Raw genomic sequence first — 57671 nt, 5'->3', positions numbered from 1 at the left:
GAGAACTGCGGCTGCTTCAGGAGTTCGGTCAGGCGGGCACCACGGTTCAGCAGGCGCTGGGTGGTGGCATCGAGATCGGAGCCGAACTGTGCAAAGGCCGCCATTTCGCGGTACTGCGCCAGTTCACCCTTGATCGGGCCGGCAACCTGTTTCATCGCCTTGATCTGTGCGGAAGACCCGACACGGGACACCGACAGACCGACGTTCACGGCCGGACGGATACCCTGATAGAACAGGTCCGTTTCCAGGAAGATCTGACCGTCGGTGATCGAGATCACGTTGGTCGGAATGAACGCGGACACGTCGTTGCCCTGGGTCTCGATGACCGGAAGGGCGGTCAGGGAACCGCTGCCGTTGTCTTCGTTGAGCTTCGCCGCACGTTCCAGCAGACGGGAGTGCAGGTAGAAGACGTCACCCGGGAAAGCTTCACGTCCCGGCGGACGGCGCAGAAGCAGGGACATCTGACGATAGGCCACGGCCTGTTTGGTCAGATCGTCGTAACCGATCACGGCGTGCATGGAGTTGTCGCGGAAGAACTCGCCCATGGCGCAGCCGGCGAAGGGTGCCAGATACTGCATCGGAGCGGCGTCGGACGCGGTTGCGGCCACGATGATGGAATATTCCAGAGCGCCGGAATCTTCCAGGGTCTTCACGAACTGGGCGACGGTGGAGCGCTTCTGACCGATCGCAACATAGATGCAATAGAGCTTGGCGTTCTCGTCATCGCCGGCATGCAGCGATTTCTGGTTCAGGAAGGTATCCAGAAGGATCGCGGTCTTGCCGGTCTGGCGGTCGCCGATGACCAGCTCGCGCTGGCCGCGGCCAACCGGGATCAGCGCATCGACCGCCTTGAGGCCTGTCGACATCGGCTCGTGCACGGACTTGCGCGGCAGGATGCCCGGCGCCTTCACGTCAACGCGGCGCTTTTCCGTCGCATCGATCGGGCCCTTGCCGTCGATCGGATTGCCGAGCGGATCGACAACACGGCCGAGCAACCCCTTGCCGACCGGCACCTCAACGATGGCGCCGGTCCGCTTGACGGTGTCGCCTTCCTTGATGGTACGGTCGGAGCCGAAAATAACGACACCGACGTTGTCGGTTTCCAGGTTCATGGCCATGCCCTTGATGCCACCGGGAAACTCGACCATTTCACCGGCCTGGACCTTGTCCAGACCATAAACACGGGCGATACCGTCACCGACGGAGAGCACCTGACCGACCTCGCTAACTTCGGCTTCCTGGCCAAAGCTCTTGATCTGGTCCTTGAGGATTGCGGAAATTTCCGCGGCCCGAATATCCATCAGCCGACCTCTTTCATCGCGAACTTGAGTGAATTGAGCTTGGTACGCAGGGAGGTATCGATCATGCGGGAACCGATCATGACCACGAGGCCACCGATCAGGGCAGGATCAACTTTCGCTGCGATGTTTACGGATTTGCCCGTGGAAGCGGAAAGGGCTTCCTTGAGGGCAGCGACATGGTCGTCGGAAAGCGCGTTGGCGGATACCACCTCAGCCGTTGCCTCGCCCCGCCTTTCAGCAAGCTGGGCACGGAACGCCGTGATCATGTCGGGGAGAACGAAGAGGCGCCGATTGCGGGCGACCAGCTTCACGAAATTCGCCGCAAGACCGGAAATACCCGCCTTGTCGAGCAGGGCGGTGAGCGCTGCAAGCTGCTCGTCCGCACTGAATGCCGGACTCTTCACCAGACGGACCAGATCCCCGCTTTCGGCAAGCATGCCTTCGAAAGCCGTCAGGTCCCGCAGCACGTCAGCCGTCAGGCCTTCGCCCTCTGCGAGGTCAAGAAGGGCGGAAGCATAACGCTGCGCCACGCCGGATACGAGAGATAGGTTGTCAGTCACCAGGTCCGTGCTCTCTGACTTCTTTCATGCCCGCAAAACGGTCAACGTTCGCAAAGCATTGAAAAAACGAATGATTTACAGGTCGGAAGGTATGACGGATAAACCGTTCCCCCAAAGCCGCGCCTCAATTAGCACAGGGTTTCCCCGTGTGCAACTTCGCCAAATGACCTCTGTTGCGGATTCATCGGAGTTTTTTGCTCCACGTTCCCAAAAACCCTTGCGGATCAAGACCTACCGGGAGTCATAAACCTTTAGTTCCGGTCCCGGACAACCGCCGCCGTCCGCGGGGCCGCAGCCCTCAAAGAAAGTTCTGCGGGTCGATATCCACCTGGACCCGCAATCCCCGGACCGGTTTCGGGCCGCACGCCAGCCAGTTGCGCAGATAGGACTGCAGGTCGAACTGCCGCGGCGCCATCGCCAGGAGCCGGAAACGGTATCTGCCGCGCACCATGGCAAGGGCAGCCTCGGCCGGTCCCAGCAGGGTGACCGCCTGATCGTCCGGGGCGGCCCTTGCCAGTGCACGGGCATAGCCTTCGGCGAATGTCCGGTCGGGACCGGACACGACGACCGCGGCCAGGCGTCCGAAAGGCGGCAGGCCCGCGGCCCGCCGGGCATCGACTTCCGCCTTGTAGAAAGCGGCCTTGTCTCCGGACAGCAGCGCACGGATGACGGGATGTTCGGCACAATAGGTCTGCAGAAGCCCCACCCCGCCGCCGGACACCCGTCCGGCGCGGCCGGTTACCTGGGCCAGAAGCTGAAAGGTCTTTTCCGCCGCACGCGGGTCGCCATGGGCCAGTCCGAGATCCGCATCGATGACGCCGACCAGTTTCAGCTTGGGGAAATTGTGCCCCTTGGCGACAAGCTGGGTCCCGATGACAATGTCAGCGCCCCCCTCCTCGACAATCTTCATTTCCCGTTTCAGCCGCTCGGGACCGCCCGGCAGGTCCGACGACAGGATAAGCGTGCGCGCCTGGGGGAACAGGTCGGAGACCTCTTCCGCGATTCGCTCCACCCCCGGACCGCAGGCCACCAGGGTATCCGTGCCGTGACAGGACGGGCATTGCTCGGGCGTCTTCTCGAAGTGGCCGCAATGGTGGCAGACGAGTTTCTTCTGGAAGCGATGCTCCACCAGCCAGGCGCTGCAATGGGGGCATTGGAAGCGGTGACCGCAGGTGCGGCACAGGGTCAGCGGGGCGTATCCGCGCCGGTTCAGGAACAGAAGCGACTGGCCGCCCGCGGCAAATGTGTCCTTGACCGCATGAACAAGGCGCGGCGCCAGCCAGCGCCCCCGCTCGGGACCGTCCACCCGCATGTCGATGGCGTCCAGCTTCGGCAATTCGGCCCCCGAAGCGCGCTCGGGCAATTCAAAAAGCTCGTAGCGGCCGAGTTCCGCATTCACCCGGCTCTCCACGGAGGGCGTCGCGGAGGCCAGCACCACGGGGAATTTCGACAGATGACCGCGCACCACCGCCATGTCCCGGGCGCTGTAGGGCACCCGGTCATCCTGCTTGAAGGCGGAGTCATGCTCCTCGTCGACGATGATCAGTCCGAGTTCCCTGTAGGGCAGGAACAGCGCGGACCGCGCCCCGATCACGACACGCACATCGCCGGAAGCAACGCCCCGCCAGATCCGCGCCCGGTTCTTCACCGTGATCTCCGAATGCCACTCGGCGGGGTAGACTCCGAATCGCTGTTCGAAGCGGCGCAGGAACTGTTCTGTCAGGGAAATTTCCGGAAGCAGAACGAGAGCCTGCCTGCCGCGCCTGAGAGCCTCGGCAATGGCCTCGAAATACACTTCGGTCTTGCCGGAGCCCGTCACGCCATCGACCAGGCAAACGCTGCCGGAGGCCGTGTCGAAAGACTTCACAAGCCCTTCCACCGCCGCCTCCTGCGCAGGCGTCAGCTCCTTGCGGGCATAGTCGAGCTGCGGTTTCGGCGGCGGGGGAGCTGCCGGCAGCAGGACGGGTTCCAGGACATTCTGATGAAGAAGGCCGTCAATCACCGACGCCGACACGCCGGCAGCATGGGCGAGACCGCTTCTGGTCCAGGCGAAGCCGTCCTCCATGGTTGCCAGCACACGTCTGCGCGCGGCGGTGGAGCGGTCCGGTTCGGCGCCCTCCACCCGGCGCACGCCCGGAACCGGGGGTTCCGGCTCCAGCGCCTCCTCGGATCTGAGCACCATGCGCAGCACCATGCCCGGCGCGCCGAGGGTCCAGTTGGCGACCCAGTCGACGAAGCGGCGCAGATCCTTGTCGAGCGGTGGCGTCGTGTCATAGACGCGGGAGATATATTTGAGCTTTTTCGGGTTGATGGCCGCGTCCGGTTCGATGTCCCAGACAGCGCCGATGACCTCACGCGGACCGAGCGGCACCTTGACGATCGTTCCGGGAACCACGGTCTGGCCCGGCGGCACCTTGTAGGTATAGGCCTTCGGCACGGCCACGGGCACCAGGACGCTGGCTATCGTTTCCTTCAGGTCTGGGTCATCGAACAGCACGAAAGATCAGGTCCCTACCACCTTCCGCCGGCGGCGCATGTCACCGGGGCTCAGGTTCACTCGTCATTGCCCGGCTGCGGCGCCTGCGCAAGTCCGTCCGGGACGGAGATGCGCACCGCAAGGACTTCATCCACCGGAGAATCAGGGGCGCCTGCCGTCGTTGTCCCGAGGTTAAAGAGACCGCCGCGGGCAAAGCAACCGTTTTGCCCGTTGCCGGCGTGGGCACGTCCGTTAACCGAACCGTCAAGTTTGCGCGCCAGAGTGAGATCATGTGCGCGCACCCTGCAGACAATGATGCCCTTCTCGTAACGGCCAGGCCTGATCTCAATCAGCGCGTGGGCCTGTGGCTCGACCATCTGACGGACGAGCGGCGTCTGTCCGACAAGACCCTGCTGGCCTACGAACGGGACCTCAGGCAGTTCCTGCGGTTCCTGACCGGCCATCTTGGCGGTGCGCCCGCGCTCAAGGATATCGCGGCACTCAAGCCGGCGGATTTCAGAGGTTTTCTGGCAAGCCGCAGGCGGCAGGGCGTTCAAAGCCGGTCCCTGGCCCGGGGGCTTGCAGGCATCCGCTCCTTCCTGAAATTCCTGGAGCGGCGCGGCGAAGTCAATGCCGCCGCCTCCGCCGCCGTCCGCCCGCCCCGGCAGGCCCGGTCCCTGCCCAAGCCGGTTTCCCCGAAGGACGCCATCGGCATCACCGGCGGCGATCTGGCCATGGAAAGCGAAGCCTGGATCGAGGCGCGCAACACCGCCGTTCTGACCCTGCTTTACGGCTGCGGCCTGCGCATTGCGGAAGCGCTGTCGCTCACCGGCAACATGGCGCCCCGGCAAGGGGCCCGAACCCTGCGGATCGTCGGCAAGGGGCGCAAGGAGCGGATCGTGCCCATCCTGCCCGCGGTCAGCGAGGCGGTCGACCGGTACCTGAAGCTATGTCCCTATGCCATTTCTCCCGAGGGGCCGCTGTTCCTGGGTGCGCGCGGCGGTCCGCTGAACCCGCGCATGATCCAGCTGGCGATGGAAAAGCTGCGCGGCGCCCTCGGCCTTCCCGATACCGCAACACCGCACGCGCTGCGGCATTCCTTCGCGACACATCTCCTGGCAGGCGGAGGCGACCTGAGAACCATCCAGGAACTGCTCGGCCATGCCAGCCTTGCCTCCACGCAGATCTACACCGAGATCGACAGCGCGCATCTCCTGAGCGCCTATGACAAGGCGCATCCGCGGCGCTAACGCCGCAAGACATGCACTTTCAAGACACACCGTCCCCTGCGACCCGTGTTACCCGAAAGTGCTCCGGTTCAGCCCGGGGACAGGTGCCTCGGGTCAAATGACGGGGACCAGAGGGTGGTGATGCGGGCGCCAGCCGGTTGGCGTTTTGCCGGAAGGCCCGTTATCCTGCCGATCCGTGCCGTCACCAGGAGAATGCGCATGCGTCTGATTGTTCTTGCCGCCGGGTTTCTTCTGCTGTCGGCCGTTGCCTCGCTCGCGCAGCAGCGGGTCTACTGCCCGCTGCCGGAAGACGGCATCTGGGTCAACAAGGATGCCGCGCCGAAACAAATCAGCCGCGTGGAGGTGGAAAGCCGGTGTCTGGACGATCAGGTCCATGTGCGGGTGCGGGCCTTCACCGCCTGTATTCCACGGGACTGCAAATGGGGGTGGACGCAGGCCGAGCGGCGGTCGGACGGGGCCATCCAGGTTCTTCTGATCGGCTTTCTGAGCAGCAAGCAGCTCACGCTGAAGGTCTTCGGAGACATGCTTGACGTTCATGTGATCAGCATCGTCAACGACTTGTCCGAACCGCGCAGGGAAGAAACCTTCAATCTCACGCGAAAATGATTGCCCGACCCGGCCGAATTCGCCGGAATCCGGGCTTTCTTCTTGCCAAACCGGCCCGTTGCCCTATCCTTTTCTCCATTGCGCTGGTTTGCGCAGAGGAACGGACGGAGGTGTATAGATGCGTCTATTGACCACTGGAATCGCGGCCCTCGCCCTGACCGCATTTGCAGGTGTACCGGCAATTGCGTGCTCCTGGGACAAGACCGCCAAAGCCGAGCAGAAAATCACGGTTGCGGAGGCGGTGACGCCCCTGCAATACGACAGCGACGTGGCGATCGCGACCAACGACCTGAGCGATGAAACTCTGCGGAAAATGACCGTTCTGCCGGTTCCGGGTGAAAAGCCCGCAGAGTGATCCAGACCGGTGATTTTCTCCAAATTGCCCGCTGCTTCGCAGCGGGCCTTTTCGCGCACTCCATGACGCACCACGGACGGGCCGACAGGTCCGGGGCACCGGCTTGAGCCAGGGGCCTTTTATCGGACAGTCGGGATGACCGGAACAGTGCTGAGGCGATACTCCGCAAGAGCCTGTCTGAGGATCTGCACCGAGGAGCTGACGAAGAGGCTTGCCATCAGTCCGGCGACGACCAGGTCCGGCCATGCCGTGGCGGTTCCCCAGACCCCCAAAGCCGCCAGCATGACGGCGACATTCCCGATCGCATCGTTGCGGGAGCACAGCCAGACTGAACGCACATTGGCGTCCCCGTCCTTGTAGCGGACCAGCAGCATCACGCTGGCGAGATTGGCGGCGAGCGCCAGGAATCCTATGGACCCCATGACCGCGGCCTGCGGAACCCCGAGCACGAAGAGCTGATAGAGCGTCGACGCGGCAACCCAGATGCCCATCAGCAGCAGGCTGCTCCCCTTGGCCAGCGCCGCCAGGGAACGGGCCTTCACGGAAGCCCCGATCACCGCGAGGGAAATCCCGTAGGTGGCCGCGTCGCCGAAGAAGTCGAGCGCATCCGCCTGAAGGGATTTCGATCCGGCGGCCTGGCCGGCAACCATCTCGACGATGAACATGCCGGCATTGAGCGCGATCACCAGCCAGAGACGACGGCGGTAGTCCCGCGACATGCCGTCAAAGGTTCCTTGAGAAGACCCGCAGCACGTACCCATCGAAAGCTCCCATGCACTTGAAATTCCATTGCAGGAGGTTTTGTAATCCCTATAGCGACTAGAGGTTCAAGAGGTTTTCATGGATTTTTCGATCGGGGAACTGGCGAAGCGGACCGGCGTCAAGGTGCCGACCATCCGCTATTACGAAAAAGAAGGCCTGCTCGATGCGCCGCTGCGCACGCAGGGCAACCAGCGGCGCTACCGCGCACAGGATCTGGACCGTCTCGGCTTTATCCGGCATTGCCGCGACCTCGGTCTGCCCATGCCGGCCATCCGGGATCTGATCGACCTTGGCCAGCATCCGGACAAGCCCTGCCGCGAAGCGGACCGGATCGCCGCGACCCAGCTTCAATCCGTGCGTGAACGTATTGCCCATCTGCGGAAGCTCGAGGCGGAACTGGAGCGCATCACGGCCAGCTGCAAGGGCGGGCATACGGTGACGGACTGCAACGTGCTCAAGGCTTTCGGGGATCACAGCCTGTGCCGCGACGAGCACGCGGCACCGACGAAAGCCTGACCCCGCCGCAGCAAGGAACCAGCCGGCCAAAACCAGATGGAGGCGCGGCTGCAGATGGCAGCTGTCGAGACCCGGAAACCGAGTGGCCAGAAGGGGCTTCCCGTGCCGTCCGCCCGACACGAATTCCGCCGCCCGGAGGACGAAGAAGAGATCATCCACATTGGCGATGATGTGAGCCGTCCGGATCATCTTCTCGTGCAGGAGGCCCGGGCTGCAAATGCGAATGTGCCCTGCGCTGTCTCCAGCGCAGGGCACTCCGTCATCGTGTACCGGCCCCGGGACAGCCCTTACGAGTGGATCGTCTTGAAGAAGGCGCCGAGGGCGGCTTCCTTGACGGCTTCCGACATGGTGGGGTGCGCATGGCAGGTGCGGGCGAGATCCTCCGACGAGCCGCCGAATTCCATCAGCACCGCAGCTTCATGGATCATCTCGCCGGCACCGAAGCCGAGGATATGCACGCCCAGGACCTCGTCGGTTCTGGCATCGGCCAGAACCTTGGCGAAGCCGTCGGTCTTGTTCATGGCCCGTGCGCGGCCATTGGCCGAGAAGTTGAACTTGCCGGTCTTGTAGGCGATGCCTGCGGCCTTCAGTTCCTCTTCGGTCTTGCCGACGGAGGCGACTTCCGGCTGGGTGTAGACGACGCCCGGAATGACGTTGTAGTTCACGTGACCGGCCTGACCCGACAGGATCTCGGCCAATGCAACCCCTTCGTCCTCGGCCTTGTGCGCCAGCATCGGGCCGGCGACGACATCGCCGATGGCATAGATGCCGTCCACATTGGTCTTGTAGTGGGCGTCGATCTGCACGCGCCCGCGTTCGTCCAGCGCCACACCGGCCGTGTCCAGACCCAGTCCCTCGGTATAGGGACGGCGGCCGATGGCGACCAGAACGATGTCCGCTTCCAGGACTTCCTTGTCACCGCCCTTGGCGGGCTCGACGGTCACCGCAAGGCCCTTGCCCTTTTTCTCGACGCCGGTCACCTTGGACGAGAGCTTGAACTCCATGCCCTGCTTTTTCAGCATGCGCTGGAAGTTCTTGGAGACATCACCGTCCATCGGTCCGAGAATCTTGTCCATGAACTCGACGACGGTGACCTTGGAGCCGAGCCGGTTCCAGACCGAGCCCAGTTCCAGACCGATCACGCCGCCGCCGACGACGACCAGCTTGCCGGGCACCTTTTCAAGCTCCAGCGCGCCGGTGGAGGAAACAATCTGCTTCTCGTCGATCTCGACCCCAGGCAGCGGCATGACTTCCGAGCCGGTGGCAATGACGATGTTTCTGGTTTCAAGAACCGTCGCCGCGCCGTCTTCGGCGGTCACCTCGACCTTGCCTTGAGCGAGGACCTTGCCGGTCCCGGTGTGCACGTCGATCTTGTTCTTCTTCATCAGGAAGGCGACACCGCCGACGTTGGCATCGACCACATCGCTCTTGTGTTTCATCATCGCCGGCAGGTCGAGCTTGGGCTTGGAGACCTTCACGCCGATCTTTTCAAGACCGTGCCCGGCTTCCTCGAACATCTCGGAGGCGTGCAGCAGCGCCTTGGAGGGGATGCAGCCGATATTGAGACAGGTCCCGCCAAGAGTTGCGTTTTTCTCCACGACTGCCGTCTTCAGGCCAAGCTGCGCTGCCTTGATCGCGCAAACATAGCCACCCGGGCCGGTTCCGATGATGACAAGATCATATTGGGACATGTTGGGCCGCCTTTGCCTCTTTAAGTGTGAGTCCAGGAATCTGGATCATGGTAGGATTGCCCGGCCTCCGGAAACATCCAGAATTGCGCCGGTCGTGTAACTTGCCTGGTCCGACATCAACCAGAGAATCGCATCGGCCACCTCGTCGGCGGAGCCGGCACGTTTCATCGGCAGTCGGGACTGGAGCCGCGCCACCCGGTCGGGTATGCCGCCCGAGGCGTGGATCTCGGTGTCGATGATGCCCGGGCGAACCGCGTTCACGCGGATCCCCTCCTGCGCGACTTCAAGCGCCAGACCGACCGTCATGGTGTCGATCGCCCCTTTCGCCGCCGCGTAGTCGACATACTGACCCGGCGAACCGAGCTTGGAGGAGGCCGAACCGAGATTGACAATCGACCCGCCCCTGCCGCCCAGGCGGGTCGACATCCGCCGCACCGCCTCGCGGGCACACAGGAACGATCCGATGACGTTGACGGAGAAGATCCGGGTCATGCGGTCGAGAGACATTTCGTCCACCCGCTGCGCCACATCGAGAATGCCGGCGTTGTTGACCAGTCCCGTCAGAGTGCCGAGGTTGTCGGCCTCGGCAAACAGGTTGAGGACGTCGGCCTCGTCGCTGACATCGCCCTGAACAGCCACGGCCGTGCCGCCGGCGGCCCGGATTTCGTCGACGAGTTCGTCCGCCGCATCGGAATTGCGCGCAAAATTGACGAGCACCGTCCGGCCACCCGCCGCAAGCTTGCGGCAAACACTGGCACCAATTCCACGGCTTCCGCCGGTTACTATGACAATTTCTTCAGCCATTCCGCCTCCGGTTGAGGCCATTCATTCAGTTGAGGGAACGAAGCGTTTCCGATGCCTTGCCGGCAGCCCAGGTTCCGGTGGGCCAGCTGCGTCTCCCGTCGCATCATCGCTCCGTCAATGCCAGCCGCAGGCCGAAGCCGGCGAAGGCCGCGGCAACCGTACGGCGCATCCACATCATGACCCTGTCACTGCGCAGGACCCTTTCGCCCACCAGCGCGGCGAACTGTCCGTAAATCACGAAGATCGCGAAGGTCATGGCCATGAAGACCCCGCCCAGGAGCAGCATGTCGAGCGTAGGATCGAGCGCAAGCGGGCTGACGAACTGCGGCAGGAAGGCCAGAAAGAACACGGTCAGTTTCGGATTGAGAATATTGATCAGAAATCCGGTGCGCGCGGTCGCCAGGTCTCCGGCGCGCGCGTTCCTGTCCGCTGTCAGGTCAAGCGGGCCCCTGTCCTTCAGGGTTTGCCAGGCAAGATACAGCAGATAGGCGACACCGGCATATTTGACGGCCTGAAACACCAGCGCACTGGTGTGCATCAGCGCCGCCACGCCAATGACGGAGGCCAGGATGGCCGGGATGATTCCGAGCGTGCAGCCAACGGCGGCGGCGACGGATGCCCGCCGCCCGCTGCCGAGACCGACCGCCACCGTGTAGGCGACACCGGTTCCGGGAACCAGCACCACAATCAACGCGGTGATCAGAAAATCGGGGCTCATCTGCCGGCTTCTCCAGGGTCTTTCCGGATCAGAGATCCAGAACCAGGCGCTGCGGATCCTCCAGGCTTTCCTTGACACGAACCAGGAAGGTCACGGCTTCCTTGCCGTCGATGACCCGGTGGTCATAGGAAAGCGCCAGATACATCATCGGACGGATCACCACCTGACCGTTCACGGCCATCGGCCGCTCCTGGATCTTGTGCATGCCCAGAATGCCGGACTGCGGTGCGTTCAGGATGGGCGACGACATGAGCGAACCATACACCCCGCCGTTGGAGATGGTGAAGGTGCCGCCGGTCATGTCAGCCATGCCGAGCTTGCCGTCCCGGGCCTTCCTGCCGAGATTGCCGATTTCCTTCTCGACCTCGGCGATGGACATCTGGTCGGCATCGCGCACGACGGGAACCACAAGGCCCTTGTCGGTGCCGACGGCCACGCCGATGTGGCAGAAGTTCTTGTAGATGATGTCGTTGCCGTCGATCTCCGCATTGACCGCGGGAACCTCTTTCAGGGCATGGGTCACCGCCTTGGTGAAGAAACCCATGAACCCGAGCTTGACGCCGTGCTTCTTCTCGAACAGGTCCTTGTACTGCTTGCGCAGCTCCATGACCGGTCCCATGTCCACCTCGTTATAGGTGGTCAGCATGGCGGCGGTGTTCTGGGCATCCTTGAGCCGGCGGGCGATGGTCTGGCGCAGTTTGGTCATGCGCACGCGTTCCTCGCGCGCCTCGTCCTGGGCGGCGACCGGACCGCGGGCAACCTGTGCCGGGGCCGGTGCGGAGGCGCTTGCCGTGGCGCCGGAAGCGAGCGCGTCGATGACGTCTCCCTTCAGAACCTGACCGCGCTTGCCGGAGCCGCCGAGCTGATCGGCGGACAGGTTGTTTTCGGCAATCATCTTGGCAGCCGCGGGAGCCGGGGGCATGGAGGAGCCGGAGGACACGGCGGGCGCCGGCTGGGCCTGGGCGGGAGCGGCCGGCTTGCTTTCGGCCGGAGCCGCAGCGGCCCCTTCTCCCGAGGGGGCGATCTGGCACAGCAGAACGCCCGGTTCGACGGTGCTGCCGGTTTCCGCGGAAATCTTGACCACCTTGCCGGCAACCGGGGCAGGAACCTCCTGGGCGGCCTTGTCGGTTTCCAGCTCGACGAGCGTGTCGTCGGCCTTGACCATATCGCCGACCTTGACACTCCATTCGCCGACTTCCGCCTCGGTGACGGATTCGCCGGCGCTCGGCGTGAGCACATCGACCAGTTCCGCTTTCGCCGCGGCCTTGCTGTCTTCCTTCGCAGGAGCCGCTTCGGCCTTCGGTGCGGCGGCAGCCCCTTCGGCGATCTGGCCCAGAAGCGCGCCGACCTCGACCGTGTCGCCTTCCTTCACCAGGATGCTTTCCAGAGTGCCTGCGGCCGGAGCGGGAACTTCGACAGTGACCTTGTCGGTTTCCAGTTCAACGAGCGGCTCGTCCTGACTGACGGCATCACCGGGTTTCTTGAACCACTGCGCAATCGTTGCTTCTGAAACGGATTCGCCCAGCGTGGGCACGCGAATTTCGGTTGCCATGGTCGCCTTCTCTTAAAATTACCTGGCCAGTTTTTGAAAGAGGGCCCGCAGGCCCTCTCAACGATTAGTTTCCAAGAGCCTCTTCGAGGAACGCCTGCAGTTGAGCAAGATGTGCGGACATCAGTCCTGTCGCGGTCGATGCCATGGCGGGACGGCCCGCATAGCGCGGCCGCTTGTGCCTGGCGTCGATCTGCCCGAGGACCCATTCTATATAGGGCTCGACGAAGAACCAGCACCCCATGTTCCGGGGTTCTTCCTGGCACCAGACCATTTCGGCCTGCGGGAAGCGGGCAAGTTCGAGCATCAGCGCCTTCTTCGGGAAGGGATAGGGCTGTTCGACACGCAGCAGGTAGATGTCGTCGATGCCGCGTTTTTCCCGCTCTTCGTAAAGATCGTAATAGACCTTGCCCGTGCACATGACGACGCGCTTGATCTTGTCGTCCGCCACCAGCTTGGTTTCCGACGCGGGATTGTATTGCGCATCGTCCCAAAGCAGCCGGTGGAAGGAGGAGTCCGGACCGAGTTCGGCGATCGTGGACACCGCCCGCTTGTGGCGCAGGAGGGATTTCGGCGTCATCAGGATCAGCGGCTTGCGGATTTCGCGACGCAGCTGACGGCGCAGGATGTGGAAGTAGTTGGCCGGGGTCGTACAGTTGGCCACCTGCATGTTGTCTTCCGCGCACATCTGCAGGAAGCGTTCCAGCCGTGCGGAGGAATGTTCCGGCCCCTGCCCCTCGTAGCCATGCGGCAGCAGGCAGACGAGGCCGGACATGCGCAGCCATTTGCGCTCGCCGGAGGAGATGAACTGGTCGAACAGCACCTGCGCGCCATTGGCGAAGTCCCCGAACTGGGCTTCCCACAGGGTCAGGGCACGCGGCTCCGCAAGGGAATAGCCGTATTCGAAGCCCAGAACCGCTTCTTCCGACAGCATCGAGTTGATGACTTCGTAGCGCTGCTGTGTGCCCGGCGCGACGTTGTTCAGCGGAATGTAGCGGCTTTCGTTCTCCTGGTCATAGAGCACCGAATGGCGCTGGGAGAAAGTGCCGCGTTCGCAGTCCTGCCCAGACAGGCGCACCGGATGGCCTTCCTTCAGGAGCGAACCGAACGCCAACGCTTCGGCAGTAGCCCAGTCGATGCCCTCGCCGGTTTCGATCATGCGTTCGCGGTGCTTCATGAAGCGCGCGATGGTGCGGTGGATGTTGAATCCCTCCGGCACACGGGTCAACGCCCGACCGATATCCTTGACTTCCTGGATCGGCAGGCCGGTCTGGCCCCGGCGCGGATCGTCTTCATTGTCCGCACGCTTCATGCCGGCCCATTTGCCGTCCAGCCAGTCGGCCTTGTTCGGCTTGAAGGCCTGCCCGGAATCGAATTCCTCGTCCAGATGCTTGCGCCAGTCGGCCTTCATCCGGTCGACTTCCTCCTGGCTGATGACGCCTTCGCCGATCAGTCGCTCGGAGTAGAGCTGCAGGGTCGTCGCGTGCTTGCGGATCTTGCGGTACATGATCGGCTGCGTGAAGGCCGGCTCGTCGCCCTCGTTGTGGCCGAACCGCCGGTAACAGATGATGTCGATCACCACCGGCCGGTGGAATGTCTGCCGGAATTCGATCGCGATCTTGGCCGCGAAGACAACCGCTTCCGGATCGTCCGCATTGACGTGGAAGATCGGCGCCTCGATCACCTTCGCCATGTCCGAGGGATAGGGCGAGGAACGGGAGAAGCGCGGATTGGTGGTGAAACCGATCTGGTTGTTGATGATCACATGGACCGAACCGCCGGTGCGGTGGCCACGCAGGGCGGACAGACCGAAACACTCGGCCACGACGCCCTGACCGGCGAAAGCCGCATCGCCGTGCAGAAGCAGCGGCAGCACTGTGCTGCGGTCGACTTCCGTGGTCTCGACGAATTTGCCGTCATCATCGGCGGAGAGCTGGTCCTGCTTGGCGCGCGCCTTGCCGAGGACCACCGGATTGACGATTTCCAGGTGCGACGGGTTCGCCGTCAGCGACAGGTGCACGTTGTTGCCGTCGAAGGTGCGGTCCGAGGACGCGCCGAGATGGTATTTCACATCGCCGGATCCTTCCACTTCGTCCGGCGCGGAAGAGCCGCCCTTGAACTCGTGGAAGATGGCCCGGTGCGGCTTGCCCATGACCTGGGACAGAACGTTCAGGCGGCCGCGGTGGGCCATGCCGAGAACGATTTCCTTCAGGCCCATCTGGCCGCCGCGCTTGATGATCTGCTCCAGCGCGGGGATCAGGGCCTCGCCGCCGTCCAGGCCGAAGCGCTTGGTGCCGGTGTATTTGACGTCCAGGAACTTTTCGAAGCCTTCTGCCTCGACCAGCTTGTTGAGGATCGCCTTCTTGCCCTCGGCCGTGAAATCGACCTGCTTGTCCGGTCCTTCGATGCGCTCCTGAATCCAGGATTTGGCCGCAGGATCGGAAATATGCATGAATTCGACGCCGAGCGTCGAGCAATAGGTCCGCTTCAGGATGTCCAGCATCTCGCGGATGGTGGCGTATTCGAGACCGAGCACATGATCGATGAAGATCTTGCGGTCCCAGTCGTTTTCCGTAAAGCCGTAGGAGGACGGGTGCAGTTCCTCGTGATCGCCCTTGCCGGCAAGGCCGAGCGGATCGAGATCGGCATGAAGATGGCCGCGCATGCGGTAGGCGCGGATCATCATCAGGGCGCGCACGGAGTCGCGGGTCGCCTGATGCACTTCCATCTCCGAAACCGGCGCGCCGCCGGCTTCCGCCTTCTTCTTCAGCTTTTCGCCGAGCTTCTGCTCGATCGGCGCCCAATTGCCGTCAAAGGCATTGACGAGGTCGCCATCGGCCTCGATCGGCCAGTCCTTGCGTTTCCAGGTTGCCCCGCGCGCTTCCTTCAGGACGGCTTCCTTTTCGTCCTGGAAGGACGCAAAGAAATCCCGCCACTCGGCCTCAACCGAACCCGGGTCCGTCTTGTATTGTGCGTAGAGGTCTTCGATATAGGCTGCGTTGGCGCCGTAAAGCAACGACGTCAGTGCGAATACGTTGTTCGCTTCCTGCCGTGCCATGTCCATCTAGCGGAGGGCTGCTCCGCCCTTTTTGTTATGGCGAGCCGTAATAAGCCCGCGGCCGGTTCCCTACAAAGACCGGCATAAAACACCGGCCCCTCGAAAATCTGGTACGGCACCGTATTGGCGCCGCACCCCATCCTTCCATCATGCAGCAGAAAACGTAAACAGTTTCCGTCCCCTGCCGCAAAATTTCCTGGGTATCACCCCTTCAACACTTCGAGAAGTGTCTCGCCGAGCTTCGCAGGAGACGGTGACACCCGGATGCCGGCTTCTTCCATCGCCGCGATCTTGTCTTCCGCGCCGCCCTTGCCGCCGGAGATGACGGCACCGGCATGACCCATGGTCCGGCCCGGAGGCGCTGTGCGTCCCGCGATGAAACCGGCCATCGGCTTGCTCCGGCCCTTCTTCGCCTCGTCCATCAGGAACTGGGCCGCTTCTTCTTCCGCGGAACCGCCGATCTCGCCGATCATGATCATCGACTTGGTCTCGTCATCGGCCAGGAACATTTCCAGCACGTCGATGAATTCGGTGCCCTTGACCGGGTCGCCGCCGATGCCGACGGCGGTTGTCTGGCCGAGGCCCGCATTGGTTGTCTGGAAGACGGCTTCGTAGGTGAGCGTGCCGGAACGCGAGACGACACCGACGGAGCCCTTCTTGAAGATGGAGCCCGGCATGATGCCGATCTTGCATTCTTCCGGTGTCAGGATGCCCGGGCAGTTCGGTCCGAGCAGGCGGGAGCTGGATTTATCCAGCTTCGCCTTGACCTTGATCATGTCGGCCACCGGGATGCCCTCGGTGATGCAGACGATGAACGGGATCTCCGCATCGATCGCCTCGATGATCGCCGCAGCTGCGCCTGCCGGCGGGACGTAGATCACGGACGCGTCGGCGCCGGTGGCTTCCCTGGCTTCGCCCACAGTGGCGAAGATCGGCAGTTCGGCGGCGCCGTCGACACCGGAGGACCAGGTCTCGCCACCCTTCTTGGGGTGCACGCCGGCCACCATCTTGGTGCCGTAATATTCAAGCGCCTGTTCCGTGTGGAAGGTGCCGGTCTTGCCGGTCAGGCCCTGAACGATGATTTTCGTGTCTTTATTGACGAGGATGGACATTTACGCGCCCTCCTTCACGGCTTTCACGATTTTCTGGGCGGCGTCGTCGAGATCATCCGCGGCGATGACGTTCAGGCCGCTTTCGTTGATGATCTTCTTGCCGAGTTCCACGTTGGTGCCTTCCAGGCGCACAACGAGCGGCACCTGCAGGCCGACTTCCTTGACGGCTGCAACCACGCCTTCCGCGATCACGTCGCAGCGCATGATGCCGCCGAAGATGTTGACCAGGATGCCCTTCACCTTCGGATCGGAGGTGATGATCTTGAACGCGGCCGTCACCTTCTCCTTGGAGGCTCCGCCGCCCACATCGAGGAAGTTTGCCGGCTCGGCGCCGTAGAGCTTGATGATGTCCATGGTCGCCATGGCCAGGCCTGCGCCGTTGACCATGCAGCCGATGTCACCGTCCAGGGCCACATAGGCGAGATCATATTTGGACGCCTCGATTTCCTTGGCATCCTCTTCGGTCTCGTCGCGCAGGGCCAGGATGTCGGGATGACGGAAGAGCGCGTTGCCGTCGAAGGAGACCTTGGCGTCAAGGACACGCAGATGGCCGTCCTTCATGACGATCAGCGGGTTGACTTCCAGAAGGCTCATGTCCTTTTCGACATAGGCCTTGTACAGGATCGGGAAGAGCTTCATGCCGTCCTGACGAGCCGCGCCGGACAGCTCCAGCGCGTCGCAGAGCTTGCCCGCGTCCGCCTCGGTCACGCCGGTGTCCGGATCGATCGGCAGGGTGATGATCTTTTCCGGGGTCTCTTCGGCAACCGCCTCGATGTCCATGCCACCCTCGGTGGAGACGACGAAGGCCGCGCGGCCGACGGTACGGTCGACCAGGATGGAGAGATAAAGCTCACGCTCGATGTCGGCGCCGTCTTCGATATACAGACGGTTGACGACCTTGCCTGCTTCACCGGTCTGCTTGGTGACCAGCGTGTTGCCGAGCATTTCGCGAGCATGCGCCTTGACTTCGTCCAGGGAGAAAGCCAGACGGACACCACCCTTGGCATCGGCGGGAAGTTCCTTGAACTTGCCCTTGCCGCGGCCGCCGGCGTGGATCTGTGACTTGACGACCCAGAGCGGGCCCGGAAGGCTTTTGGCGGCAGCTTCCGCTTCGTCGGCTGAAAAGATTGCAACGCCCTCGGCCACCGGAGCGCCGAATTCCTTCAGCACGGCCTTGGCCTGGTATTCATGAATATTCATGTGTCTCCCCCGTTGTCGGAGAACCGTTCCTTCATGGGGAAGGAACGGTCGCTATTCCATTGGACCGCCGCTTATGCCAGCGCCGGCTGAATTTTCTTGCAGGCTTCGACCAGACCGCTGACGGATGCCACCGACTTGTCGAAATTGCCTTTTTCTTCGCCCTGAAGATCGATCTCGATGATGCGCTCGACACCCTCGGCACCGATCACGACCGGCACACCCACATAGGTGTCCTTCAGGCCGTACTGGCCGTCGAGGGCCGCGGCGCAAGGCATGACGCGCTTCTTGTCCTTCAGGTAGCTCTCCGCCATCGCGATGGCGGAAGCGGCCGGGGCGTAGAAGGCCGAGCCGGTTTTCAGAAGACCGACGATTTCCGCGCCGCCGTCACGGGTGCGCTGGACGATCTCTTCCAGACGCTCGGCGGTGCACCAGCCCATCTTGACCAGATCGGGGAGCGGGATGCCGGCGACGGTGGAGTAGCGGGTCAGCGGCACCATGGTGTCGCCATGACCGCCCAGAACGAAGGCGGTGACGTCTTCCACGGAGACGTTGAATTCCTCCGCCAGGAAATAGCGGAAGCGGGAGCTGTCGAGAACGCCAGCCATGCCGACAACCTTGTTCTTCGGCAGACCGGAGAATTTCTGCAGGGCCCAGACCATGGCATCGAGCGGGTTGGTGATGCAGATGACGAAGGCGTTGGGCGCGTATTTGGAAATGCCGGCACCGACCTGTTCCATGACCTTCAGGTTGATTTCCAGAAGGTCGTCACGGCTCATGCCGGGCTTGCGGGGCACACCGGCGGTGACGATGATCACGTCGGAACCTTCGATGGCCTCGTAGCTGTTGGCGCCGGCCAGTTTGGCGTTGAAGCCGTCGACCGGCGAGGATTCAGCCAGGTCGAGCGCCTTGCCCTGCGGAACACCTTCCGCGATGTCGAAGAGAACGACGTCTCCCAGTTCCTTCAAACCGACCAGATGTGCCAGCGTACCGCCGATCTGACCAGAGCCGATCAAGGCAATTTTGTTCCGCGCCATTTTGAAAGTTTCCCTTTACGTAAGATGGAACTCCATGCCATCCGCCGATGACTGACGATGGCACTACTCTCTTTGCCGCGCCCGCGCAACCTCGCCAAAAGATTATTGCGCGGTGCCCGGCAAAAATTTTCATTTCTTCTCGCCTCCATACATGCCCAATAGGGAATGTATATCTAGACGTGCAATTCCCGTCTTTCACCCGCAAGGTAGGCCTCGGACCGCATTTCGATCAACCGCGACACTGTCCGGTCGAATTCGAAAGCTTCCGTTCCATCCTCCGAGGTATAGAGATTCTGCGGCTCGGCTTCAGCGGAGAGGATCAGCTTGATGCCGTTGTCGTAGAAAGTGTCGATCAGGTTGATAAATCGCTTGGCTTCGTTGCGCCGGGCTTTCGACATGACCGGCACGTGATCCAGAAACACCGTGCTGAAGGCATGAACGATGCGCAGATAGTCGCTTGCCCCCAGCGGCTGCATGCACAGGTCGTCAAAAGAGAACCGCGCCGCTCCGGCGGCCACACGGGGGACAACGATCCGGCGGCCCATGTTCTCCAGTTCCGCGGCGTGCGGCTGCATGCCGTGGGTCAGTTTCGCCCAGATTTCGTCCATCCGCGCATCGGCCGCCGCCCCCAGAGGGGTGATATAGACCGGAGCACCCGCGAGCTTTTCCAGCCGGTAGTCTGTCGGCGAATCCAGATGCAGGATCTCGACCCGCTTGGCCAGCATCTCGATGAAAGGCAGAAACAGCTGGCGGTTGAGCCCATCCTTGTAGAGTTTGGACGGCTCGACATTCGAGGTCGCCACCACGATCACGCCTCTTTCGAAAAGCTGGGTGAACAGGCGACCGAGGATCATGGCGTCGGCGATGTCGGTGACGGCGAACTCGTCGAAGAGCAGCAGCCGGGTTTCCTCGGCGATCTGTGCGGCAACGGGCGGGATCGGATCGTCGCCTTTCACCTCGCCGCGCTTGTGCGCCTGGCGGTGGGCGTGAATGCGCTCATGCACATCGGTCATGAATTCGTGAAAATGCACCCGGCGTTTGCGGCGGATCACCGTGACCTCGTAGAAGAGGTCCATGAGCATGGTCTTGCCACGCCCGACGCCGCCCCACATGTAAAGGCCCTGAACCGCCAACCAGAGCTGGTTCTTCTTGTTGGCGAACAGCCAGCCGAGAGAGCTTTTCTTCGACGCGAGCCGGGTTTCCGCCAGGCGGGTGTTGAGAAGGTCCAGCTGGCGCACGGCCTGCCGCTGGACAGGGTCTTCCGAAATCTCGCCGGAGGCGATCAGCGCGTCGTAGCGGGCGCTCATTGCTCGGTTGACCGGCAGTTCCATCTTCAACGGCGATACTCCCTCCATGAGGCATCATGGGGTCGTGAGTGAGACCAATTGCTCGGCGGAATAAGGTCAAAACGCCGTGGATGCAAGTCATGATATGGTCTGATACGCCCGGCAGGGGGACGCTTTCGGATTTCAACCGGTTGAAAATCGGGACTTCTGCCAAGGGATAATCACGGCTGCGGATTCGCAAACCGGCCCGGCCGGAAAAGCCTCTGCCCGCGGGTCGAGCGCCGCGCAGGGACATCCCGCCGGCCATTCTCCGGCCTGCCGGCATGTCGGACATCACCGAGAACCATTCCGTCGGGGAAGACAGGGCGACGCAGCCCGGCGCCGGAACCGGCCTCACCCTTGCGATGCCTTTTCGCGCCGAGCGCCACCCCGCCCCTGTCGTCCCGCGAAAAACGGAAGACAGGCACAGGGCCGATGGGGCCGTTCCGTTTTCGTCTACCGCTGCAGCAGCATCGACTTGCGGCCGTTCTGCAGTTCCTGGATATAAAGCAGCTGCGCGACGAGCTGGCATTCGTTCGGGTCGTCCAGATTGGCCTTGCGGCCGCGACCATCGGTCAGCAGCCAGGCGTTTCCCGGCTTGACCACATCGCATTCGATCGGTGCTCCGGGATCGAAGCCGGCCTTTTCGACGAGCATGCGGCCGAAACCGCTGTCGTCGTCGGTGCTGTTCTGCTCCGCGGTGCGCAGACGCATGCTTCGGTATGCCCGCCGGATGGACCCGGTCGCGACAAGGGCCGTGACGACGTCGTCGCCATCGAGAGCCGCGAACCGCAGCACGCCGGCATCCTCGGGGATGACCTCGCTCGAGCAGGGCGTTCTGTGGACGTCGCCCAGGGTGACCCACTCGGAACGGAGCGTCACCGTCGTTGGCTGCCGCAAGGCCGCCAGCTCCTTCGTCAGCCGCTTTTCCGCAAGGCGCTGAGGGGATTTTCCGCCCTGTTCCGCCCGGGAGGATTTGCCGGCGATCCCCGTTCCGCCGATTCTGAGCCGACGGAAAACGATCACATCGCGCATCAGGTCGGTGCGCTCCACCCGCCAGCCGGCGTCGAGCCAGGCATTCTGGTGAACAAGGCTGCCGCCCGAATTGGCCCACCATGTGCGGTGCTCGCGGGCGCTCTTGGGAAGGGAGGTCCCGATGATCTCTTCGACTTCATTCAGCTTTGCGGCCCAGACGACATCCTCCAGACGCGCAAGGTGCTCACGCAACGGTTCATATTTCGACATTTGCACAGCCTTTCCGATAGCTGTACAAAATGTACACTCATAGCGCGTACTGTCCAGTAAAAAATACCGAGGATTGTTAACGGTAGAGGGAAATGGGCGCCCCGGTCGAGGTCTGGCCGTCAAACCTGCCGGGCGCGCTGGAATAGAGCTGCGCAACGATCACGCCGGTTCCATCCTTCAGGACGACCTGCTTGCCGTTCAGGTCCCAGGCGGCGATACCTGTGAGCGCCGGCGTCACACAACCACGGGTATTGGCCCTGTATCCACCGGACCATGTCGTCAGGGTCATGAAGGCCTTGCAGCTCTCGCCCGCTGACGTCAGGCTCCAGCCGCCGAGAAGGTCCGTGCGGCCGATTTCCTGGGCGCCGGAGGGCGCCGCAATCGGATTGCTGGCCAGATCGGCCGGGGCGGCGGTGGGGTCCAGCCCGGCAGTGCCGACCTGAGGGGCATTGGGATCGAGCGGTGCGAGGGCTCCGGAACCGACCGGTGTGGTCGGAGTCGCGGGCAGGGGCGCAGCATAATTCCGCCCTCCGGAGAACCGCTGACATCCGGCCGCCAGGACCACCAGCCCCATAACCAAAACAAGTTTTCCCGCGCGCATCATAACGAATCAGTCCCTCACCTTTCGGCCCATAATGAATGCATCCTTAGCCCAGAATTTGTCGAAAATCCAAAATCCCGGGATTTTGTCCAGTGAAACCGGCCATTTTCGTCCTCGGGACGGATCATGCCACCTTGCCGAGGGGCGGCCGGATCATGAACCGGGGTGGTTCGACCAGCCGGTCGATCGCCTTCCTGATACGGTTGAAGTACTCCGCGCAGGCACTGAACGTGCAGGGGAACGGCGGTTTCGGGGCAATGCTCCACCAGTGGCTGGAGGTTGTGGACTTCCAGTGTACGGGCAATGCGACCGGGTCCATGTCGGCGAGATAGACCACCCGGTCCGGCACGACCGCATGCGGCATCAGAAACACATCCACCGGCTTGGGCATCAGGCCCCGGTCATCCACCCCTTCGGCGGCCAGCAGCCGATGCACATGGCGGTTCAGCCGGTCCGCCGGCTCCACCCCTGCGGAAAACGCCCGCAACAGTCCATTTCCCCGGAAGTTCAGATAGGCTTCCGCCAACGGCCCCAGCAAGCTGTTGTCCGGGCACAGGAACAAGACTGTGGTCTTAGACACGAGAACATCCTCCAAGAAGTCAACTGAACAGTTTTCACAACCTGGAAGGGGCTGCCCGGAACGGAAGCCCGTTCACGGCCTCCCCCAGGTCACGGCCCATCAACGAGAAGGAAACGGTGAAGAGCGTGTCAGCTCTGCCTCGAACCGTTTCTTTCTCGTTCATGAGTCCGTGACCTACACTTATGGGTGGAATTCATTATGACAAGACGGCGGCAATCGGGAATTTGATGAGGATATCGCGTATACATGGTCCTGAAACACGGATGCGGAAGGTTCATGGCCTGCATATGAAGACCCGCCCGCTCCCCGTCGGGACCCAAATCCGGCCGGACCGTCGTTCACGGTTCCTCCACAGTCGAAGGACATCTCCATGCCGATCGCTCTCTGGTGCGTGCTGATAGCCGCCATCCTGCCTGCCCTTTCGGCGTTTCCCGCCAAGCTGAACAAGGACTACGACAACGCCAACCCGAGAGACCCGGATTTCTGGCGGGAAGGGTTCCGCGCCCGGGCGCAAGGCGCCCAGGCAAACGGGTTTGAAGCTTTCCCCTTTTTCGCCGTTGCCGTCTTCGTGGCCATGAGCCAGGGGGCCGACCCGGCCTGGACAGACCGCCTTGCCATCCTGTTCATCGCACTCAGGCTCATCTATATCGCCAGCTACTGGGCCGGGAGGGCCAACCCGCGTTCGCTCGCCTGGGCCGCCTCATTTCTGACAATCGTGGCGCTTTTCACCAGTTCCCTGTGGAGCTGAGGCGCGCCGGAACGCCCACGGAAGCGGGAAAATAGTTCAGGGAGCATTTGCACCCATGAGCCGATTTCGTTAACGATGCAAAAGAGTAAAGTGGTTTTTCGGTAGGCAGAGGTGCATGGTGCGGACGACAGATCAGACGACGGATACTCCGTCGGCACGCCTCCAATCTGCTGCCCAAAGGCAGCTTGCCGAACGTCATATCGTCGATGTTCTCATAGCCGAGCGCGGCAAACTGGTGATGGCCAGTCCCTGGTGGCCGTTCATCCGCCCCTTCGCCCACAGCATTCTGCGCTACAAGTCCGCCGTCACCATGGCCGACACGATCGCTCCCATGGAAGCACTCGACGTTTTCGCCCATCTCAGCGACCTGTTGAAGCTGAACGTGACGACGCTCGGGCTCGACCGCGTGCCCAAGGACGGCCCGGTCGTTCTGGTGTCCAACCATCCCACCGGCATTGCGGACGGGATCGTTCTTTATGACGCGATCAAGGCCCGGCGGGACGATCTGGCGATTTTCGCCAATCGGGATGCCATCCGCATCAACCCCCGCCTTGCGGAGATGATCATCCCCGTGGAGTGGCGGGCGGATTTCAAGAGCCGGGAGAAGTCCAAGGAAACACTGAAGCTGGCCTCAACGGCCTTCGCCAAGGAGCGGGTGGTCGTGCTGTTTCCCTCCGGGCGGCTTGCCTACTGGAGCGGAGGTAAACTGACCGAGCGCCCCTGGATGAGCTCCGCCCTGGCACTGGCGCGCAAGAACAAGGCGCCGATCATCCCCATGCACATGGGCGGGCGCAATTCCGGCCTCTTCTATTTCCTCGCCCGCGTGTCGACCGAATTGCGCGACATGACCGTCTTCAACGAGCTGCTCAACAAGAAAAACGCCAGGTTCAACGTGCATTTCGGCAAGCCGATCCGGCCGGAACGGCTCGCGGGCGATCTCGGCGAACTGACGGAACAGATGCGCGTTCATTGCGCGGAAACCCTGGCCAGAGATCCGGACGCCGAATTCTAGGGCACCATTATCCCCGCTCATGAGCGCGATCATCCACAGGCGAAGATTGCCCTTCCTGTGCGAATAGGACATGGTTCGGGAAATTCAAAGGATCCTGCTGCCCCATGTCTGTTTCGCCCGCGGTGAGCGCGGATGAAGTTGCGTCACTTCAACATTCCGCCGCTCCGGAAATCCGAGCGGAGCCGAAGCCGCTCGCGGTGCTGCAGACCGTCTTCGGTTACAGCAGCTTCCGCGGCAAGCAGCAGGCCGTCATCGACACGCTGGTCGACGGCAAGGATGCGGTGGTTCTGTTTCCCACCGGCGCCGGCAAGTCCCTGTGTTTTCAGATCCCGGCGCTCTGCCGGCGCGGCGTCGGCATTGTCGTCTCGCCGCTGATCGCCCTGATGAAGGACCAGGTCGGGGCCCTGCGGGCCGCGGGCGTCAACGCCGCCGCCCTGAACTCCACCCTGTCGCCGGAAGAACAGTCTGCCTTGCGCGCGGAGCTGCAGCGCGGGGAAATCGACCTTCTCTATGTGACGCCGGAACGGCTCAGCGCAGAGAGTTTCCGCAGATTCCTCGACACGCTTGAAATTTCCCTTTTCGCGATCGATGAAGCCCATTGCGTCAGCCAGTGGGGGCATGATTTCCGGCCGGAGTATCTGTCCCTGTCCTGTCTTCCGGAGCGCTATCCGGGCGTGCCCCGGGTCGCGCTGACGGCCACGGCGGATCCGCATACGCAAAAGGATATCCTGGCACGGCTGCAGCTCGAGGACGCCGAGGTGTTCTCCACCAGCTTCGACCGGCCGAACATCCGCTACGAAATCGTCGAGCGCACCAACCAGCGCCAGCAGCTTCTGGATTTCCTGAAGAAACACGAGAACGAAAGCGGCATCGTCTACTGCCTGTCGCGGGCCAAGGTCGAGGATATCGCCGCCTGGCTGACGGAAAAGGGCATACGGGCCCTTCCCTATCACGCGCGCCTGCCGGCGGAACAGAGGGCGGCCAACCAGGACGCCTTCCTGCTGGAGGAAGACCTGTGCCTGGTGGCCACCGTCGCCTTCGGCATGGGCATCGACAAGCCGGACGTACGCTATGTCGCCCATCTGGATCTGCCCTCCTCCGTCGAGGCCTACTACCAGGAGACGGGCCGGGCGGGCCGGGACGGCGCTCCAGCGGAGGCCTTCATGGCCTATGGAATGGCCGATCTGGTGCAGCGGCGGCGGATGATCGCCGAAGGCGATGCGCCGGACGAGGTGAAACGCGCCGAAAACGCCAAGCTCAATGCCTTGCTGGGCATTTGCGAAACCTCGGGCTGCCGGCGCCAGGCGCTGCTGGCCCATTTCGGAGAGACCTACCCGCAGCCCTGCGGCAATTGCGACACCTGCCTGTCGCCGGTGGAAACCTGGGACGGAACGGAAGCGGCGCAAAAGCTGATGTCGGCCATCTACCGCACCGGCCAGCGCTTCGGCACCGGCCATGTCATCGATGTGCTGATGGGCAAGAGCAACGAGAAGACGGCCCGCTTCGGCCATGACAGCCTGTCGGTCTTCGGCATCGGCGCGGAACTGCCGCAGAAGACCTGGCAGTCGATCGCCAGACAGCTCGTGGCCGCCGGGTTTGTCGATGTTGATCACACCCAGTTCGGCGCGCTGGTACTGACGGAAAAGGCCCGGTCCGTGCTGCGCGGCGAAGAGACGCTCGCCCTGCGCAAGGACCGCAATGCGGCGGGGCTGAAAAAGACCCGCACGTCACGGGCGGGCTCGGTCGCCGATGAACTCGACAATGAAGACAAGCTTCTGTTCGAGCGGTTGCGCCGCCTGAGGACCCAGATCGCACGGGACCAGCAAGTCCCTTCCTATGTGGTCTTCCCGGACGCCACCCTGGCCGGCATTGCGTCCGCCCGCCCCGTGACCCGGGATGCCTTGCTGTCTGTATCCGGCGTCGGCCAGTCGAAGCTGGAGAAATACGGCGAAGCCTTTCTTGATCTTGTCGAGGCTTTCGAAGCCGGCGTCTGACAGGCGATGCCTTGTCGAAGCACCGAACTTTTCCGCGCCGGGAAAGATCCGGCCGGATCAATGGAAAAGGCTTGAAACGCGCTGCAATTCCGCTTGCATGCCGCCTCTTTCAGGGGATGCGTCGCAATCTCCGCCAAACAGATCCGCGTCAGCCGTCTCCGCGCAGGCACAGCTGATACACGCCGGCCAGATCCTCAAGGGTGTCGCCGTCGGGGTGCGAGAGAAATCCGTCGATGACATCGCGCAGCGCCAGATGCATCTGCCTGTGCTGGCGCAAACGCCGGTAGGACTTGCCGAGAGAATAGATCTGACCGATTTCCTCGCGCGAGAAGAGATCGAGACCGGCGATGCCGAGCACGACGCCCAGATCTGCATTGGTGCGGCGGGACAGATTATGGGCCATGAGAAAGCCGAAAAGACCGGTCACGAACCGGTTTTCGAAGGACAGCTCCTCAAAGTCCCGGTCGGCGGTTGCGAGCACCAGCCGCATGATCGCGACCGTGGCTGCCGCGGCAAACTCCGTCGGCGTGTTCGTGTCGCGAATCTCCAGTCCGGCCGCTTCAAGCAGACCGGCGGTCTTCACGCGAAGACGGTCTTCCGTTTCGACAGCTCTGAGTTCCGAAATGAATTCCGGCTCCGATGTTGCAGGACTTCCGAACAAACCAAGCATGACACCGTCCTCTCAGACGTGAGCCCACCTGAAAATTGTATGACATAAATTCCGCAACGGCAAATTTTATGTCAGCGACTCGATCCCCCCGGACACACCCGACAAATCAGAGAGCTTTCTGCGGCTTGCCTGCGCAGGAGCGTCAGAATCCGGCTTTCGGCAGTCCCTTGTAGGCTTCCGCGCCCCAGACGGATTTCACGCGGGCATCCCGACCGCAGCCCTTGCGATAGCCCTTGTAGGCATCGGCCCGGGAGACAAAGCCGAAGCGCGTCAGCGTGCGCACCTGGCTCTTGTAGTAATCCTGATGATAGTCCTCCGCCGGCCAGAAGACGGCCGCAGCCTCGACCGGCGTGACGACCTTTCCGCCCAGGGTCTTGCGGGCCCGGGCAATTTCCTCTTCGGCCTGTGCGGCCTGCGCCCCATCGAGCGGATAGACTGCCGAGGAATAGGCATGGCCGCGGTCGCAGAACTGGCCGTCAGGGTCTGTCACGTCAATCGTGCGCAGGAAGATGCCGACCAGATCGCCATAGCTGATCTTGCTTTCGTCGAAGTCGACCTTCACCACCTCCCGGTGACCGCCACGCTCATAGGTCTTGTAGGTGGGATTCTGCGTCGTTCCGCCCGCATAGCCCGAGACGACTTCGCGCACGCCGGGCAGCGCTTCCAGATCCGACTCCACACACCAGAAGCACCCGCCGGCGAGGATCGCGGTTTCCGCCTGCGCCGGAGCGAAGGGGGCGGCGGCGGCAAGAGCGGCAACGACAGGCAACGGCAACAGGCGTTTCATGGCAGATCCTCCATCAGACACCGCAAGACATACGCAATTCGGAAACCGGCACAACCCAACTCCGGTGCACTTGCCTGCACAAGAGCGTGAGACCATCGTGAGCGGCCCCCTGTTTGCCTTGAAGGAAACGCACGGTCGGGGCGCGGAGCTTTGCGGTTCCAATGGCGCTGCCGACGGGCTGCGTCAATCGGGAGCCTCTTTCGTTCGGAAGGCCTGACCGAACAGGACCGGAACGTTGCTTGTTTCCGGACCCGCGGTTTGCCGCCGGTGTCGGCATTCGCGTGAACTGTTCACGAGGGGATGCCATTTCATGGACCCGGAAGGCAACCCGCGCTACGGTTCAAGCGGGATTTCACGACGACAGATGTTCTGAAAACCAGCGGTAGCCCAAAGATGAAAATCGACGAACGCCTGGTTGCGCGGCTCATCCGTCGCCAGTTTCCTCATTTCAGCCATTTGCCCATTGCTCCGGTCAGCAAGCAGGGCTGGGACAACAGGACCTTTCGGCTCGGCGACCGTCTTTCCGTGCGCTTGCCGAGCCACGCCTCATATGCCGAGGCGGTGGAAAAAGAAGCCAATGTGCTGGCCACCCTTGGCAAAGATCTGTCTGTCGATGTTCCCGAGGTGGTCGCCATCGGAGCACCGAGCGAGGAATTTCCGCTGCCGTGGTCCGTACGGCGCTGGATCAAGGGGGACACACTGGCGGACACCGCGGGCGTGGATCAGAGAAGCCTCGCGATTTCACTCGGCAAATGTCTTGCCGAACTGAGAAGCATCCCGAGCGGCAACGGCCCATATGCCGGAAGACACTCCTTCTATCGGGGGTGCCATCCCAGCGTCTATGGCGATGAAGTGCAGAAGAGCCTGGAGAGTCTCGAAGGCAAAGTGGATGCTTCCCTGTGCCGCGCCATCTGGCAGCGCAGCGTTTCCTCGGCGTGGAAGGGCAAGCCGGTCTGGTTCCACGGTGATGTGGCCATCGGCAACATCCTTGCCGACAACAGCACCGTGACAGCGCTCATCGATTTCGGCACCTGCGGGGTCGGTGACCCGGCCTGTGACTTCGTTATGGCCTGGACATATTTCGGCGTCAAAGACCGCAGGTTTTTTCGATCTGCCTGCGCAATCGATGAAAATACCTGGCAAAGGGCGCGAGGCTGGGCGCTATGGAAAGCGCTGGCCTGCCTTTCGGGCCTGTCGGGTCCCGACCTCGACGGCATACAAGTACGGACTTTGCAGACACTCTGTGAGGAAGAAGCCCACAACCCCGCGCACGCCTGAAGGCCTTCGGCAGGGTTCGGATACAATTCGGGCCGCAGGTTGCATCTCTATTGGCAACCTGCGGCCCGGTTGTTGCCGTCACCTGACGGCCATGTCCTGGTCCGGTTCGTGCCTTGCAGGGCACGACTGGAAATGGACGCCAATCACACCCGGCGTTCGACCATCATCTTCTTGATCTCGGCGATTGCCTTGGCCGGATTGAGGCCCTTCGGGCAGGCCTGGGAGCAGTTCATGATGGTGTGGCAGCGGTAGAGACGGAACGGATCTTCCAGATTGTCCAGACGCTCGCCGGTGGCCTCGTCGCGGCTGTCGATCAGCCAGCGGTAGGCCTGAAGCAGGATGGCCGGGCCGAGATAGCGGTCGCCGTTCCACCAGTAGGACGGACAGGAGGTGGAGCAGCAGGCACACAGGATGCACTCATACAGGCCGTCCAGCTTGACACGGTCGTCGTGAGACTGAAGCCATTCCTTTTCCGGCGGCGGCGACACGGTTTGCAGCCAGGGCTCGATGGAGCGGTGCTGGGCGTAGAAGTGCGTCAGATCCGGCACGAGATCCTTCACCACCGGCATGTGCGGCAGCGGATAGATCTTGACGATGTCGCCGGCGATCTCGTCCATGCCCTTGGTGCAGGCCAGGGTGTTGGTGCCGTCGATGTTCATCGCGCAGGAGCCGCAGATGCCTTCGCGGCAGGAGCGGCGGAAGGTCAAAGTCGGGTCGATCTTGTTCTTGATGTAGATCAGGCCGTCCAGAACCATGGGGCCGCAGTCGTCCGCGTCGATGAAATAGGTATCGACCCGGGGGTTGCGCCCGTCATCCGGGTTCCAGCGGTAGATGCGGTACTCACGCAGGTTGGTGGCGCCTTCCGGCTTGTTCCAAACCTTGCCTTCCGTCACCTGGGAGTTCCGGGGAAGCGTCAGCTGAACCATCTCGTTACTGCTCCGCGTTGGGCCCGTAATTCGCGTCCGGGCCGATTGGTCTCCTGGCTCGTTTTCAGAGCTCGAAGACCATGTTGTCATTCGTCTGGCCGGTCACCTTGTAGCCCCGGCTTGCCAGTTCGCTCAGGCAATCCTCGGACCAGTAGGGCCGGCAGTTGGTTTCAAGAAGGATCACCCGCGGCCAGAGATTTCTGTCCACGTGCCGGAGGAAGGGAAGCACCACCCGGTCCTCGAATCCTTCCACATCCACTTTCAATACGTCGATCTTGTGCAGGTCCAGCTCGTCGGAAATGGCGGTCAGCGGCCGGACTTTCACGAATGTCGGCGACCAGTTCCCCTCCCATTCCCCCTGAGTGAGGTCTTTCACGAAGGTGGCAAAGCCGCAATTGCTCGGATCCTGCCACAGAGGCAGCGTGTCCTCGCGCGGACCGACGGCCGTGCGCATCACCGTCACGGTGTCCAGATCGTTGGCCCGCACGTTGAACGTCAGCTTGTCCGCCGTCAGCGGATTGGCCTCGATCGCCACCACCCGTGCACCGAGGCCGGCGGCGAAGATCGCGTAGGAGCCGATATTCGCACCGACATCGACGAACACCTTGCCCTCGCCCAGATGAGGGGCGATCAGCCGGTGTTCCTCGCGTTCGGGCAACCGCCCCTTGGAGAGGATCTTGCGGTCGTCGTAGTTCTCGCCCGGATAGATCCGGAACTTGAGACCATCCGCCTCCAGATCGTAGGGCCCGGAGAAAAAACGCGCCACCAGAGAGCGGATGCGCCTGCGCAGTCCCCTGGACAGATCATGCCGGTCCGCCAGGCGCCAGGCAGCACGGACCATCCGTTCGGCCGGATAGGTGCCGAACGGACTTCTTGTGTCCAGAAGTGTTGCCGCCTCGCTCAACCAGCCGCTCCCGTCAGTAGACGCGCGCTTTCGGCGCGATCTTCTTCGGATCGATACCGCCGTCCTCGAAAGGCGTCAGCGGATCGGTGACCACCGGGCGGTAATCCAGCTTGACGTCACCGGCCTCGTTCACCCAGGCAAGGGTGTGCTTGCGCCAGTTTTCGTCGTCGCGGCCGGAGAACGGACCGTCCTTGTAATCCTCGCGGGCATGGGCGCCGCGGCTTTCCTTGCGGGCTTCCGCGCCATAGACCGTGGTGATCGCGTTGGCCATCAGGTTCTCCAGTTCCAGCGTTTCCACCAGATCGGAGTTCCAGATCATCGAGCGGTCGGTGACCTTCAGGTCCTTCCGTTCGCCCCAGATCTCGGACAGACGCCTGCATCCCTGCTCCAGGCTTTCCTGGGTGCGGAAGACGGCCGCGTCCTCCTGCATGGCGTGCTGCATCTTGTCACGCAGGTCCGCCGTCGGGATCTTGCCATTGGCGTGCCGGAGGCTGTCGAAGCGATCCATGATCTTTTCGCAGCTCGCCTCGTTCGGCGTCGGTATTTCGGCTTTCCTGTCGATCACTTCCCCGGCCCGGATGGCGGCGGCACGGCCGAACACCACAAGGTCGGTCAGGGAGTTCGAACCGAGGCGGTTGGCGCCGTGAACGGAGGCACAGGCCGCTTCGCCGACAGCCATCAGGCCCGGCTGGGTTCGGGTCGGATTGTCGCTGTCCGCGTTCAGGACCTCACCCCAGTAGTTGGTCGGGATGCCGCCCATGTTGTAGTGGACCGTCGGCAGCACCGGGATCGGTTCCTTGGTCAGATCCACACCGGCGAAAATTTTCGCCGATTCGGAAATGCCCGGCAGACGTTCCGCCAGCAGCGCCGGATCCAGGTGATCCAGATGCAGGAAGATATGATCCTTTTTCGGACCGACGCCGCGGCCTTCGCGGATTTCCATGGTCATGCAGCGGGAGACCACGTCGCGGGACGCCAGGTCCTTCGCCGACGGCGCGTAACGCTCCATGAAGCGCTCGCCCTCGGAGTTGACCAGATACCCGCCCTCGCCGCGCGCGCCTTCGGTGATCAGACAGCCGGAGCCGTAGATGCCGGTCGGGTGGAACTGGACGAATTCCATGTCCTGCAGCGGCAGGCCGGCACGGGAAACCATGCCGCCGCCATCGCCGGTGCAGGTGTGCGCGGAGGTGGCGGAGAAGAAGGCCCGGCCGTAACCGCCGGTCGCCAGCACCACCATCTTGGCCGCGAAGCGGTGAATGGTGCCATCGTCGAGGTTCCAGGCGATCACGCCCTGACAGACCCCGTCCTCGGACATGATCAGGTCGAGCGCGAAATATTCGATGTAGAATTCCGCGTTGTTGCGCAGGGACTGGCCGTAAAGCGTGTGCAGGATGGCATGTCCGGTGCGGTCGGCCGCGGCACAGGTGCGCTGCACGGGGGGACCTTCACCGTAATTCTGCATGTGGCCGCCGAAGGGGCGCTGGTAGATGGTGCCTTCCTCGGTGCGCGAGAAGGGCACGCCGTAATGCTCCAGCTCGTAAACGGCCTTGGGAGCTTCACGGGCGAGATATTCCATGGCGTCCGTGTCGCCGAGCCAGTCGGACCCCTTGACCGTGTCGTACATGTGCCACTGCCAGCTGTCCGGCGTCATGTTGACGAGGGACGCCGCAATGCCGCCCTGGGCCGCCACCGTGTGGGAGCGGGTCGGGAAGACCTTGCTGATGCAGGCCGTCCTGAGGCCCTGTTCGGCCATGCCGAGCGTCGCCCGCAAACCGGCACCGCCGGCACCGACAACCACAACGTCATAGGTATGGTCGACGAATTCATAAGTCCTGGCCATCCGGGTCAGCCTCCAAAGCCAATCTTGAGAACTGCGAAGATGCAGCCGAAACCGATAAAGACACAGAAGAAGGTGTTCGCCATCAGTGAGAGAAACTTGATGCCTTCGCCGTGCACATAGTCCTCGATGATCACCTGCATGCCGAGCTTCATGTGAAAGACGCCGGAGAGAATCACCAGAAGCAGGACGATCGAAACGAGCGGGTTCCTGAGGGTCTCGATCAGTTCGCCGTGGGTGGAGCCCTGCATCGAGATCACCAGGATCACGAAAAAGGAGATCAGGAACACATTGGCCACGGCCGTCAGGCGCTGTTTCCAGAAATGATCCGTGCCTTCCTTGGCCGACCCGAGGCCGCGGACAATATTGAGCGGGGTGCGCATATCCGTCATGACACTCTCCTTAGCGAACCGCGTAGCCGATGACCCAAAGGATCAACGTCAGCGCAACCGAACCGATGATGGTGGCCTTGGCAAGCCATTCGCGGGCCTGCGTGCCGAACCCGGCTCCCATGTCCCAGATGAAGTGGCGAAGCCCGCCGAGCATGTGATGCACCAGCGCCCACGTGAAGCCGAACAGGACCAGCTGGCCCAGAATGGAACCGTAGAGGCCGTTGACGAAATCGAAGTAGGACGGGCCGGCCGCGGCGGCGATGAGCCACCAGGCAAGAAGCAAAGTGCCGAAATACAGCGCCGCGCCCGTGATGCGGTGCAGGATCGACATAACCATCGTCAGAATGGGTTTATAGATCTGAAGATGGGGCGACAGGGGGCGGTTGCCCCGCAGATCGGCGTTCGACATGGAATTCCTCTCCCGTACGACGCTGGATCAACATGTTTCCATACGGACCCATATAAAAACAGAAAAGTTGATCGATCTTAAAATCCCAGAGCGGCATGAACTCAGGAAAAACCGGCTGATCCGGGCCCTGCCGATGGCGAGGCGTCGCCATCAAGCGGTTTTTCCTGAGTTCAGTCGCTCTGGTTTACGTTCGCGTAAACGTAAGCAAATCAAAGCGTTGTTCAGAAGGGTTCTAGCGCCAACGCTTCGAAAGGTCAAAATATCCTATAGGGCTATTTGCACCGAAACCACTTTTGAATCGTTTTAAATCGCACCTGTGACAAAACTTTCCTGTCGATCATCTCTCGGCGCCCCGGTGCGGAACACCGAACACGGACCAGCCGGTCCTGTGCGAAAAGGTCTGCATGGCCTCGGTTCCGAGCTTGGAATTGCCGTAGCGATTGAGTCCGGGCGACCAGACCGCGATCGAGGCCCGGCTCGGGGAGATCACCAGAATACCGCCGCCGACACCGCTTTTTCCGGGCATGCCGACGCGAAAGGCGAAGTCCCCGGACCCGTCGTAATGGCCGCAGGTCATCATAAGCGCGTTGATGCGCCGGCGGCGCTCGACCGACACCAGCCCCGGCATTTTCGGCGCATCCACCAGAAAACGGCCCGCCATCGCCAGTTGCCGGCAGGTCATTTCGACCGCGCACTGGTGACTGTAGGTACCGATCACCTGATCGACCGGCGCGTGCAGATTGTCGAAGGAGGCGAGGTAGTGGGCAAGGGAAAAATTGCGGTGCGCGGTGGAGATCTCCGACTGCGCAACCGTTTCGTTGATGTGGATCCCGTCGTCATCTGCGGCCGCGCGGATGAACTGCAGCAGCTGGCCCAGCGCCTCGCGCGGACTGGAGGTGGCCAGATAGGTGTCCGTGGCCACCAGAGCGCCGGCATTGATGAAGGGATTGCGGGGAATGCCGTTCTCCCGTTCCAGCAGCAGGACCGAATCGAAGGAGAGGCCCGACGGCTCGCGACCGACGCGGCGCCAGATCTGCTCGCCGACCCGTCCGAGCGCCAGGGCGAGCGCAAAGACCTTGGAGACCGACTGGATCGAAAACGGCACATCGGCGTCACCGGCGGAAAAAAGCCGCCCGTCGGCGGTGGCGACGGCAATTCCGAACTGACCGGGATCTATTCCGGCCAGTTCGGAAATATAGGTCGCGACCTTGCCCCTGTCCGCCTCTGCCGCCGCAGTTTCTGCAATTTCCGTCAACAACGCCTGCATGTGTCTCTCCATTCGGCAGACCTTTGCAGACAGACGAGCCAAAAAGCTAGGCCGGATTGCATAATTGCGCGGTTCAGGCCCCGGGGCGCACGACCTGCCGGGCCGCCAGACGCTTGAAGAGATGCATCATGAAGATGGTCGCGAAGATCGGCGTTACCAGATTGAGGATCGGCACCGCCAGCAAGGCCGCGATCACCAGTCCGCCGAGAAACACGGTGCCGCCGCGTGCCTTGCGCAAGGCCTTCGCTTCGGCGGCGGGCATGAAGCGCATGGCGGCGAATTCGAAGAACTCCCGGCCGAGCAGGTAGCCGTTCACGAGAAAAAAGGCGATCAGATTGACGCCCGGAACCAGAAGCAGCAACAGGGCGAACAGGTTGCCCAGTATCACGACGCCGGTGAACTTGATCGTCTGGCCGAGGGATTGCGCGAAGGGCAGGGCCTTGCCGGACCCGTCACCCGGGTAGTCGCGCGTTTCGACGATGTCGGCGATCTCGTCCTGGAAGAAGCCGGCAAAGAGCGCCGAAATGGGGGCAATCAGAAAGCCCAGGACGAAGATGGCGCCAATGCCGGTGAGAACCGACAGGGCCGTGTCCATCCACCCGTAGGGAAGCTCGACGAAATTCGCGACCACTCCCTGGAGGGCGACCCAGATCACCAGCAGAACGCCGAGCGTGAAACCGAGCAGTTTCCAGAAGATCGCCCGGAAGGGCGGCTCGAAAACCTGGGACATGGCACGGGAAGCAGCCTGGAACATGAAACCTGCGATGATCTGTGAATGACCGTGTCGACATAGGTGCGCAGCGCGGGCGATGCAAGGCCGGCGCCTGCCGCCCGCCGCACTGCGCATGCATCTGCCGTACGCGAGATTCCGGAAATCTCGCAGCTTTTCCGGCACGCATCCCGCCGGGTGCTGACCATCCGGTCACCACCGGTGACGTAAGGGAGGTATCGCACAGGCGGGCCAATGCGCTGTCTCCGCCATGATCTCCCGCAGGTGGTTTTCCCGGCCGGAAACGGAAGTCGCGGCAGCATGCCCCACTGTCTGTATATGACTAATTGCGATTTCCAATCATGTGCGGTCGATCAGTCGAAGCGCGTCCGCGCCTTGAGCGCCTGGGCGAGCGTGCCTTCGTCGAGATAGTCGAGTTCACCGCCGACCGGCACGCCGTGGGCCAGCCGGGTGACCTGGACATCGAGATGCGAGAGCTGGTCCATGATGTAATGGGCCGTGGTCTGCCCCTCCACGGTGGCGCTGATCGCCAGGATGATCTCGGAAAAGCCCTCGGCAGCGCAGCGGTCGACCAGGGAGGTGAGATTGAGATCGTCGGGGCCGATGCCATCGAGCGGCGACAGCGTGCCGCCGAGGACATGGTAGCGGGCGTTGACCGCCCCGGCCCGTTCCAGCGCCCACAGATCGGCAACATCCTCGACAACCACCAGCACGTCCTGCTCCCGCCGGGGATCGGAACAGATGGTGCAGGGATCGGAAGTATCCACCGTGCCGCAGATGGAACAGACGCCGATCTCGTTCACCGCGACGCCCATGGCATCGGCCAGCGGCACAAGAAGCTGTTCCTTTTTCTTGATGAGATGCAGGGCGGCGCGGCGGGCGGAGCGCGGGCCGAGGCCCGGCAGCTTGGCCAGAAGCTGGATCAGCCGCTCGATTTCCGGACCCGCAACAGTTTTCTGCGCCATGACAATCTCTTCAATGAAGGTTTCAGCGGCTCCGGGAGGCCTCTCCCCTCACCCGGCCGTCAGGCCGTCTTCATGCCGCGGGAACGGAAGGAAGGCCAGACGAGCCCGGCGCCACAGCCCCCTCCCGGCAGGAAAGGCGGCCCGTCCTTGCGGCGTTCTCGGGCAGGCGCCGTCAGAACGGCAGTTTCATGCCTTCGGGCAGGCCGAGGCCGCCCATGAGTTCCTGGGTCTTTTCCTGGATCGCCTGCTCGACCTTGGCGCGGGCCTCGGTATGGGCCGCGATGATCAGGTCCTCGAGGATTTCACCTTCGTCTTCCTTCAGGAGCGAGGGGTCGATCTTGAGGCTCTTGAGATCGCCCTTGCCGTTGAGGCGCAGGGAAACCAGACCTCCACCGGAGGAACCTTCGACCTCGATCTCGACGATCTGTTCCTGCAGGGACCCCATCTGGGACTGCATTTCCTTGGCCTGCTTCATCATCTTGAGGAAATCCACGGAATATCTCCTTCCAAAACCTCATTCGCCGGCTGCCGCCGCATGCCGTCTGTCTTCGGGTCTGCATGTAGAAGAACAACGACCGCAGATCAATCGTCTTCGTCGTTGCCCAGTGCTTCATTGAGCAGCGGATCGTTCAAAAGCGGGTCGGCGAGGGCTGCTTCGTCCTCTTCGGTGACCTGCACCTTCACATCGACCACCCTGGCTCCGGGGAACTGGCTGAGGAGCGCCGCAACGGTCGGATGGGACCGGGCGTCGGAGAGAAGCTGCTGCTGATTGGCTTCCTGTTCCTCGTGAATGGTGGGGCGCCCCTGGGTGCGCGAAACGGCCACGAACCAGCGCTGTCCGGTCCATTCGGTCAGCTTGCGGCCGAATTCACCGGCGATATCGGCGGGCGCGTCATCTGTCGGCTGGATCTCGATCTTGCCGGGCTCGAATTTCACCAGCCGCATTTGCCGCTGGATCTTCACCTTGAGCGGAATATCCCCCTTTTCGGAGGCCAGGGCGACGCAATCCTGAAGGCTGCGCAGGTTGTAGGCCGACGGCGCCGCCTCCTGCGGCGGCTGCTGCGGTTGCGGCGCGGCCTGCTGCTGGGGCATGCCGCCCTGAATGGTGGAGAGCTGGGGTCTTGCCCTGCCCTGGGAGGACAGGCCCTGCATCGTGGGGTCGCCCCCCTGCCCTCCGGAGGATTGCTGCGGCATTCCCACGGCCATGGCCTGCGCACCGCCGCCGCCGGAGGGCCCGCCACCGCCGGACGCTCCGCCGCCGGAAGCCGGGCCGCCCTGGGAGGTGGCTCCCGCCAGCGGGTTGCGGCCGTTGCGGATCTGCTCCATCAGGTCGCCCGGATCGGGCAGATCGGCGGCATAGGCGAGGCGCACGAGCACCATGTCGGCGGCAGCCAGCGGCTTCGAGGCGGCGTGGACTTCCTGCACGCCCTTGAGAAGAATCTGCCAGGCACGCGACAGCAGCCGGACCGACAGCTTTTCCGCGAACTCCCGGCCGCGGCTTCGCTCCGTCTCGGTCACAGAGGCCTCGTCCGCCGATTTAGGCGCCACCTTCATGCGCGTCACGAGGTGAGTGAAGTCCGCCAGATCGGTCAGCACGATGGCCGGGTCGGCCCCGACCTCGTACTGGGCCTGCAGTTCGCCCAGCGCCTCGTCGATACGGCCGGCCATCAGATGGCCGAAGAGATCGATCACCCGGGCCCGGTCGGCCAGCCCCAGCATCAGGCGCAGGTCTTCCGCCTCGATCGCGCCGGCTCCGTGCGCCATCGCCTGATCGAGCAGGGAAAGCGAGTCGCGGGCCGATCCCTCGCCGGCCCGGGCGATCAGCATGAGCGCCTCATCGGAAATGCGGATGTTTTCCGCGTCCGAGATCCGCCGCAGCAGCGCGATGAGTTTGGACTGCTCGATCCGCCGCAGGTCGAACCGCTGGCAGCGGGAGAGAACCGTGATGGGAACCTTGCGGATCTCCGTCGTGGCGAAGATGAATTTCACATGTTCGGGCGGCTCTTCCAGCGTCTTGAGCAGGCCGTTGAAGGCCGCGTTGGAAAGCATGTGCACTTCGTCGATGATGTAGACCTTGTAGCGCGCCGTCGCAGGCCGGTAGCGCGCCGCGTCGATGATCTCGCGGATATCGCCGATGCCGGTGTGGGAGGCGGCGTCCATCTCGATGACATCGACATGGCGGCCTTCCATGATCGCCCGGCAGTGGGTTCCTTCCTGGTCCAGCCTGACCGTGGGCTTGTCGGCAACGCCGGGAACCTCGTAGTTGAGCCCGCGAGCAAGAATGCGGGCCGTCGTGGTCTTGCCCACACCGCGCACACCGGTCAGCATCCACGCCTGGGCGATGCGCCCGGTGTCGAACGCGTTTTCCAGCGTCTGCACCATCGGTTCCTGACCGACCAGGTCCTCGAAGGTCTTCGGGCGGTATTTCCGCGCCAGAACGCGGTAAGCCCCATCCTGCGACGCCGGTTTGACGGCGTCTTGATCGACCATTGGTCCCGGCGCTGCTGCGGCGCCTTCCTGCGGAAAGCCTGTCTCATCCATGAGCTGCACCATAGCGATATTTTTGCAAAGTGGGACGGGTCTTCAAAAGTTTTTCTGTGAATGGAAGCGCGGCTTTTCGCAAAATGCCACCGGTTATGCAGTGTTCTTTTAACCCAATCCTTATTTTCTGACCGCGCGGTACCATATGTATAGTATACTCTGCCTCTTTACCGCATCTTGCGGGCCCTGACGGTTCCCTTGTCCCCGCGAGCCGTCCCCTCTCACGGAGCAACCGTCATAACCAAAAAATCAAGCCTTGCGAACGACATGTTCAGCCTGTGGTTTCACGCGCCGATGGTCATTGCAAAACGGTGCGAATCCATGGCCGTATCCGCGATGGCGGGTGAAGCGCATGACCCGACCGAGATGAATCGCATGGTGTATGAAAAGGCAGAGGCGTCCATCGAAAGCGTGCTTGCCATCAACAGCACCATGGCACTCCAGGGACTGGCCTTCTTCAGGTCCATGAGCCTCGGCAGACAGCCGGACCTGTCCGGCATGCAGGGCGAAGCACTCGCCGCGGCCGCCCTGAAACCCTATGCAACGCGTGTGCGGTCCAACCAGCGGCGCCTGAACGGCGGCAAGGCCTGACCGACCGGTCGCCGGAAACAAAAAAGCACCGCGGATATCCGGCGGTGCTCATCAGGCTCTGTCACATTCTGGTAGGGTGGGAGGCTGGCACGGCGACCCGTGCCGAGGCTCGTTAGGGCTGCTTCCTTCCGGACCTGACCCGGTTGGCGAGTGGCTCGTCCACCACCAACCTCCCGAGCGCCTTATATCAGATGTGCCATGGGGTTTGGCAAGGGGGCGTTCCGATTTTATTTGCCGGCCCTGTCACCCCGGTCAAAACCGGATGGTTCGGCCTTCCGCACCGCCCGAAACAAGACGGACGCGGATCGGCCCGCGGGTCCGCGAGGCGGCCGGAGTTGCAAAACGGGTTCCCAAGCTGTCCACTGTGCCCATATGCTCGCTGACGAGTCTCTGACCGGGCGGCGAACCCCTCGTTCCGGTTGTTGCCGCACCGCCATTTTCCGATGTCCCTGGATGAAGACACATGTCCTTTTTCAATCTCAATCCCCGCCTTGAAGGCGACAGCTATCCTGTCACCGATCTGCCGCTGTGCGCCGTGCGCCTGATGAAGGATGCCAATTATCCCTGGCTCATGCTCATTCCGCGCAAACAGGACCTGGTGGAAATCATCGACCTCGACGACGCGGACCAGCAGCAGCTCATCCGCGAGATCGCGCTGGCCAGCAAGGTGCTGCGCGCCGTCGTCAATTGCGAAAAACTGAATGTCGGCGCACTCGGCAACCAGGTGTCCCAGCTGCATGTGCATGTCATCGCGCGCTTCCGGGACGACCAGGCGTGGCCGTCGCCGGTCTGGGGCGCCGCTCCCGCGCAGCACTACGACCCGGAAAGGGCGGACGACCTGATCGATCAGCTGCGGGAAGCCTTCTTGTCGCAAGACGATTGACCCCGGCACGCCGGGACAGGCCGTCTGGACAGCATTCCCCTGACGACCTAGTCTTTGCGGCAACCGATGCGCCACAGACACATTCCGACCAGCGCCTCTCCAAGGATCACAACATGCAAGCCAGCGCGGCCGATCTCCTGCCGATGGAGATGAGCTTTCTCGGCAACAGCCTCGACCGGCAATCGACCCGGCGGGGTGACCGGGCCTATCTCTCCGGGCTCCTGAACAGGCCGGACACGCAAGTCGTGCTGTCGAGCGACAGGACACTGGTCTTCGCCGCCGCGGAGACGCTCACCATCGGACATGAGCTTGCGGCCGCCAGGACGCTGGGGGCCAACCCTGACGAACTGGTGTTCCTGGGCCTGCGCCCGGAAACCGGCCAGGCCCTCTTCGCGGGCACGCTGCCATACAGCGACGAAGACCTGGAACCACGGTCGGACCTGCAGCTGGTGGATCTGAGAACGCTGGCGCTCCAGAAGCTGCTGCCGCCGCAGGATCTCGGGCCGCTGGCCCAGGCGCGCGCTCTGGTGCACTGGCACCGGACCCATCTGTTCTGCTCGCGCTGCGGCGAAAAATCCGTCATGGCGGAAGCCGGCTACCGGCGCGACTGCCCCGCCTGTGGCGGTCAGCATTTTCCGCGCACCGACCCCTGCGTGATCATGCTGATCACCGATGGCGAACGCGCCCTGCTCGGGCGTCCGGCACGGCTGCCGGAAGGCATTTACACGACGCTGGCCGGCTTCATGGAGCCGGGAGAAACGGTCGAGCAGGCGGTGCGCCGCGAAACCCTGGAAGAATCCGGAATTCGGGTCGGCGAAGTGCGTCTGATCGCCAACCAGCCCTGGCCGTTTCCGGCCAACCTGATGATCGGCTGCACCGGCACCGCCCTGTCGTCCGAGATCGAGATCGAGGACGACGAGCTGGAAGCCTGCAAATGGTGCGACCGGGCGGAAGTGCGCCAGATGATGTCCGGCACGCATCCGGAAGGTCACAGGATCCCGCCATCGATCTCCATCGCCTATGAGCTGATCGCCGGCTGGATGGATGGCAGGATCTAGAAGCGGCATGACCTGGTGCATATATCTGACCCACCCGGAGGTCGAGATCGACCCGGAGGTGCCTGTCCCGGAGTGGGGCCTGTCGGATACCGGCAGGCAACGGGCGGCGAAGGCCGCTTTCCTGCCTTTCGCCGGTGGCATCCGCAACGTGATTTCGAGCGGCGAGACCAAGGCGATCGAGACCGCACAGGTGTTTTCCGCCCGCCTGAATGTCTCCCAGCGGGTGCTGCCCTTCCTGCACGAGAACGACCGCAGCGCGACGGGATATCTTGCACCGGAGGACTTCGAGGCAACCGCCGACGCCTTCTTCGCGCAACCGCACGAATCCGTCCGTGGCTGGGAGCGGGCCATCGACGCGCAGAACCGCATCGTCACCGGAATCCGGAGCGCCCTGCGCCACGTCCCGGACGGTGACCCCGTCCTGTTTGCCGGACACGGCGGCGTCGGAACGCTTCTGTTGTGCCATCTGATGGGGTGCCCGGTTTCCAGGCGGCACGACCAGAGGCGCGGCGGCAGCTGGTTCCGGTTCGACAAGGCCTGGCTGATGGACCAGACCGGCCGCAATTTGAACTGGACAGAACTTTAGGAAAGTCCAATTCGGACCTGCGACGTGTTAGGCTTCCGGCAGAGAGTCAACTTCCGGAGCCTGTCTTGATCCGCCGATTAGCAACACTGTGTTCAGCCGTCCTTGCCGCGTTCGTCTTTTCCGGCTTCCAGCTTCAGGCTGGCCAGTATGACGCGCAGTTCCAGCAGTTTCTGAAGTCCGAAATCGTGCCCGCCGCCCGGCAGGCCGGGATTTCCCAGGCGACCCTCGACCGGGAACTCTCTGGGCTGACCCCGGACACGTCCCTGCCCGGTCTTGTCGGCCCGGGCGGCAAGGGAGCGCCTCCGAAGGTCAATTATCAGTCGGAATTCAAGTCACCGGCCCGCTATTTCCGTGACAGCCAGTTCAACGCGCTGGTGCCGCGCGGACGCAACCTGATGAAGAAGCATGCCGGAACGATCCGGAAAATCGAGGCGCAATACGGTGTGCCCGGACGCATTATCCTGGCAATCTGGGCCCGGGAAAGCGGTTATGGCGGCGCGAAGATCCCCCATGATGCCCTTCGGGTCGTGGCCACACAGGCCTTCATGGGCCAACGCCCCGACTTCTTCAAAGGCGAAGTGATCGCCGCGCTGAAAATCCTGCAGAACGGCGACATCCCGCGCAAGGCGATGAAAAGCTCCTGGGGCGGGGCGATGGGCCAGCCGCAATTCCTGCCCTCGTCCTACCTGAAATACGCGGTCGATTTCGATGGCGACGGCAGGCGCGACATCTGGACATCCGAAGTCGATACGATGGCCTCGATCGGTCACTACCTGTCCGCCCATGGCTGGGTGACGGGCCGGGACTGGGGCTATGAGGTCAGTCTGCCCGATACGGTTTCCTGTACCCGCGAGGGGCCGGACAACCGGCAGAAGATTTCCGCATTCGTGCGCGAAGGAGTCCAGCGGGTCAGCGGCAAGCCCTTTCCCGGTCACGAACTGAACCGGCCGGGCAACATCCTGCTGCCTGCCGGACGCTACGGCCCGGCCTTCATCGCCACGGAAAACTTCTATGTGATCAAGGAGTACAACGAGAGCGACACCTATGCGCTCTTCGTCGGCCATCTGGCGGACCGCTACGGCAGCAACAAGGGTTTTGCCGGAGAGTGGAAGCCCATGAAGGAAACCACCCGCGGCGCGGTGCGCAACCTGCAGCAGCGGCTGGAGGGTCTCGGCCATGACGTCGGCGGCGCGGACGGGCTGATCGGCTTCAAGACCCGGAGGTCCATCGGCAAGGACCAGGAAAAGAACGGATTTTTCGCCACCTGCTGGGTGGGGTGACGGCACGGGTCGCGCCGGCGCCCGCGCGCCTCCCGGTCCGAACCTCGATTACGGTTCCAGGCCCGTTTTCTCTTCGGTCTTGAGCTGTCTCAGCGCCGCATCGATTGTCGCCTTGTAGCGCACCTGGGGCGGGCGGACATTATGCGTGACCAGCATGCGCCGCGTCTGTTCCGAGGCACCGGTGATGAAGAAGCGCACTCCGGCCCGATGGGCCTTGCGTGCCGTGCCCTCGATGACGCTTGCGGCGGTGGAATCGAGGAAGGGAACCGCCGAGCAATCCAGAATGAAGTTGCGTCTCTGGTCGGCAATGCGGTCCAGCACCGACCCGACCGTGGCGGCCGCGCCGAAGAAAAACGCCCCCGAGATCCGGTAGATGACCGTATCGGGATCGCTGGCGCTTTCGGCATGATAGGCATGGCGGTCGCCATTGGCGCTGTCGGCAACGTCCTCGAGCGGCGGCGGAAGATGCGCCTCAACGGCGATCGTCTTCGACATGCGGTTGATGAAGAGCACGGCGCCGAGCGCGAAGCCGACAACGATCCCTTCCGTGAGATCGCGGAAGACAACCAGCAGAAAGGTCACCAGCAGGACAAGCGCATCGCCGCGCGAGGAGCGTATCAGGGCGGCGAAGGCCTGCTTCTCGACCATGTTCCAGGCGACGACGGCCAGAACGCCGGCCAGAGCGGCAAGCGGGATGTAGCTGGCCAGCGGCGCGGCCACCAGCATGAAACTCAGCAGAAACAGCGCATGCAGCATGCCGGCGACCGGCCCATGGGCGCCGGCGCGGACGTTGGTCGCCGTCCGTGCAATGGTGCCGGTGGCACAGATGCCGCCGAAAAGGGCCGAGGCGATATTGGCGACGCCCTGCGCCACCAGTTCGCAGTTGGACCGGTGGCGGCGCCCGGTCATGCCATCGGCCACCACGGCGGACAGAAGGGATTCGATCGAGCCGAGCAGGGCGAATGCGATGGCGTCCGGCAGGACCGCCAGCATGAGTCCGCCATCGAGCGGCGGCAGCGAAGGCATCGGCAGGCTGCGGGGAATGCCGCCGAAACGGGTGCCGATCGTCTCCACCGGCAGGGAAAACAGGGCCGCGGCCAGAGAGGCGGCCGCCACCGCGATCAGCATGCCCGGCCAGCCCGGCCGCAGACGCTTGAGGACCATGATCGCGCCGATCGTGACCGCGGCCACCGCCACCGCAGCCCCATTCACCGTAGGCGCGGCTTCGGAGAGCACGGCCAGTTTTTCGACAAATTCGCCGGGTTCCGCGCCATCCAGTGTCAGCCCGAACAGTTCCTTGAGCTGGCTGGCGAAGATGATCACGGCAATGCCGGCGGTAAAGCCGACGGTCACCGGGTAGGGAATGAACTTGATATAGGTGCCGAGCCGCAGGTACCCGCCGACAAGCATGAAGACACCGGACATCATGGTGGCCAGAAGCAGGCCCTCGACACCGTGGATATGCGCCGTCGCGGCGACCAGCACGATGAAGGCTCCCGCCGGACCGCCGATCTGGAACCGGCTTCCCCCCAGGGCGGAAATCAGGAACCCGCCGATAATGGCGGTGAAGAGCCCCCGTTCGGGCGAAACGCCGGACGCGATCGCAATGGCCATCGACAGCGGCAGGGCGACGATGGCAACAGTCAGCCCGGCGATCGCGTCGGCGCGCAACTGCGGCCAGTGATAGCCCTCCCGAAACACGGTAACGAGCTTGGGGGTGAAAAGTTCGCGAAAGGTCGGCGCGGGAAAATGATCCATTCCCGGTCCACCAGACGAAGGCGCCGATTGCGCCTGCCGAGGAGCGTCCATCCTGTCAATCCAGCCTTTTTTGAAGGCGGCGTGACCGTCCGCGCCAAGGCCGGCGGTCTTCGTCGCTAAAGAATTCTCCGCACGTCACTTCATCGGGGCAGCGGAAGAACCCGCCTGAATCAGCCTGACGCCACGACCGCTGCCGGAGCTCGGCTGATTTTCGCCGATCAGCTCGACGCCACAGGCATTGAGCGCTTCGGTGACCCTGGTCAGGGTCTCGATCACCCCGCGCACATTGCCTTCGCTGGCCTCCATGCGCTGGATCGTCGGCACCGATACTCCGGCCTTTTCCGCCAGGGTCTTCTGGTCGATACCGGCAAGGGCGCGAGCGGCGCGCATCTGAGCGGCTGTTATCATGCAAGCTTATCCTCTGCCCGTTGATTTACACTACTGACACATGCATAGTCATGTTTCAAGCATTAATATTGCGTAGAAATACGCATTTGCCAGCCACATGTGGCCGCCAAAGGGACATGCGGCCGGTCACAGCCGTGCTTCCAGAGTGTCCGGATTGATATGGTCGGGCGGAGCACGCGCCGGGGACCTCCGCAGGGTGCAGACGGACCGTGCCCGGCCGGTCGAAAGGCAGGATCGGCCCCCCGGGAGAGGCGTGGCCGGAGTCGATCAGCCGGCCTGCGCCGGACCGGCCAGTCAGAGTGGCGATCAGCCGAAAGAGAGGGGAAAAGTCAGGCCGTTAACGGGTCAGACACTCACCACGCCTTCCGGCGCGGTTTCCAGCCGGAAGGCCGCCGCCATCAGCGCTCTGGTGTAATCGGTCCGCGGAGCGTCGAAAATCTGTTCCGCGGATCCGGACTCCACCACCTTGCCCTGGCGCATGACGACGACTTCATTGGCAAGCGCCCGCACCACTTTCAGATCGTGGGAAATGAACAGATAGGCCAGGCCATGAGCCTTCTGCAGATCGCGCAGGAGATCGACCACCTGGGCCTGCACGCTCATGTCGAGTGCGGATGTGGGTTCGTCCAGCATGACGAATTTCGGCTCCAGCACCATGGCCCGGGCAATGGAAATGCGCTGACGCTGGCCGCCGGAGAATTCATGCGGATAGCGGTGCCGGGTAGCAGCATCGAGTCCGACTTCCTCCAGCGCCCGCGCCACCCTGAGGTCGCGTTCCTGCGCGGTAATTCCCGGGAAATGCACCTGCAGGCCCTCGCCGACGATTTCGGCGACAGACATGCGCGGGCTGAGTGCACCGAAGGGATCCTGGAAGACGATCTGCATGTCCCGCCGCAGCGGGCGCATTTCCTTCCAGGACCTGGTCTGGATTTCCTCGCCGTTGAAGACGATGCGTCCGGTGGAGGAAATCATGCGCAGGATCGCCAGACCGAGCGTCGTCTTGCCCGACCCGCTCTCGCCGACGATCCCCAGCGTCTGGCCTTCGCGGACAGTGACGTCGATGCCGTCCACCGCCTTGATGTGGTCGACAGTCTTGCGCAGGAAACCGCGCTTGACGGGAAACCAGACCTTCAGGTCGTCCGCCTGAACCACGACGGGTCTGGTGGTGTCGGTCGCGGGCGGTTCTCCCTTGGGCTCGGCGGCGAGCAGATGCCTGGTGTAATCGTGTTGCGGGCGCTCGAAGATGTCGGCGACCGGCCCCTGCTCGACGATCTTGCCCTCGGTCATCACGCAGACCCGATCGGCAAACTTGCGGACGATGCCCAGGTCGTGGGTGATGAACAGCATGGCCATGCCGTGCTTGCGCTGCAGGTCCTTCAGCAGTTCCAGGATCTGCGCCTGCACCGTCACGTCCAGGGCGGTGGTCGGTTCGTCCGCAATCAGAAGATCGGGTTCATTGGCAAGCGTCATCGCGATCATCACGCGCTGGCGCTGCCCGCCGGAGAGCTGGTGCGGATAGGACTTCAGCCGTTTTTCCGGCTCCTGAATACCGACCTGATCGAGCAGCTCCAGAACGCGTGCCCGTGCCTGGGTGTCGCTCATGCCCCGGTGGATCTTGAGAATTTCCGCGATCTGCTTTTCCACCGGATGCAGCGGATTGAGCGAGGTCATCGGCTCCTGGAAGATCATCGAGACGTCATTGCCGCGCACCTTGCGCATCTCGCTGTCTTTCGCGCGCAGAAGATCCTGACCGTTCATCATGATCCTGCCGGAGGGATGCGAGGCGGCGGGATACGGCAGCAGCTTCAGGATGGAGAGCGCGGAAACCGATTTTCCGGAGCCGCTCTCGCCGACCAGGGCAACGGTTTCGCCCTTGCGGATATCAAAGGAAATCCGGTCGACGGCAAGGGTCTCGGTCTCGCCCTGGGTAAAGGCGACGGAGAGGTCTTCCACGGACAGGAGCGGTCCGTTCGCTGTTGTGGTCTTGCTCATGCTGCTCTCCTCAAGCCATGCTCTTGCGCGGATCGAACGCATCGCGCACGGCCTCGCCGATGAAGATCAGCAGGCTCAGCATCAGCGAAATGACGATAAAGCCGGTAATTCCCAGCCAGGGGGCCTGGAGATTGTTCTTGCCCTGCGCCAGCAGCTCGCCGAGCGAGGCCGAGCCTGGCGGCAGGCCGAAGCCGAGAAAGTCCAGGGCGGTCAGGGTCGAGATGGAGCCGTTCAGGATGAACGGCATGAAGGTAAGCGTCGCCACCATGGCGTTGGGCAGCAGATGCCGCCACATGATGACCGGATTCGAAACCCCGAGCGCCCGGGCGGCCGAAATATATTCGAAATTCCGGCCGCGCAGGAACTCCGCCCGCACCACGCCCACCAGCGCCACCCAGGAGAAGGCCAGCAGGATCGTGAACAGGGTCCAGAACCCCGGCACCAGGAAGGAGGAGACGATCAGGATCAGATAGAGGGTCGGAATCGCCGTCCAGACCTCGATGAAACGCTGGAACAGAAGATCCACCCAGCCGCCGTAGTAGCCCTGCACCGCACCGGCGGCAATGCCGATGACGGAGGAGGCCAGCGTCAGTGCCAGACCGAAGAGCACCGAGATCCGGAAACCGTAGACAAGACGGGCCAGGACATCGCGGCCCTGGTCGTCCGTGCCGAGCCAGTTCCAGTTGCCGATCACGCAATTGGGATCTTCCGCGCCGAGCGGATAGCGCGAGCAGCGTTGTTCCTTGTCCATGGTCCAGGAGGGCGGCGCCGGCGCGGGGACCGGAATGTCATGGTTCACGGAGCGGTAGGAATAGCGGACCGGCGGCCACAGCATCCAGCCATTGGCGGCGATCTCCTCCTGAATGAAGGGATCGCGATAGTCGGTCACGGCGAGAAAGCCGCCGAATTTTTCTTCCGGGTAGTCGACGAAGACCGGCGCCAGCAACTCGCCGTCGTAATACACCAGAATCGGGCGGTCATTGGTGAAGAATTCGGCAAGCATGGCCATGACGAACAGGACCAGAAAGATCCACAGCGCCCAGAAGCCACGTCTGTTGGCCTTGAAGTTTGCCAGTCTGCGCTGGTTGATCGGCGACAGGCGCATTTTCCGCGGCGGCGGGGCCGTTTCCTCCGCCAGGGGATTGAGCGTTTCGTAGCCCGCGTCTTCCAATTCCTTGGTGAGCCGTGAATCCATCGATCAGACCTCCCTGCTCTCGAAATCGATGCGCGGATCGATCCATGTATAGGTCAGGTCGGACATCAGGTTCACCAGAAGCCCCATCAGCGAGAAGATATAGAGTGTGGCGAAGACCACGGCGTAATCGCGGTTGATCACCGATTCGAAACTGAGCAGGCCAAGACCGTCGAGCGAGAAGATCGTCTCGATGAGAAGAGATCCGGCGAAGAAGGACGAGATGAAGGCGCCGGGGAATCCGGCGACAACGATCAGCATGGCATTGCGGAAGACGTGGCCGTAGAGCACCTGGCGTTCGCTCAGTCCCTTGGCCCGCGCCGTGGTCACATATTGTTTGCGGATCTCGTCCAGAAAGGAATTCTTTGTCAGCAGGGTGGTCGTGGCGAAGGCCGAGAGCACCATGGCGGTGAGCGGCAGAACCAGGTGCCAGAAATAGTCGGCGATGCGCGCCGGCCAGGAGAGCTGTTCCCAATTGTCCGACACGAGGCCCCGCAGCGGAAAGATATCCCAGAAGGAGCCGCCGGCGAACAGGACGATCAGCAGGACCGCGAACAGGAAACCCGGGATAGCGTAGGCGACGACGATCACGCCGGAGGTCCAGACGTCGAACCGGGACCCGTCGGTCACCGCCTTGCGGATTCCGAGCGGGATGGACACCAGATAGGAGATCAGGGTCATCCACAATCCCAGGGAGATGGAGACGGGCAGCTTTTCGGCGACGAGATCCAGAATGCGGATGTCGCGGAAATAGCTCTCGCCGAAATCGAACCGGGCGTAGTTCCACAGCATGTTCAGGAAGCGTTCCAGCGGCGGTTTGTCGAAGCCGAACTGGGCTTCGAGCTCCTTGATGAATTCCGGATCGAGCCCCTGGGCACCGCGATACTTCGAGGTGACGCTGTCCGATCCGCCGCCACTGCCGCCGGAGGCATCGTTGCCGGCGCCCATCATGTCGCTGCCGCCGCCGCTGATGCGCGCCGTCGCCGAGACATCGGTACCGGAAAGCTGGGCGATGACCCGCTCGACCGGCCCGCCCGGCGCGAACTGGATGATAAAGAAGTTGATGGCCATGATCCCGACCAGCGTCGGTATCATCAGCAGCAAACGGCGAAGAATATAGGCGCCCATGGAAACTGTGCAGTCCCTTTATCGACCGGCCTTCTGAAACGGGCCCGAGGTGTCACTTGTGAATCTTATCCGGCTTTTCCGAGTTTTGCGGCCTTTTCCTTGTCTATCCACCAGAGTTCTTCGACAGGGAAGAGATAGCGCGGCGTCTGGTCCGGATAGCCGTAGACATCCCACATGGCGACGGTATGGACATTCTTGTACCACTGGGGAATCCAGTAGTATCCGGCCCGCAGGACGCGATCCAGAGCGCGCGCGGCGGTGTTCATCTCCTCGCGGGTCTGCGAGGCGATCACCTTGTCGATCAGTCCGTCGACCGCCGGGTCCGCAATGCCGGCAATATTGTAGGTACCCGGAATACCCGCCGCCCGGGAGCCCCACAATTCGCGGACATCGTCGGACAGGGTCACGGAGGAGGAGACCCTCTGGCTGGCGATGTCGAAATCGAAGTCGTTGAGGCGGGACTGATACTGTGCGGGATCGACGATGCGCAGACTTGCCCTGATCCCCAGCCGCTGCAGGTTCTTGATCAGCGGATTGGTGATCCGCTCGAACGCGGCGGTGTTGTTCAGGAACTCGATTTCCATCGGCTTGCCGTCCGGGTCGACGAGATCCGATCCCTCCCGCCGGAACCCGGCTTCCGCCAACAGCTCGCTGGCCCTGCGCAGCAGGGAGCGGTCGGAACCGGAACCGTCGCTGACCGGCGGGGAGACCGCTTCTCCGAAAACCGTTTCCGGAAGCCGGTCGCGGAAAGGCTCCAGAAGGGCCAGCTCCCCGGCCGCGGGAAGTCCCTCGGCCTTCATCTCGGAATTTTCGAAATAGGAGTGGATCCGGTCGTAAAGTCCGTAGAAGAGATTCTTGTTGGACCATTCGAAGTCGAAGGCATATCCGAGTGCCTGACGCACCCTCGGATCCTGGAATTTCTTGCGGCGGGTGTTGAAGTACCAGCCCTGGGCGCCCGAAGGCCGCCCGTCGGGGAACTCCCGCCGGACCACCTCGCCATTCTCGATCGCCGGGAAATTGTATTCCGTCGCCCAGTTCTTGGAGGTGAATTCCTCGCGATAGAGGATATTGCCCTTCTTGAAGGCCTCGAAGGCGACCTGCCGCTCCCGGAAGAACTCGACCTTGATGGCGGCGAAATTGCAGTGGCCCCTCATCACCGGAAGGTCCCGGCCCCAGTAGTTATCCACTTTATGATATTCGACATAACGGCCGACCGCATGCTTGCCGACCTTGTAGGGACCGGAGGACAGCGGCGGCGTCAGCGTGGATTGCCGGAAGTCGTAAGCGGTGTAATAGCGTTTGGAAAAGATCGGATAGTCGGTCGCTATGACCAGTGCCAGCTGCAGGGCCTGGGTGCCGTCGAACTGAAGGGCGACCCGGTGTTCCCCGAGGACCTCGGCATCCTTCAGAGCCCTCAGGGGCTGGCTCAGGAGCGGATGCCCGTCCGCCTTCAGCAGCAGGATCGAAAAGGCGACGTCTTCCGCCGTCAGCCTGGATCCGTCATGAAACCGGGCTTCCGGACGCAGATTGAAGATATAGTCGTTGCCGTCTTCCGATACCTCGACCGTTTCGGCCACCAGTCCGTAGACGGCATCCGGTTCGTCCAGGGCACGCACCATGAGCGTGTCGAAACACAGCTCCATGCGCGGTGGCGCGTCACCCTTCAGGATGAAGGAATTGAAGGTGTTGTAGGTCTGCGGGTTCTGATTGAAGTACCAGTAAGGCGCGGAGAAGGAGAACTTGCCGCCTTTCGGGGCATCGGGATTGGCATAGTCGAAATGGGTGAACCCGGGTCCGTATTTGAGATCCCCGAAGACGGACAGGCCATGCTGGGGGCCTTGCCCCGCCGCCCGTATCGCCGCTCCCGCTCCGGGCGCGGACCACGGCCCCAGTCCGGCCAGCGCCGCAGCCCCGCCAAGCTGCAGCAGCCGTCGGCGCGAAGGAGACGAAAAGCCGATCATCTTGCCGTCCCTGTCTTTTCCGCCAGCTCCGCGTCGTACCACCAGATGGTCGGAAAACCGGTGCTGTATTCGGGCATCCTGTCCGGATGGCCGAACCGGTTCCAGCGGGCTGTGCGGGTTTCGTCCGAATAGAATTGCGGCACCACGTAGTGGTTCCACAGCAGCACCCGGTCGAGCGCGCGGGTCGCGGCCACCAGGGTTTCCCGGTCCTTGGCAAAGATCACCTTGTCGATCAGATGGTCGATGGCCGGGTTCTTGATGCCGCCGTAGTTGGCCGAACTCGGATTGTCGGCGGACGCCGACCCCCAGTATTCGCGCTGCTCGTTGCCCGGTGACAGCGACTGGCCGATCGCCAGGACGACGGTATCGAAGTCCCTGCTGCGGACCCGGTTGATGAACTGGGACACATCGACCAGACGCAACACAGGCTCGATGCCGATGCTTTCCAGGTTCTTGGCATAGGGAAGCAGCGTGCGTTCGCTGGCCTTGTCCCGGTAAAGGAACTCCACACTCAGCTGTTCGCCGGTCGCCGGGTCGATCATCTTGCCGCCCTTGAGCTCGAAACCGGCACCGCGGAGCAGGTTCACGGCCTCGCGCAGATTGGCGCGCACATTCTGCGGGTTTCCGCCAACCGGATTGGTGTATTCCTGGGTGAACACCTCGGGCGGCACCTGGTCGCGGACTTCCTCGAGAATTTCCAGTTCCTTGCCTTGCGGCAGCCCGGAGGAGGCAAGCTCGGTTCCCGCGAAATAGGAATTGACCCGTTTCAGCAGGTTCGCCGAGACGATCTCGTTGGTCGTCTCGAAATCATAGGCGTAGTTGAGCGCCCTGCGCACATCCGGATTCTGGAACTTTTTCCGACGCATGTTCAGGAAGAAGCCCTGCATGACACCGGTGGACTTGTCCGGAAAGATCTCCTTCACGACCCGGCCGTCCCTCACCGCGGGAAAATCATATCTCTTGGCCCACTGGCTGGAACTGCGTTCCACATGGAAGTCATGCTGGTCGCCCTTGAACGCCTCGAACTGAACCGCGTCGTCAAGGAAGGCGATGTAGCGGATCTCGTCGAAATTGTTGGTGCCGACCCGGATCGGCAGATCCTTGCCCCAATAGTCCTCCACCCGTTCATAGATCACCTGACGGTTGGCGGAGAAGTCCTTGATCCGGTAGGGACCCGATCCGAGCGGCGGCTCCAGGGTTGCCCGGGAAATGTCGCGCTTCTCTCCCTTGGCGTCGGTACCTTCCCACCAGTGCTTCGGCAAAATGGTCAGCTGCCCCATGATTTTCGGCAGTTCGCGGTTGCCCACCGAATCGAAGGTGAACCGGACCGTGTTGTCGGCAACGATCTCCGTCGAGGTCACGTTCTGATAGTAGAATTTCCGGCGCGGATCGAGTTCGATCGCCTTTTCGAACGACCAGATGACATCTTCCGCCGTTACGGGCTTGCCGTCGTGCCATCGGGCCTTCGGGTCGATCCTGTATTCCACCCAGGAATAGTCGTCCGGGTAGCGCACGCCGTTCGCAAGCACCGCATATTGCGCGCTGATGTCGTCCTCATCCAGGGAGGGTTCCATCAGGCTTTCGTAGATCGACATGATTCCCGGGGCAATATTCCCCTTCTGGGCAAGAATGTTGAACGTGTCGAAGCCGCCGCTGCTGGCCAGCCTGACGTCGCCGCCTTTCGGGGCATCCGGATTGACATAATCGAAATGGGAAACATCCGGCCCGTATCTGGGCGTTCCGTTGAGCGCGGAGGCATGCTGCCATTCGGGTTCAACGGCCAAAGCGGGGCCTGCGGCAAGGCTGCCCATCGTCACGCCGACCGAGGCCAGACCTGTAACGGACAATGCACCAGCGAACGCGATCCGCGCCGCCGCCGTCTTCAAAGAGCCCCAAGTGAACATCATCGGCTTTTCCGTCCCTTTCCCGTTCCGCAGCCCGGATGCATGGACTGCCGGGCACCAGTTTAGGGACCAGCCGGTCAAACGTCACCTGCCGGATGGCGATATGACAGAAATTTAACCTGCCTGGGGAACTTCCTTTCCCGACAGGCCCTTTTCCTGCAGCTTGGATTTCGCCTTCTGGGCATACATGCGCCCGTCGGCAACCCGAAGCAGATCGTCCACCGAGGCGGCATCCGCCGGGAAACTCGCACTGCCGATGCTGGCCTTCACCCGGATTCTGATGCCGGCGAAGGTGAACGCCTGATCCAGACGTTCTGCCAGACGGCTCAGGAAGGCTTCCTTTTCCTGGTAGCGCATGTTGCCGGGAGTCAGGATGATGAACTCGTCACCACCGACCCGGGCAACCGTATCGCTCTGGCGGGTCTGATGCTGCAGCCTCTCGCCGATTTCGATCAGCAACTGATCCCCGACCGAATGGCCGTAATTGTCGTTGACCGGCTTGAAGGCATCCAGATCCACGTAGAAGATCTCAAAGCCGGACCCCGAGCGCTCGCACATGTTGGCCAGCTGATACATGCGTTCTTCCAGAAGGCGCCGGTTCGCCAGCCCGGTCAGGGGATCGTGCAGCGCCATCGCGCGCACCTTGTAGACCTCGCTGATGAGAAGAAAGGCCATGGTGCCGAAGACCAGCGAGATCAGACTGCCGATCAGCTGGGTCATCCAGACTTCGTCGCCGTAACTGGACCAGCCGTTCTGCGGATAGCCGACCAGTTGCCAATTCAGACCACCCGGAAGATGGAGAGGAAGCGATACGTAGTCGGCCTCCAGAATGGACTGGTTGCCGAAGATGACGTTGTTTGCCGTGCCGACCGCGTTCTTGTTGACCACAGCAGTGCGGGTGCCGTTGACGACGTCTTTCATGCCCGCGGCCGCCATGAGGCCCGCCTCGTCGAGAATTAGGGTCGCCACCCCCCAATAGGCCCGGTCGTTCATCGGCTGGCCGGGATATGCGGGCGGGAAAACCGGGATACGGATCACCAGGAACTGCCCGCCCTGGACGAGTTCGAGCGGACCGGCAATCACCACCTCGCGACTTATCATCGCTTCGCGGATCGCCGGCCACTGGGTACTGTTCATCCGGTAGTTCAGGCCAAGTGCGGCCTCGTTCGGTTTCTCGGGATAAACGGCGCGCAGGATGTTGTTGGGCGCAAGACCGATGGACCGTATGGAAGAGTTCTCCTCGATGAGATCGCTTGCGATCTCACGGTAGTGGTCGCCGTTGAAGGGCTCATCGGCAAACTGGGTCACATAGGCCCTGATGCCAAAGCCATGAGCCACCGTCCGGCTGATCTCGCCCTCGAGGCGCGCCCGCGCTTCGGAGAGACCCGCGACGGCATCCCTCTTGTGCTGCGTGACGAGCTCGGCTCGAACAAGCTGTCCGACATGCGCCGTGACCGCGATGCCCGCAAAAAAACAGGCGATGGCTACGACCGAAGCGGTAAACGTTCCGTTCGAACTGAAAAATAAATTCCGTGCCAGATGAAAATCCATGCGGTACTTGCCCAAGCCCAACCCGTCCTGACAATACACTACGTAACGGAAGATTTGTTAATTTTTCATATAATGCAAATAAAAAAGCCGAGCATTGCGCCCGGCTTTTTAGATATTCATTTGAATTACGCTACCCCTTCCGAGATTTACTCGGACGGCAGCGGCACAGGTGAGTCGGACTGCTCATTGAGATAGGCGATTATGTTCGCCCGGTCGTCAGGTTTACGCAGACCGGCAAATCCCATCGACGTGCCGGGCACGTGCTTTTTCGGAGCAATCAGGAAATGATCGAGCTGGTCGAAAGACCATTCCGGATGTTCCTCGGAGAAGGCGACCATCGCCGAGGAATAGCTGAAGCCTTCATGGCTGGCCGGTTTGCGGCCGACAACGCCCCACAGAGCAGGCCCAACCTTGTTGGCACCGCCCTGAGTGAAGTCGTGGCAGGCGGCGCATTTCTTGGCGACCTTTGCTCCGTCTTCAGCCGAGGCTTCCACGAGACGTTCGGAAATCGGCGCGACTTCCGGAACCGCTTCCACTTCCGAGGTCGCGTCTTCCGCCGAAGCGACGACGATTTCATACCCCGGCTTCCCCGGGATCGTCGGATGGAAAATGATATCGGAGACGATACCGACACCCATAGTCAGAATTAGAACCATCAGAACCGCACCTGCGGCCTTGTTCAGCGTGAAGGAATCCATTCTCTCCGGCTCCAAGCTCATACGCGTCCGAGCCCGCAGCATGAGACTCCGGACCCTATCAGCTTTTTAAAATTTGCCGGAACCTACAAATTTTTTGACCTTGCTGTCCATAGCTTTAAAAGGACATCTGATATGACAAACGGACGCGGCGGTCTTTTTTCACATTTCCGCCGGACGTTCCGGTCCCATGGAGACCCTTTTGACCGCTGCACTCGTCATCATTCCCGCCCGCCTCGCCGCAACCCGCCTGCCGCGCAAGCCACTTGCCGACATTTGCGGAAAACCCATGATCGTGAGGGTGCTAGAACAGGCGCAGAACGCGGATATCGGCCCGGTTGCCGTGGCCTGCGACGACAGGGACATCGCCGACGCGGTTCACGATCACGGCGGCAAGGCCATCATGACCCGGTCCGACCACGCCTCGGGCTCCGACCGCATTCAGGAAGCTGTCGGGCTGGTCGATCCGGACGGACGCTACGAGGTCATCCTGAATGTTCAAGGTGACGTGCCGCTGATCGAGCCGGCAGCGATTCGCGCCGCCTTCGCGCCGCTGAGCCTGCCGGAAGTGGCCATCGGCACGATCATGACCGAGCTGACCGATCCGCAATTCCGGGACAATCCGAATTTCGTCAAGGCGGTCACGACACCGAACGGCCGTGGCCATCACCGCGCGCTCTATTTCACCCGGGCGACCGCGCCGAGCGGCGACGGCCCCCTTTACCAGCATCTCGGCATCTATGCCTATCGCCGCACCGCGCTGGCCGAGTTCGTCCGCCTGCCCCCCTCTCCCCTGGAGATGCGCGAGAAGCTGGAACAATTGCGCGCACTCGAGGCCGGCATGCGGATCGACGTGTCGATCATCGACAGCGCCCCCATGGACGTGAACACCCCGGAGGATCTGGAGCGCGCCCGTGAGGCCTATCAGACCTCCTAGCCCGTCTGGGCCGTCCCCGACCGGAGCCGACAGAAAATTCAACAGGTGATCGAATTGCAAGCATCAGTGCATCCCGCCCGGAGGCGGAAAGACCCATGACCGACAGAAAAAACATCGTTTTCCAGGGAGAAACCGGCGCCAATTCACATATGGCGTGCCGGAGTGTCTATCCGGACTATGAAGCCATTCCCTGTCCGACCTTCGAGGACTGCTTCTCGGCCATGGCGGACGGCTCGGCCGATCTTGCCATGATCCCGATCGAAAACTCGGTGGCCGGGCGTGTCGCCGACATCCATCACCTGCTGCCGAAGTCCAATCTGCACATCATCGGCGAATATTTCATGCCGATCCGCTTCCAGCTCATGGCGCCCAAGGGGGCGACGCTGGAAGGGCTCAAGAAGGTCCAGAGCCACATTCACGCCCTCGGCCAGTGCCGCAATGTCATCCGCGAATTCGGCCTGACCGCCGTGGTCGGCGGCGACACGGCAGGGTCCGCCCGCCAGATCGCCGAGCTCAACGACCCGACCGTCGGCGCCCTGGCGCC

At 62.6% G+C, this 57671-nt stretch carries 52 protein-coding genes and 1 other RNA gene (2 of these 53 running past the window's edge); 15 read left to right on the top strand and 38 right to left on the bottom strand.

Annotation, left to right across the window (positions count from 1 at the left end):
- From atpA to DCO57_RS12620, 3 genes are all read right to left on the bottom strand, one after another.
- Positions 1-1301, bottom strand: the 5' portion of a protein-coding gene (gene atpA / locus DCO57_RS12630) for a F0F1 ATP synthase subunit alpha (RefSeq protein ID WP_116699262.1). It extends 229 nt beyond the left edge of the window; 1301 of the gene's 1530 nt are visible here — the first part of the coding sequence; its start codon is at positions 1299-1301; its stop codon lies off the left edge, out of view.
- On the bottom strand, positions 1301-1861 hold the full coding sequence (locus DCO57_RS12625; protein ID WP_116699261.1) for a F0F1 ATP synthase subunit delta: 561 nt from the start codon (positions 1859-1861) through the stop codon (positions 1301-1303). Before DCO57_RS12625 ends, atpA begins: the two co-directional genes overlap by 1 nt.
- A 298-nt stretch (positions 1862-2159) precedes the next feature.
- Positions 2160-4358, bottom strand: a complete 2199-nt coding sequence (locus DCO57_RS12620) for a primosomal protein N' (RefSeq protein ID WP_116699260.1) — start codon at positions 4356-4358, stop codon at positions 2160-2162.
- Positions 4359-4627: 269 nt separating this feature from the next.
- On the opposite strand from DCO57_RS12620, the gene DCO57_RS12615 reads away from it, so the two are divergent.
- The 3 genes from DCO57_RS12615 (at position 4628) to DCO57_RS12605 (ending at position 6548) form a co-directional block, all read left to right on the top strand.
- Complete coding sequence (locus tag DCO57_RS12615; protein WP_116699259.1) at positions 4628-5587, top strand: tyrosine recombinase XerC; 960 nt, start codon at positions 4628-4630, stop codon at positions 5585-5587.
- A gap of 198 nt (positions 5588-5785) precedes the next feature.
- Positions 5786-6193 (top strand): serine/threonine protein kinase, encoded by a 408-nt coding sequence (locus DCO57_RS12610; RefSeq protein ID WP_116699258.1) that lies wholly within the window; start codon positions 5786-5788, stop codon positions 6191-6193.
- 118 nt (positions 6194-6311) lie between these two features.
- The gene (locus tag DCO57_RS12605; RefSeq protein WP_133192666.1) at positions 6312-6548 is read left to right on the top strand and encodes a hypothetical protein; all 237 of its coding nucleotides are present in this window, start codon (positions 6312-6314) and stop codon (positions 6546-6548) included.
- 119 nt (positions 6549-6667) lie between these two features.
- On the opposite strand, the gene DCO57_RS12600 is transcribed toward DCO57_RS12605, so the two are convergent.
- On the bottom strand, positions 6668-7309 hold the full coding sequence (locus DCO57_RS12600; protein WP_116699256.1) for a cation transporter: 642 nt from the start codon (positions 7307-7309) through the stop codon (positions 6668-6670).
- 79 nt (positions 7310-7388) lie between these two features.
- On the opposite strand from DCO57_RS12600, the gene DCO57_RS12595 reads away from it, so the two are divergent.
- Positions 7389-7826: a helix-turn-helix domain-containing protein gene (locus tag DCO57_RS12595; protein WP_116699255.1), complete on the top strand. Its 438-nt coding sequence runs from the start codon at positions 7389-7391 to the stop codon at positions 7824-7826.
- A 287-nt stretch (positions 7827-8113) separates the two neighbouring features.
- Here the strand turns inward: DCO57_RS12595 and lpdA are convergent, their stop codons facing one another.
- From lpdA to DCO57_RS12530, 12 genes are all read right to left on the bottom strand, one after another.
- Positions 8114-9517 carry a dihydrolipoyl dehydrogenase gene (gene lpdA / locus DCO57_RS12590; protein WP_116699254.1) on the bottom strand — a complete coding sequence of 468 codons (1404 nt, stop codon included), beginning with the start codon at positions 9515-9517 and terminating at the stop codon, positions 8114-8116.
- Between the two features lie 45 nt (positions 9518-9562).
- Positions 9563-10321: an SDR family oxidoreductase gene (locus DCO57_RS12585; protein ID WP_116699317.1), complete on the bottom strand. Its 759-nt coding sequence runs from the start codon at positions 10319-10321 to the stop codon at positions 9563-9565.
- A gap of 103 nt (positions 10322-10424) precedes the next feature.
- Complete coding sequence (locus tag DCO57_RS12580) at positions 10425-11039, bottom strand: LysE family translocator (protein ID WP_116699253.1); 615 nt, start codon at positions 11037-11039, stop codon at positions 10425-10427.
- A 28-nt stretch (positions 11040-11067) separates the two neighbouring features.
- Positions 11068-12591: a 2-oxoglutarate dehydrogenase complex dihydrolipoyllysine-residue succinyltransferase gene (odhB, locus tag DCO57_RS12575; protein ID WP_116699252.1), complete on the bottom strand. Its 1524-nt coding sequence runs from the start codon at positions 12589-12591 to the stop codon at positions 11068-11070.
- Positions 12592-12655: 64 nt separating this feature from the next.
- The gene (locus DCO57_RS12570; protein WP_116699316.1) at positions 12656-15646 is read right to left on the bottom strand and encodes a 2-oxoglutarate dehydrogenase E1 component; all 2991 of its coding nucleotides are present in this window, start codon (positions 15644-15646) and stop codon (positions 12656-12658) included.
- 203 nt (positions 15647-15849) lie between these two features.
- Positions 15850-16758, bottom strand: coding sequence for a succinate--CoA ligase subunit alpha (gene sucD, locus DCO57_RS12565; RefSeq protein ID WP_116699251.1), 909 nt, complete (start codon positions 16756-16758; stop codon positions 15850-15852).
- Positions 16759-17958 (bottom strand): ADP-forming succinate--CoA ligase subunit beta, encoded by a 1200-nt coding sequence (gene sucC / locus DCO57_RS12560; RefSeq protein WP_116699250.1) that lies wholly within the window; start codon positions 17956-17958, stop codon positions 16759-16761. It abuts the gene before it with no gap.
- Positions 17959-18029: 71 nt separating this feature from the next.
- Entirely contained in the window at positions 18030-18992 is a 963-nt protein-coding gene (gene mdh / locus DCO57_RS12555; protein WP_116699249.1) for a malate dehydrogenase, read from the bottom strand.
- A gap of 173 nt (positions 18993-19165) precedes the next feature.
- Complete coding sequence (zapE, locus tag DCO57_RS12550) at positions 19166-20323, bottom strand: cell division protein ZapE (protein WP_116699315.1); 1158 nt, start codon at positions 20321-20323, stop codon at positions 19166-19168.
- A 450-nt stretch (positions 20324-20773) separates the two neighbouring features.
- Positions 20774-21562, bottom strand: a complete 789-nt coding sequence (locus tag DCO57_RS12540; protein ID WP_116699247.1) for a hypothetical protein — start codon at positions 21560-21562, stop codon at positions 20774-20776.
- A 76-nt stretch (positions 21563-21638) separates the two neighbouring features.
- Positions 21639-22136: a protease inhibitor Inh/omp19 family protein gene (locus DCO57_RS12535; protein WP_208977921.1), complete on the bottom strand. Its 498-nt coding sequence runs from the start codon at positions 22134-22136 to the stop codon at positions 21639-21641.
- Positions 22137-22287: 151 nt separating this feature from the next.
- Complete coding sequence (locus DCO57_RS12530) at positions 22288-22743, bottom strand: ArsR family transcriptional regulator (protein WP_165814732.1); 456 nt, start codon at positions 22741-22743, stop codon at positions 22288-22290.
- Between the two features lie 370 nt (positions 22744-23113).
- Here DCO57_RS12530 and DCO57_RS12525 point away from each other — a divergent pair, with 370 nt between their 5' ends.
- The 3 genes from DCO57_RS12525 to recQ all read left to right on the top strand — a co-directional run bounded on the left by DCO57_RS12525 (position 23114) and on the right by recQ (position 26497).
- On the top strand, positions 23114-23491 hold the full coding sequence (locus DCO57_RS12525; RefSeq protein ID WP_116699244.1) for an MAPEG family protein: 378 nt from the start codon (positions 23114-23116) through the stop codon (positions 23489-23491).
- Between the two features lie 115 nt (positions 23492-23606).
- A complete protein-coding gene (locus DCO57_RS12520) occupies positions 23607-24503 on the top strand; it encodes a 1-acyl-sn-glycerol-3-phosphate acyltransferase (RefSeq protein WP_165814731.1) in 897 nt (298 codons plus the stop codon).
- 104 nt (positions 24504-24607) lie between these two features.
- Positions 24608-26497 carry a DNA helicase RecQ gene (gene recQ, locus DCO57_RS12515; RefSeq protein WP_116699243.1) on the top strand — a complete coding sequence of 630 codons (1890 nt, stop codon included), beginning with the start codon at positions 24608-24610 and terminating at the stop codon, positions 26495-26497.
- Between the two features lie 148 nt (positions 26498-26645).
- Here the strand turns inward: recQ and DCO57_RS12510 are convergent, their stop codons facing one another.
- Both DCO57_RS12510 and msrA read right to left on the bottom strand, forming a co-directional pair.
- The gene (locus DCO57_RS12510; RefSeq protein WP_116699242.1) at positions 26646-27167 is read right to left on the bottom strand and encodes a hypothetical protein; all 522 of its coding nucleotides are present in this window, start codon (positions 27165-27167) and stop codon (positions 26646-26648) included.
- Positions 27168-27309: 142 nt separating this feature from the next.
- Positions 27310-27954 (bottom strand): peptide-methionine (S)-S-oxide reductase MsrA, encoded by a 645-nt coding sequence (gene msrA / locus DCO57_RS12505; protein ID WP_116699241.1) that lies wholly within the window; start codon positions 27952-27954, stop codon positions 27310-27312.
- A gap of 393 nt (positions 27955-28347) precedes the next feature.
- On the opposite strand from msrA, the gene DCO57_RS12500 reads away from it, so the two are divergent.
- Positions 28348-29232 (top strand): aminoglycoside phosphotransferase family protein, encoded by an 885-nt coding sequence (locus tag DCO57_RS12500; RefSeq protein WP_116699240.1) that lies wholly within the window; start codon positions 28348-28350, stop codon positions 29230-29232.
- A gap of 143 nt (positions 29233-29375) precedes the next feature.
- Here the strand turns inward: DCO57_RS12500 and DCO57_RS12495 are convergent, their stop codons facing one another.
- From DCO57_RS12495 to DCO57_RS12450, 10 genes are all read right to left on the bottom strand, one after another.
- On the bottom strand, positions 29376-30158 hold the full coding sequence (locus DCO57_RS12495) for a succinate dehydrogenase iron-sulfur subunit (protein ID WP_116699239.1): 783 nt from the start codon (positions 30156-30158) through the stop codon (positions 29376-29378).
- 64 nt (positions 30159-30222) lie between these two features.
- Positions 30223-31062 (bottom strand): FkbM family methyltransferase, encoded by an 840-nt coding sequence (locus tag DCO57_RS12490; RefSeq protein WP_208977920.1) that lies wholly within the window; start codon positions 31060-31062, stop codon positions 30223-30225.
- A gap of 13 nt (positions 31063-31075) precedes the next feature.
- On the bottom strand, positions 31076-32902 hold the full coding sequence (gene sdhA / locus DCO57_RS12485) for a succinate dehydrogenase flavoprotein subunit (RefSeq protein ID WP_116699238.1): 1827 nt from the start codon (positions 32900-32902) through the stop codon (positions 31076-31078).
- Positions 32903-32907: 5 nt separating this feature from the next.
- Positions 32908-33291: a succinate dehydrogenase, hydrophobic membrane anchor protein gene (gene sdhD, locus DCO57_RS12480; protein ID WP_116699237.1), complete on the bottom strand. Its 384-nt coding sequence runs from the start codon at positions 33289-33291 to the stop codon at positions 32908-32910.
- A 10-nt stretch (positions 33292-33301) separates the two neighbouring features.
- Positions 33302-33700 (bottom strand): succinate dehydrogenase, cytochrome b556 subunit, encoded by a 399-nt coding sequence (gene sdhC, locus DCO57_RS12475; protein WP_116699236.1) that lies wholly within the window; start codon positions 33698-33700, stop codon positions 33302-33304.
- Positions 33701-34037: 337 nt separating this feature from the next.
- A complete protein-coding gene (locus tag DCO57_RS12470; RefSeq protein WP_116699235.1) occupies positions 34038-34967 on the bottom strand; it encodes a glutaminase in 930 nt (309 codons plus the stop codon).
- Between the two features lie 73 nt (positions 34968-35040).
- On the bottom strand, positions 35041-35721 hold the full coding sequence (locus DCO57_RS12465) for a sulfate transporter family protein (protein WP_116699234.1): 681 nt from the start codon (positions 35719-35721) through the stop codon (positions 35041-35043).
- A gap of 329 nt (positions 35722-36050) precedes the next feature.
- Entirely contained in the window at positions 36051-36662 is a 612-nt protein-coding gene (recR, locus tag DCO57_RS12460) for a recombination mediator RecR (protein WP_116699233.1), read from the bottom strand.
- 172 nt (positions 36663-36834) lie between these two features.
- Entirely contained in the window at positions 36835-37155 is a 321-nt protein-coding gene (locus tag DCO57_RS12455) for a YbaB/EbfC family nucleoid-associated protein (RefSeq protein WP_116699232.1), read from the bottom strand.
- A gap of 89 nt (positions 37156-37244) precedes the next feature.
- Positions 37245-39203, bottom strand: a complete 1959-nt coding sequence (locus DCO57_RS12450) for a DNA polymerase III subunit gamma/tau (RefSeq protein ID WP_244287933.1) — start codon at positions 39201-39203, stop codon at positions 37245-37247.
- Between the two features lie 321 nt (positions 39204-39524).
- Here DCO57_RS12450 and DCO57_RS12445 point away from each other — a divergent pair, with 321 nt between their 5' ends.
- On the top strand, positions 39525-39794 hold the full coding sequence (locus DCO57_RS12445) for a hypothetical protein (protein WP_133192665.1): 270 nt from the start codon (positions 39525-39527) through the stop codon (positions 39792-39794).
- A 76-nt stretch (positions 39795-39870) separates the two neighbouring features.
- On the opposite strand, the gene ffs is transcribed toward DCO57_RS12445, so the two are convergent.
- Positions 39871-39968, bottom strand: an RNA gene (gene ffs, locus DCO57_RS12440) — signal recognition particle sRNA small type.
- Positions 39969-40257: 289 nt separating this feature from the next.
- On the opposite strand from ffs, the gene DCO57_RS12435 reads away from it, so the two are divergent.
- The 4 genes from DCO57_RS12435 (at position 40258) to DCO57_RS12420 (ending at position 43601) form a co-directional block, all read left to right on the top strand.
- Positions 40258-40677, top strand: coding sequence for an HIT family protein (locus DCO57_RS12435; RefSeq protein ID WP_116699229.1), 420 nt, complete (start codon positions 40258-40260; stop codon positions 40675-40677).
- 113 nt (positions 40678-40790) lie between these two features.
- Entirely contained in the window at positions 40791-41735 is a 945-nt protein-coding gene (nudC, locus tag DCO57_RS12430; protein WP_116699228.1) for an NAD(+) diphosphatase, read from the top strand.
- Positions 41736-41742: 7 nt separating this feature from the next.
- Positions 41743-42321, top strand: coding sequence for a histidine phosphatase family protein (locus tag DCO57_RS12425; RefSeq protein WP_116699227.1), 579 nt, complete (start codon positions 41743-41745; stop codon positions 42319-42321).
- Positions 42322-42386: 65 nt separating this feature from the next.
- The gene (locus tag DCO57_RS12420; RefSeq protein ID WP_205756147.1) at positions 42387-43601 is read left to right on the top strand and encodes a lytic murein transglycosylase; all 1215 of its coding nucleotides are present in this window, start codon (positions 42387-42389) and stop codon (positions 43599-43601) included.
- Positions 43602-43649: 48 nt separating this feature from the next.
- On the opposite strand, the gene DCO57_RS12415 is transcribed toward DCO57_RS12420, so the two are convergent.
- The 9 genes from DCO57_RS12415 to DCO57_RS12375 all read right to left on the bottom strand — a co-directional run bounded on the left by DCO57_RS12415 (position 43650) and on the right by DCO57_RS12375 (position 56193).
- Positions 43650-45359 (bottom strand): SulP family inorganic anion transporter, encoded by a 1710-nt coding sequence (locus DCO57_RS12415; RefSeq protein ID WP_205756146.1) that lies wholly within the window; start codon positions 45357-45359, stop codon positions 43650-43652.
- Between the two features lie 135 nt (positions 45360-45494).
- The gene (locus DCO57_RS12410) at positions 45495-45767 is read right to left on the bottom strand and encodes a helix-turn-helix transcriptional regulator (RefSeq protein ID WP_116699225.1); all 273 of its coding nucleotides are present in this window, start codon (positions 45765-45767) and stop codon (positions 45495-45497) included.
- 345 nt (positions 45768-46112) lie between these two features.
- Positions 46113-47759 carry an ABC transporter ATP-binding protein gene (locus DCO57_RS12405; protein ID WP_116699224.1) on the bottom strand — a complete coding sequence of 549 codons (1647 nt, stop codon included), beginning with the start codon at positions 47757-47759 and terminating at the stop codon, positions 46113-46115.
- Between the two features lie 10 nt (positions 47760-47769).
- Complete coding sequence (locus tag DCO57_RS12400) at positions 47770-48954, bottom strand: ABC transporter permease (protein ID WP_116699223.1); 1185 nt, start codon at positions 48952-48954, stop codon at positions 47770-47772.
- Between the two features lie 3 nt (positions 48955-48957).
- Complete coding sequence (locus tag DCO57_RS12395; protein ID WP_116699222.1) at positions 48958-50079, bottom strand: microcin C ABC transporter permease YejB; 1122 nt, start codon at positions 50077-50079, stop codon at positions 48958-48960.
- A 65-nt stretch (positions 50080-50144) separates the two neighbouring features.
- The gene (locus tag DCO57_RS12390; protein WP_116699221.1) at positions 50145-52040 is read right to left on the bottom strand and encodes an extracellular solute-binding protein; all 1896 of its coding nucleotides are present in this window, start codon (positions 52038-52040) and stop codon (positions 50145-50147) included.
- A complete protein-coding gene (locus DCO57_RS12385; protein WP_116699220.1) occupies positions 52037-53947 on the bottom strand; it encodes an extracellular solute-binding protein in 1911 nt (636 codons plus the stop codon). Before DCO57_RS12385 ends, DCO57_RS12390 begins: the two co-directional genes overlap by 4 nt.
- 111 nt (positions 53948-54058) lie before the next feature.
- The gene (locus DCO57_RS12380) at positions 54059-55510 is read right to left on the bottom strand and encodes a diguanylate cyclase (protein ID WP_208977919.1); all 1452 of its coding nucleotides are present in this window, start codon (positions 55508-55510) and stop codon (positions 54059-54061) included.
- Positions 55511-55641: 131 nt separating this feature from the next.
- Positions 55642-56193: a cytochrome c family protein gene (locus DCO57_RS12375; RefSeq protein ID WP_116699218.1), complete on the bottom strand. Its 552-nt coding sequence runs from the start codon at positions 56191-56193 to the stop codon at positions 55642-55644.
- A gap of 187 nt (positions 56194-56380) precedes the next feature.
- Between DCO57_RS12375 and DCO57_RS12370 the strand changes: the two genes are divergently transcribed.
- Positions 56381-57127, top strand: a complete 747-nt coding sequence (locus DCO57_RS12370) for a 3-deoxy-manno-octulosonate cytidylyltransferase (protein ID WP_116699217.1) — start codon at positions 56381-56383, stop codon at positions 57125-57127.
- A gap of 95 nt (positions 57128-57222) precedes the next feature.
- Positions 57223-57671: the 5' portion of a prephenate dehydratase gene (locus tag DCO57_RS12365; protein ID WP_116699216.1), read on the top strand. It continues 442 nt past the right edge of the window; 449 of the gene's 891 nt are visible here — the first part of the coding sequence; the start codon lies at positions 57223-57225; its stop codon lies off the right edge, out of view.

Origin of the sequence: Labrenzia sp. 011, assembly GCF_003075075.1 — a bacterium.
Taxonomy (GTDB): Bacteria; Pseudomonadota; Alphaproteobacteria; order Rhizobiales; family Stappiaceae; genus Roseibium.
The sequence above is the reverse complement of the archived record's forward strand: the minus strand, read 5'-3'. Positions and strand labels throughout refer to the sequence as shown.

Coding starts and splice junctions, on each gene's coding strand:
- DCO57_RS12615 (WP_116699259.1), top strand. CDS start 4,628: ATGTGCGCGCACCCTGCAGACAATGATGCCCTTCTCGTAACGGCCAGG.
- DCO57_RS12610 (WP_116699258.1), top strand. CDS start 5,786: ATGCGTCTGATTGTTCTTGCCGCCGGGTTTCTTCTGCTGTCGGCCGTT.
- DCO57_RS12605 (WP_133192666.1), top strand. CDS start 6,312: ATGCGTCTATTGACCACTGGAATCGCGGCCCTCGCCCTGACCGCATTT.
- DCO57_RS12600 (WP_116699256.1), bottom strand. CDS start 7,309: ATGGGTACGTGCTGCGGGTCTTCTCAAGGAACCTTTGACGGCATGTCG.
- DCO57_RS12595 (WP_116699255.1), top strand. CDS start 7,389: ATGGATTTTTCGATCGGGGAACTGGCGAAGCGGACCGGCGTCAAGGTG.
- lpdA (WP_116699254.1), bottom strand. CDS start 9,517: ATGTCCCAATATGATCTTGTCATCATCGGAACCGGCCCGGGTGGCTAT.
- DCO57_RS12585 (WP_116699317.1), bottom strand. CDS start 10,321: ATGGCTGAAGAAATTGTCATAGTAACCGGCGGAAGCCGTGGAATTGGT.
- DCO57_RS12580 (WP_116699253.1), bottom strand. CDS start 11,039: ATGAGCCCCGATTTTCTGATCACCGCGTTGATTGTGGTGCTGGTTCCC.
- odhB (WP_116699252.1), bottom strand. CDS start 12,591: ATGGCAACCGAAATTCGCGTGCCCACGCTGGGCGAATCCGTTTCAGAA.
- DCO57_RS12570 (WP_116699316.1), bottom strand. CDS start 15,646: ATGGCACGGCAGGAAGCGAACAACGTATTCGCACTGACGTCGTTGCTT.
- sucD (WP_116699251.1), bottom strand. CDS start 16,758: ATGTCCATCCTCGTCAATAAAGACACGAAAATCATCGTTCAGGGCCTG.
- sucC (WP_116699250.1), bottom strand. CDS start 17,958: ATGAATATTCATGAATACCAGGCCAAGGCCGTGCTGAAGGAATTCGGC.
- mdh (WP_116699249.1), bottom strand. CDS start 18,992: ATGGCGCGGAACAAAATTGCCTTGATCGGCTCTGGTCAGATCGGCGGT.
- zapE (WP_116699315.1), bottom strand. CDS start 20,323: ATGGAACTGCCGGTCAACCGAGCAATGAGCGCCCGCTACGACGCGCTG.
- DCO57_RS12540 (WP_116699247.1), bottom strand. CDS start 21,562: ATGTCGAAATATGAACCGTTGCGTGAGCACCTTGCGCGTCTGGAGGAT.
- DCO57_RS12535 (WP_208977921.1), bottom strand. CDS start 22,136: ATGGGGCTGGTGGTCCTGGCGGCCGGATGTCAGCGGTTCTCCGGAGGG.
- DCO57_RS12525 (WP_116699244.1), top strand. CDS start 23,114: ATGCCGATCGCTCTCTGGTGCGTGCTGATAGCCGCCATCCTGCCTGCC.
- DCO57_RS12520 (WP_165814731.1), top strand. CDS start 23,607: ATGGTGCGGACGACAGATCAGACGACGGATACTCCGTCGGCACGCCTC.
- recQ (WP_116699243.1), top strand. CDS start 24,608: ATGTCTGTTTCGCCCGCGGTGAGCGCGGATGAAGTTGCGTCACTTCAA.
- DCO57_RS12510 (WP_116699242.1), bottom strand. CDS start 27,167: ATGCTTGGTTTGTTCGGAAGTCCTGCAACATCGGAGCCGGAATTCATT.
- msrA (WP_116699241.1), bottom strand. CDS start 27,954: ATGAAACGCCTGTTGCCGTTGCCTGTCGTTGCCGCTCTTGCCGCCGCC.
- DCO57_RS12500 (WP_116699240.1), top strand. CDS start 28,348: ATGAAAATCGACGAACGCCTGGTTGCGCGGCTCATCCGTCGCCAGTTT.
- DCO57_RS12495 (WP_116699239.1), bottom strand. CDS start 30,158: ATGGTTCAGCTGACGCTTCCCCGGAACTCCCAGGTGACGGAAGGCAAG.
- sdhA (WP_116699238.1), bottom strand. CDS start 32,902: ATGGCCAGGACTTATGAATTCGTCGACCATACCTATGACGTTGTGGTT.
- sdhD (WP_116699237.1), bottom strand. CDS start 33,291: ATGACGGATATGCGCACCCCGCTCAATATTGTCCGCGGCCTCGGGTCG.
- sdhC (WP_116699236.1), bottom strand. CDS start 33,700: ATGTCGAACGCCGATCTGCGGGGCAACCGCCCCCTGTCGCCCCATCTT.
- DCO57_RS12470 (WP_116699235.1), bottom strand. CDS start 34,967: ATGCAGGCGTTGTTGACGGAAATTGCAGAAACTGCGGCGGCAGAGGCG.
- DCO57_RS12465 (WP_116699234.1), bottom strand. CDS start 35,721: ATGTTCCAGGCTGCTTCCCGTGCCATGTCCCAGGTTTTCGAGCCGCCC.
- recR (WP_116699233.1), bottom strand. CDS start 36,662: ATGGCGCAGAAAACTGTTGCGGGTCCGGAAATCGAGCGGCTGATCCAG.
- DCO57_RS12450 (WP_244287933.1), bottom strand. CDS start 39,203: ATGGATGAGACAGGCTTTCCGCAGGAAGGCGCCGCAGCAGCGCCGGGA.
- DCO57_RS12445 (WP_133192665.1), top strand. CDS start 39,525: ATGGCCGTATCCGCGATGGCGGGTGAAGCGCATGACCCGACCGAGATG.
- DCO57_RS12435 (WP_116699229.1), top strand. CDS start 40,258: ATGTCCTTTTTCAATCTCAATCCCCGCCTTGAAGGCGACAGCTATCCT.
- nudC (WP_116699228.1), top strand. CDS start 40,791: ATGCAAGCCAGCGCGGCCGATCTCCTGCCGATGGAGATGAGCTTTCTC.
- DCO57_RS12425 (WP_116699227.1), top strand. CDS start 41,743: ATGACCTGGTGCATATATCTGACCCACCCGGAGGTCGAGATCGACCCG.
- DCO57_RS12415 (WP_205756146.1), bottom strand. CDS start 45,359: ATGGATCATTTTCCCGCGCCGACCTTTCGCGAACTTTTCACCCCCAAG.
- DCO57_RS12410 (WP_116699225.1), bottom strand. CDS start 45,767: ATGATAACAGCCGCTCAGATGCGCGCCGCTCGCGCCCTTGCCGGTATC.
- DCO57_RS12405 (WP_116699224.1), bottom strand. CDS start 47,759: ATGAGCAAGACCACAACAGCGAACGGACCGCTCCTGTCCGTGGAAGAC.
- DCO57_RS12400 (WP_116699223.1), bottom strand. CDS start 48,954: ATGGATTCACGGCTCACCAAGGAATTGGAAGACGCGGGCTACGAAACG.
- DCO57_RS12395 (WP_116699222.1), bottom strand. CDS start 50,079: ATGGGCGCCTATATTCTTCGCCGTTTGCTGCTGATGATACCGACGCTG.
- DCO57_RS12390 (WP_116699221.1), bottom strand. CDS start 52,040: ATGATCGGCTTTTCGTCTCCTTCGCGCCGACGGCTGCTGCAGCTTGGC.
- DCO57_RS12385 (WP_116699220.1), bottom strand. CDS start 53,947: ATGATGTTCACTTGGGGCTCTTTGAAGACGGCGGCGGCGCGGATCGCG.
- DCO57_RS12375 (WP_116699218.1), bottom strand. CDS start 56,193: ATGGATTCCTTCACGCTGAACAAGGCCGCAGGTGCGGTTCTGATGGTT.
- DCO57_RS12370 (WP_116699217.1), top strand. CDS start 56,381: ATGGAGACCCTTTTGACCGCTGCACTCGTCATCATTCCCGCCCGCCTC.